Below are 55,347 nucleotides of genomic sequence, written 5' to 3' on the forward strand. Positions count from 1 at the left end.
GGCGGGGCTTGATTTATCAAGCCCCGCCGGCGATTGAGGCGCGGGGTCCGGGGCAGAGCCCCGTGCGGGTGAGCGTCACAAGCGGACCCGGCCGCCCACCTCCACCAGGTCCCCCGGGAGGGGAGCCGTGAGGATTTGGGAGCCGCGGCCCTGGCGGATGTTGAGGGCCCGGCCGAGGCTGCCGGTCAGGGCCAGGGCGGCCGCCCCCGTCGCCTCGTCCTCCACAATGCCGTCGCCGCGGCCGGGGAACCCGCGGGCCCGGACGCGGCCCGCGGCCTCGTCCTCCCAGGCCCACGCGTAGATCCACTCGCCCTCCGGAGGAACCGGCAGCGCGTCCACCTCGGCGGCTGAGCCGTACTGCCGCAGCGTGCGCCCCGGCGCCCACTCCGCGCGCGCCTCGACCCAGGTGAACTCGCCGTCCTGGCGCGCCCCGACGACGCCCGCGGGCACGACGAGTTCCGGCACGTCGAGCAGCCAGGCCGTGCCGACGCAGGGGTGCCCGGCGAACGGCAGGCGCGCGGTCGGCGTGTAGATGTCGATGACGCCGCGCTCGGGGTCGTCGACGAAGACGGTCTCGCTGAAGCCCAGCTTGGCGGCGAACGCCTGCCGTTCGCCCCGATCGGGGAGGCTCGCTCCCTCGCGGACGACGCCCAGCGCGTTGCCCTCCCGGCCGTCGGCGGCGCAGAAGACGCGCACCACCTCGTACTCGATGCCGTACTGGTTCATGGCGGCAGTCAACCACGCGACATTCCGGACTTGACCAGCACTTGACGCTTCCCTGACTTGAGCATGGGCGGCACTGAGGTAAGCCTCAGATAAGTTAGGGCGGCCTTAGTTGCCCCTGTCCTGCGCACCCCCGTACCGCCGCTGTACGCCTTGGAGCCCGCATGCGAGCCGCCCGACTCACCGTTTCCACCGCCGTCGCCGCGGTGGCCGCCCTGACCGCCGTCACGGGCTGCACCCAGAAGAGCGACGCGAAGAGCGCCGGTTCCGGGGCGATCAAGGTGACCGCCGACGACGACAGCTGCCAGGTCTCCAAGAAGAAGTTCCCCGCGGGGCACGTGGAGTTGGCGGTCGAGAACAAGGGGTCCCGGGTCACCGAGGTCGAGATCCTCTTCCCGGACGACCGGATCGTCTCCGAGCGCGAGAACATCGGCCCCGGCACCAAGCACAGCCTCACCGCCGAGGTGAAGAGCGGCGACTACCGCATCGCCTGCATCCCCGGCATGAAGGGCAAGGGCCACCGCCAGGACGTGCAGGTGACCGGCGGCAAGGCCACGGCGAAGCGGGACCCGCGCCTCGACAAGGCCGTCGCCGCCTACCGCGAGTACACCCAGACCCAGGCCGACGAGACGCTGCCGAAGGCGAAGACCTTCACCGACGCCGTCCGCGACGGGGACCTGGAGGCCGCCAAGAAGGCGTACGCCCCCTCCCGTATCGGCTGGGAGCGCACCGAGCCGGTCGCCGAGTCCTTCGGCGACATCGACCCGAAGGTCGACGTGCGGGCCGACGGCCTCGAAGAGGGCCAGAAGTGGACCGGCTGGCACCGCCTGGAGAAGGCGCTGTGGAAGGACAAGAAGCTCGGCGAGGCCGAGAAGGGGCTCGCCGACCGGCTCGACAAGGACCTGAAGGACTGGCAGCGGCGCGTCGGCAAGGCGGAGATCACGCCCACCTCCATGGCCAACGGCGCCAAGGAGCTGCTCGACGAGGTCGCCACCGGCAAGGTCACCGGCGAGGAGGAGCGCTACTCGCACACCGACCTCGTCGACTTCAAGGCCAACGTCGAGGGCGCGGAGAAGGCGTACGAGCTGCTCAAGCCGGTCACTTCGAAGAACGACGCCGCGCTCACCAAGGAGCTGGACAAGCAGTTCGCCGCGCTGGACAAGCTCCTCGACAAGTACCGCGAGGGCAAGAGCGGTTACGAGTTCGTCTCCTACGACAAGGTCGGCAAGGCGGACCAGAAGGAGCTGTCCGACGCGGTCAACGCGCTGGCGGAGCCGCTGTCGCAGCTGGCCGCGGCGGTCGTCAAGTAGCCGTCGTCGTCCCGTAGCCGCACGCCGTACACGTGAACACGCACCGCGAGGAGAGGGTCGCCATGACGGACGACGAGACCTCCAACTCCCCTGCCACATCCCGGCGTTCCCTGCTCGCCGTCGGCGGCGCCGGGCTCGCGCTCGGTGCCGCGGCCGCGGGCGGCGCCGTCGCCCTGGCCCGGTCGGGCGAGGGCTCGGACATGCGGCCCGCCGGTGGGGCCGGCGGCGCGGTGCCGTTCCACGGCGCGCATCAGGCCGGGATCGCCACGGCGGTGCAGGACCGGCTGCACTTCGCGGCGTTCGACGTGAAGACCACCGACCGCGAGGAGTTCGTGCGGCTCCTGAAGGACTGGACGAAGGCCGCCGCGCGGATGACCGAGGGCCGCGCCGTCGGCGAGGGCGCGTACGGCGGGCTCGTCGAGGCGCCGCCGGACGACACGGGCGAGGCGCTGGGGCTGCAACCGTCCCGGCTCACGCTGACGATCGGCTTCGGGCCGTCCCTCTTCGAGAAGCACGGGAAGGCCCTCGGTATCGCCGACAAGCGCCCGGACGCGCTCGTCGACCTGCCGAAGTTCCCCGGCGAGAACCTGGAGAGGACCCGCAGCGGCGGCGATCTGTGCGTCCAGGCCTGCGCCGACGACCCGCAGGTCGCCGTGCACGCCATCCGCAACCTCGCCCGGATCGGCATGGGCAAGGTCGCCATCCGCTGGTCGCAGCTCGGCTTCGGCAAGACCTCGTCGACGACGCCGGACGCGCAGACCCCCCGTAACCTCATGGGCTTCAAGGACGGCACCCGCAACATCGCGGGCACCGAGAAGGGCCGCCTCGACAAGCACGTGTGGGTGGACGCCGCGGACGCCGGGTGGATGAAGGGCGGCTCGTACCTGGTCGCCCGGCGGATCCGGATGAACATCGAGACCTGGGACCGTACGTCGCTGCAGGAGCAGGAGGACGTGTTCGGCCGGGACAAGGGCGAAGGCGCTCCCGTCGGCAGGGCGAAGGAGCGCGACGAGCCGTTCCTGAAGGCCATGAAGCCGGACGCGCACGTGCGGCTCGCGCACCCCGACACCAACCAGGGGGCGACGCTGCTGCGCCGCGGCTACTCGTTCACCGACGGCACGGACGGGCTCGGCCGGCTCGACGCGGGCCTGTTCTTCCTCGCGTACCAGAAGGACGTGCGCAAGGGGTTCATCCCGGTGCAGCGCAGCCTCGCGACGGACGCGCTCAACGAGTACATCCAGCACGTCGGTTCGGCGGTGTTCGCGGTGCCGCCGGGGGTGCGGGACGGCAGTGACTGGTGGGGCCGCGGCCTCTTCGAGCAGAAGCAGAAGGAGGCGTGAGACGCGATGTTCGCGAACTATCTGATCGGGCTGCGCGAGGGCCTGGAAGCCGGCCTCATCGTGTGCATCCTCGTCGCGTACCTGGTGAAGACGGAGCGCAGGGACGCCCTGAAGCCGGTGTGGGCGGGGGTCGGCGTCGCCGTCCTGGTGTCGCTCGGGTTCGGCGCGGGCCTGGAGTTCGGCTCGCAGGAGCTGACGTTCCAGGCGCAGGAGGCGCTCGGCGGCTCGCTGTCGATCATCGCCGTGGGCCTGGTGACATGGATGGTGTTCTGGATGCGGCGCACCGCCCGGCACCTGAAGTCGGAGCTGCACGGCAAGCTGGACAGCGCCCTGCGGACGGGCACGGCGGCCCTCGTCGTGACGGCGTTCCTCGCGGTGGGCCGTGAGGGCCTGGAGACCTCCCTGTTCGTGTGGACGGCGGTGCACGCCACCAGCGACGGCACGACGGAACCGGTGATCGGCGCGCTGCTCGGGCTCGCCACGGCCGTCGTCCTCGGCTGGCTGTTCTACCGGGGCGCGCTGCGCATCAACCTCGCGAAGTTCTTCACGTGGACCGGCGGCATGCTGATCGTCGTGGCGGCGGGTGTCCTCGCGTACGGCGTCCACGACCTGCAGGAGGCCGACTTCGTCGGCGGCCTGAACCACCTGGCGTTCGACATCAGTTCCACGATCTCCCCGGACGGCTGGCTCGGCACGCTCCTGAAGGGTGTCTTCAACTTCCAGCCCGACCCGACCGTTCTGCAGGTCACCGTCTGGTTCGTCTACCTTGTCCCCACTCTCGCCCTGTTCCTCGCGTCTCCCGGACTGCTTTCCCGCAGGGTCGCGGCAGTGCGGGCCTCCTCTTCCCGGTAGGGTTCGGGCCCGTGGCAGGGCCGGGGAGCGGAAGGTGAATCGAACGTCATGAGCGAGGCCAGGAACAGGATCGGCCGACCGGTCGCAGCGGCGGCCGCCGCGGTCGTGCTGTCCCTCACCGCGAGCGGCTGCGTGACCGTGCACGGCGAGCTGGAGATCGTCCCGACGACCACGAAGGGGCAGGCGGCGCGCGCCGTCGACACGTTCGTGGACGCGTACAACGAGGCGGACCGGACGTACGACGCGGACGCCGACGCCAAGCACGTCACCGGCGCGCTCGGCGCGATCGACGCGGCGAAGCTGAAGGCGGGCCGCGCGCTCAACCCGAACGGCAACCCGAAGCACTCGCCGCTGAAGCTCACCGACACGCGGATCACGGTGCCGAAGAAGGCGGGCTGGCCGCGCTGGTTCGTCTCGGACTCGGACAACAACCGGGTCGACGGCTACCGCTGGGTGATGGTCTTCACCCGCAACGCCGAGAACGCGCCGTGGGCCGTCTCGTACCTCTCCCTGCTCCGCGACGGCACGGTCCCCAAGTTCAAGACGGACAAGGACGGTTGGGCCGAGTCCGTCGACCCGGACGCGTCGGGTCTCGCGCAGCGTCCGAAGGACATGGGCGACAAGTACATCCAGTACCTCAAGAAGGGCGGGGACGGTTACGCCCCCGGCCCGCACACCACGCGCTGGCGCCAGACCCGCGAGCGGATCGACACGCGCCCCGGCCTCACCACGCAGTTCATCGACGAGTCCCTCACCGAGGGCAATTACGCCCCCGTGGCCCTGCGCACCGAGAACGGCGGCGCCCTCGTCTTCTTCACGACCCGCCGCTACGAGAAGCTGACCGCGTTCCCCGGCAGCAATCTGCCCGCGATCGGGGCGGACGTGAAGGCGCTGATGAAGGGCGAGCCGAAGGAGTCGGCGATGTACGGCTACGTCTCGGGCCAGGCGGCGATCGACCCTCCGGGGGGATCCGGCAAGGTGAACGTGGTCTCCCGCGTGGAGGGCATCACCACCGCCGAGGGCAACTGACGGTCACCCGTCGTTGCGGTCCCGTGGCTCTGCCCCGGACCCCGCGGGCTCTCGTCCAAGAGCGGGGCCTGATGTGCCTACGGCCATGCGGACGTGAAGTCCGGCTCCTCCGCGCCGACATACCGCGCGCACGCGTCCGTCAACGTCTCCAGCAACGTGAGCGGATCAGGAAGCGGATGCTCCGGCCCCCGCACCCAGAACACGGACCGCTCCCCCGGCAGCCGCGCCGGCGGCACCAGCACGTACGACCCGCGGCAGTGCCACCGCAGTCCCGGATGCTCGTCCATGGTCTCGGGGTGGCAGTCCAGCTCGCAGGGCCACCACTCGTCCTCCTCGTCCGGCGTCCCGCGCGTCGCCGTGAAGAAGAGCACGCGGTCGCCGCCGGACTCGGCGACGGGCCCGACCTCGATCCCGGCGGCGAGCAGCCGCTCCAGCGCCTCGTACCCCGCCTCCAGCGGAACGTCGAGGACGTCGTGGACCATGCCGGTCGCGGTGATGAAGTTGGCCTGCGGCTGATGCCCGGCCCAGCGCTCGATCTGCGCGCGGTCCGTCGTCGACTGGGTCTGCCAGGCGAAGGAGACGGGGTGCCTGCCGGGGGTGGGACAGCCGACGCGGTTGCACGAGCACCGATAGTCGGAGGGGTACGCGGCCGGGGCCAGCGGCAGTCCGGCGGCGGCAGCGGCGAGCAGCAGGTCCACACGGTCCGCGTCGGCGGCCGCGGTGTCCTTCGGGCCGCGCGCGGACCTCAGCCACCGGGAGATCAGTCCGCCCGTCGTACGCCCCGCCGTGTCGCCCCGCCCGCCGAATCGGCGGCCCTGCTCCGCGCCCATCAATCCCCTCACCATCGCCGTCGAGCCACTGCTGTCGTGCCGAGTCCGGATGAACCTTGGACCAAAAGTGTCCCACCATCCTGCGCCTCGGGTGGCCACAGTCCACATCCGGGGTGGGTGAGGGCGCGCGGGGCCCGCTTCTAGGGGCGGCGGGCGCCGATCCCGTAGAGGGCGTACTCGACGATCGCGTCCGCGTACGCGTGGTCGAGCGGTCCGGTGTTCTGCAGCCAGCGCTGGGCGAGGGGTCCGGAGAACAGGTCGCGGGCGATCAGCGGGTCGACCTCGGCGCGCACCTGGCCGGCTTCTTGGGCGGCGCGCAGCCGGGCCGCGTACAGGTCGAGCCCGGGCATGAGGAGCTTGGCGACGAAGTCCTCGGCGAAGTCGCGGTTGGCGAGGCCCTCGGCGGCGAGCGCGCGGGCAGGCGCCTCGAAGCGGGGGTCCTTCAGCTCGTCGACAGTGGCGCGCAGCACCAGTTTGAGGTCGGCCTCGATGTCGCCGGTGTCGGGCAGGGAGTCGAAGTCGAGCGGGTAGTCGGGGTGCTTCTCGGCGGCGGCCTCCTGGTTGCGCTCGCCGAGGTCGATGAAGGCCTCCATCAGGACCTCGGCCTTCGAGCCCCACCATCGGTAGATCGTCTGCTTGCCGACTCCGGCGCGGGCGGCGATGCCCTCGATGGTGGTGCGCGGGTAGCCGATCTCCCCCACGAGGCCGAGGGCGGCGTCGTAGATCGCGCGGCGGGAGCGTTCGCTGCGGCGGGTGGCGTCGGGGGCGGCCTTCTTCGCCGACTGGCTGTTCGTGGCTGACATGGTTCGAATGTAGCAGCGGGCGAGCCGAGACGGTCCGTCTCGATTACCCTTGACAAGACGAAGCGTCTCGCCCACAGTGGAGCACGTCAGCAACGCGAGACGATACGTCTCGTCGCATCGATGGAGGAGGACACCATGACCCGAGGTGGAGCAGGCGGCATGCTGGGCGTCGGCGGCGCCCGCAGCAACATGTCCCGCAAGGCGATGCGCGGCGGCGGACGCGTCGGACGCGTCGGTGGCGGGGGCGCCGACCCGGTGGCGCAGAAGCGTGAGCTGCTGCGCAAACTCCAGGAGAAGCGCGGCACGCACGACGCGTCGTGATCAGGGCCAGCCGTGAACCACCCGTTCGGTTCACAGCCCCGAGGGCTCCTCCGACCGCACCATGGGCTTCCAACCAGCCCTGCGGTCGTGAGGAGCCCTCATTGCGTAATCCGCGCCTTGTCGAACGTCGCGCCACACCCCGGCGCTATCTCATGTGCCCACCGGCACACTTCAAGGTCACGTACTCGATCAACCCGTGGATGGACCCGGCGAAACCCGTCGACGTCCCGCTCGCGGTCGCCCAGTGGGAGGACCTGGTCGCCCGCTACCGCGCGCTCGGCCACACCGTGGAACTGCTCGACCCGCGCCCCGGCCTCCCGGACATGGTGTTCGCGGCGAACGGCGCGACCGTGGTGGACGGGCGGGTGCTCGGCGCCCGGTTCGCGCACCCGGAGCGGGAGGCGGAGGCCGCCGCGCACCTGGAGTGGTTCCGCTCGCACGGCTACGCCGAGGTGCACGAGCCGGTCCACGTCAACGAGGGCGAGGGCGACTTCGCCGTCACCGCCTCGTACGTGCTCGCGGGGCGGGGCTTCCGGGCCTCGCCGCTGTCGCACGGGGAGGCGCAGGAGTGGTTCGGGCGGCCGGTGATCGGGCTCGATCTGGTGGATCCGCGCTTCTACCACCTGGATACGGCGCTGGCCGTGCTCGATGACGCGGGCGACTGCGTCATGTACTACCCGGAGGCGTTCTCGGCCGGGAGCCGGGCGGTGCTGCGGCGGATGTTCCCCGACGCGCTGATCGCCTCCGAGGCGGATGCGGGGGCCTTCGGCCTGAACGCGGTGTCGGACGGCCTGAACGTGGTGCTGCCGCAGGGGGCCGTGGGGTTGTTCGGGCCGCTGCGGGAGCGGGGGTTCGTGCCGGTGGGGATGGATCTGGGCGAATTGCTGAAGGGGGGCGGGTCGGTGAAGTGCTGCACGCTTGAGCTCCGCTGACCGGGGGTTTCGTTCGGCCTGTGCCGTGGTTGAGGTCGCGGGGCTCTGCCCCGGGCCCCGCGCCTCAATCGCCGGCGGGGCTTGAATTGCCGAACCGGCGTTGCGGATGCGGGGCCCGCTGCTCAATCGCCCGGCCCCAGCCACCTCAATCAGCCCACTCGTCGCCCCACTCCGCGTTTCGCGCGGTCTTGTACGCCTCGCCGTGCTTCTTCGTCACCGTGGTCCGTCGCAGGGTGCCCTCCGCCTCGCAGAGGTCGAGGAGGACCTGGCCCTTGCGGATCTGGGGCTTGCGGATGACGCGGGACGGGGCGGGCGTCGGCTCGGAGCGGGTCGCGGCGACGTAGGCGAACTTCTCGTCCTCGTACGCGAGGGAGCCGCCCTTGACCTGGCGGTGCAGCGAGGAGCGGGCGACGCGTGCCGAGAAGTGGCACCAGTCCGTGCCCGGCACGATGGGGCAGGCGGCGCTGTGCGGGCAGGGCGCGGCGATGTGGAAGCCCGCGGCGATCAGGCGGTCGCGGGCCTCGATGACGCGGGCGTAGCCGTCCGGGGTGCCGGGCTCGATGATCACGACGGCGCCGGTGGCGGCCGCCGCGGCGGCGTCGACGACGGTCGTGCGGTCGGCCTCGGTCAGTTCCTTCAGGACGTACGAGACGGTGACGAGGTCGGCCTCCGGCGCGTCGTGTGCCCCGATCCGGCCCCGTTCCCACCGTACGGAGTGCGCCAACCCGCCCTCGGCCGCCGCCAGTTCGCGGCCGAGGTCGAGCGCGGGCTGCGACCAGTCGACGACCGTCGTGGTCCGCTCCCCCGGCCACACGTCCCGCGCCGCCCACACGGCCGCGCCCGTGCCGCCGCCGATGTCGAGGTGGCTCGCGGGCGACCGGTCGGACGCGGCGTCCAGCGCGTCGAGCGCGGAGCGCACCGCCTCGAACGTCGCCGGCATCCGGTACGCCGCGTACGCGACGACGTCCGCCCGCTCCCGCAGGATCGGGGCGTCGGTCGGGGTGGTCCCCCGGTAGTTCGCGATGAGCCGCTCGACGGCCTTCGCCGCCTGCGTGGGCGGAAGGCCGTCGACGAGCCCGGCCAGAGCCGTGCGGAGGGTGTCGGAGGGCGACTGGAGGGGGGTGTTCACCCCCTGATTCTACGAACCGGTGGAGACGGTCACGGGGTCCGCCTCAGACCACCGCCCGCGCCACCCGGTTCCCCGCCGCCACCCGCGGGCCGTTCGACGGGCCGCGGCGGCGGGGGTGGACCGTGTTGGCGAGGAGGATCAGGAACGTGTCGGTCGCCGGGTCGATCACCAGGGACGTTCCCGTGAAACCGGTGTGGCCCGCCGCGCCGCGGCCCGCCAGTTCGCCCATGAACCAGGACTGGTCGAGGCGGAAGCCGAGTCCTGGCGGGGTCAGCATCAGGTCGACGAAGTCGGGGCCGAGTATGCGGGCCGTGCCGTAGGAGCCGCCGGTGAGGAGGGTGCGGCAGAGGACGGCCAGGTCGTGCGCCGTGGAGAAGAGGCCCGCGTGGCCGGCGACGCCGCCGAGCGCCCAGGCGTTCTCGTCGTGCACCTCGCCGCGCAGCATGCCCCGGTCGGCCTTGGCCCAGGGGCGGCGCTGGTCCTCGGTGGCGGCGGCGCCGGGGCACGGGCCGTACCCGGTGGCGGTCATGCCGAGGGGGCGGGTGATGCCCTCGCGGATCAGGACGTCGAGGGGGCGGTCCGTGACGCGCTCCAGGACGTGCTGGAGGAGCAGCATGTTCAGGTCGGAGTAGAGGTAGTCGCCCAGCGCCGATGACGGTTCCTCGGCGCGCAGGAGGGCCAGGCGCGTCGCCGCGTCCGGGGCGTCGTACAGCGGGAGTTCGGGGCGCAGGCCCGAGGTGTGGGTGAGCAGGTCACGGACCGTGATGCCGTGCCGGGCGGCGGCCCTGAACTCGGGGACGTACGCGCCGGCCTTCGCGTCGATGCCGAGTCTGCCGCGCTCGATCTGCTGCACGGCGGCGATGGAGGTGAAGAGTTTGGTGAGCGAGGCCAGGTCGACGGGGGTGTCGGGCGTCATCGAGACGCGGGCCTCGGGCGGCAGCTCGATTCCCGTGTCGGTCGCCTCGTCGTACGACGCGTAGCGCGCCGCCCAGCCGTACGCCCCCTCCGCCGCGATCACCGGGCCGCGCCCCGCGAGCACGACGGCCCCGGCGCACCAGGGCCGCGGCCCCTCGGGCAGCCGGCGCACGTCGGAGAGCAGCCCGGCGAGCTGCTCTGAGTCGAGCCCGGCCCGCTCGGGGGTGCCGTGGCGCAGTCTCGGCGCGTTCAGCGCTGCTCACCCGCCGGGCGCCGCTGCCAGGGGCGGCACAGGGTCACGAAGGCGAGCGCCGCGACGACCCCGGAGACGAGCTGGACCAGCGCCATCGGGACGGCCGTGTGCTCGCCCGCGATGCCGACGAGCGGGGAGGCGATGGCGCCGATCAGGAACGAGGCCGTGCCGAGCAGCGCGGAGGCGGAGCCCGCCGCGTGCGGGGTGCGCATGAGGGCGAGGGCGTTGGTGTTGGGCGTGGTCAGGGCCATGCAGGCCATGAGGACGAAGAGGCCGGCGGCGATGGGCGCGAGGCCGAGTTCCTCGGGCGTTCCGAAGACGCCGCTCGCGGCCAGGAGGAGGAAAGCGGCGGCGAGGACGACGAGGGTGAGGCCGATGCCGAGCACCTTGTCGAGGTTGACGCGCCCGACGAGCACCTTGCCGTTGAGCTGGCCGACGGCGATCAGGCCGATCGAGTTGAGGCCGAAGAGGAGGCTGAACGTCTGGGGGGAGGCTCCGTAGATTTCCTGGATGACGAACGGGCTGGCGCTCACGTACGCGAAGAGTGCCGCGAACGCGAAGCCGCCGACGAGCGTGTAGCCGAGGAAGACGCGGTCGGCGAGCAGTCCGCGCATCGTGCGCAGCGCCTCCATGGTGCCGCCGCCGTGCCGCCGCTCGGGCGCGAGGGTCTCCGGCAGGAACTTCCACACGACGGCGGTGAGCGCGATGCCGATGCCGGTGAGCACGATGAAGACGCCGCGCCAGTCGGTGAACCGCAGCACCTGGCCGCCGATCAGCGGCGCGACGATCGGGGCGATGCCCGAGATCAGCATCAGGGAGGAGAAGAAGCGGGCCATGGCGACGCCGTCGTACAGGTCGCGGACCACGGCCCGCGCGATCACGATGCCCGCCGAGCCCGCGAGGCCCTGCATCAGGCGGAAGGCGATGAGGAGGGTCGCGTTCGGCGCGAAGGCGCAGATCGCCGTCGCGAGGATGTAGATGAGCAGGCTGATGATGAGCGGCCTGCGGCGGCCCCACTTGTCGCTCATCGGGCCGACCACGAGCTGCCCGAGCGCCATGCCGGTCAGGCATGCGGTGAGGGTGAGCTGGGCGGTGGCGGCCGAGGTGTGCAGGGACCCGGTGACCTCCGGCAGGGCCGGCAGGTACATGTCCATGGACAGCGGCGGTACGGCGGTCAGGCCGCCGAGGATGAAGGTGACGAGGAGGCTCGCGCCGGCACCGACTGCCGCCTTGGGGACGGGAGTTGGGGCGGCGGACCGGATCTCACCGGTCGCGTTCTCCCCCGTGGTGCTCCCGGTGGAACATCCGCTGTCCTTCATCCCGTTGCCCCTCGTTTCCCTTCGTCTCTCCCGGCCACCTGTGCGATTCCCTATGCTCTCAGCTCGGCGGTGCGGTCGAGACCAATATCTGGAGTGGGTGGGGCGCGATGGCGGAGCGGGTGCGTTGGGGAATTCTCGCGACGGGCGGGATCGCCGCGTCGTTCACGGCCGATCTGCTCGATTTGCCGGACGCCGAGGTGGTGGCCGTGGCCTCGCGCAAGGAGACCTCGGCGAAGGCCTTCGCGGAGCGCTTCGGGATCGAGCGGGCGTACGGCGACTGGGCCTCGCTCGCCGCGGACGAGGACGTCGACGTGGTGTACGTCGCGACGCCGCACGCCGCGCACCGGGAAGCCGCCGGGCTCTGCCTTGAGGCGGGCCGGGCGGTGCTGTGCGAGAAAGCGTTCACGCTGAACGCGCGGGAGGCGGCGGAGCTGGTGACGCTGGCGCGCTCGCGGGGCGTGTTCCTGATGGAGGCCATGTGGATGTACTGCCATCCGCTGGTGCGGCGGCTCAAGGCGCTCGTCGACGACGGGGCGATCGGCGAGGTCCGCACGGTGCAGGCCGACTTCGGGCTCGCCGGACCGTTCCCGCCCGCGCACCGGCTGCGTGATCCGGCGCAGGGCGGCGGCGCGCTCCTGGACCTCGGCGTGTATCCGGTGTCGTTCGCGCAGCTGCTGCTCGGGGAGCCCGCCGACGTGATGGCGTCCGCGCAGCTCTCCGCCGAGGGCGTCGATCTGCAGACCGGGATGCTGCTGTCGTGGGACGGCGGGGCGCGGGCGCTGCTGCACTGCGCGATCAACGCCGGCACGGGCGTGACCGCCTCGGTGACCGGTTCGGCCGGGCGGATCGACATACCGGACGGGTTCTTCCACCCGGAGCGGTTCGTGCTGCACCGGGACGGCCGGGACCCCGAGGAGTTCGTGGCGGCGCCCGAGGACGGGCCGCGCGATTCGATGCGGCACGAGGCGATCGAGGTGACGCGGCGGATCCGGGCGGGCGACACCGAGTCGCCGCTGGTGCCGCTGGACGGCTCGCTCGCCGTGATGCGGACGCTCGACGCCGTCAGGGAACGGGTCGGCGTCCGCTATCCCGGCGAGTGACCGCTACGCGGGCTTCAGGCCCGGCTCCCCGACGGCCGTCACGAAGGACGCCGCCGTGGTGAGCGCCGCCCCCGGCGTGGTCACGGCGGACACCGTCTTGAAGTCGGCGCGCGCCGCCTCCCGGCCCAACTCCACGGTCGTGTAGCCACGCTGGCCGTTGTAGTGCTTCATGTGCGGGTTGCGGGCGAGGTAGCCGGCCCAGTTCGCGGGGCGCGCCGCGCCGTCCTTGCCGCTGGCGATCGAGGTCGTCACGATCTCGGTGCCGACCGTGCGGGAGCCCTGGTCGGCGGCGTCCCGCTTGATGTCCATGGCGTACGAGACGTGGACGTCACCGGTGAGGACCATCAGGTTCTCCACGCGGGCCGCCTCGGCGCCCTTGAGGAGCCGCTCGCGGGAGGCCGGGTAGCCGTCCCAGGAGTCCATGGACAGCGTGGTGTTGCCGGCGGACGCGTTGTTCCTGCGGGAGAACGTGACCTGCTGCGGGACGACGTTCCACAGGGCCCGCGAGTCGCGCCAGCCGTCGGTCAGCCAGCGCTCCTGGGTGAAGCCGGGCAGCGTCTGCGAGGCGGCCTCGGACTCGGGCGTCGGCGTCTTCCAGCCGTCGCCGTTGGCCTGGTCGGTGCGGTACTGGCGGGTGTCGAGGATGTCGAACTGGGCGAGCCGGCCCCAGTGCAGCCGCCGGTAGACCTTCATGTCGGGGCCGCTCGGCACCTGCGGGCGGCGCAGCGGCTGGTTCTCCCAGTACGCGCGGTAGGCGGAGGCGCGGCGCAGCAGGAACTCCTCGGGCGGGTTGCCGTTCTCGTCGGTGTCGCCCGCGTAGTTGTTCTCGGTTTCGTGGTCGTCCCAGGTGACGACGAAGGGGTGCGCGGCGTGCGCGGCGCGCAGGTTCTCGTCGGACTTGTAGAGGGCGTACCGCAGCCGGTAGTCCTCCAGCGTCACGGTCTCCCGGTTGAAGACGTCGGGCAGCACGCGGTCGGTGTACTTGCGGGCGCCGCCGGCCGAGGTGACGGCGTACTCGTAGAGGTAGTCACCGAGGTGGAAGACCACATCGATGTCCTCCTCGGCGAGGTGCTTGTACGCGGTGAAGTACCCGTCGTGGTACGCCTGGCAGGACACCGCGGCGAGGGTCAGCGCGGAGGTGTTCGAGCCGACGGCGGGCGCGGTGCGGGTGCGGCCCGCGGCGCTCACCCAGCTCCCCGCGCGGAAGCGGTAGTAGTACACGCGGCCCGGGGCGAGCCCCGCGACCTCGACGTGCACGGAGTGGTTGTACTCGGGGTGCGCGGTGGTGGTGCCGCGGCGCACCACACGGCGGAACTTCTCGTCGAGCGCCAGCTCCCAGGCCACGTCGACGCGGGCGGCGGGCAGCCCGCCGCCGGTCTCGTACGGGGACGGGGCGAGGCGCGTCCACAGCAGCACGGAGTCGGGCAGCGGGTCGCCGGAGGCGATGCCGAGCGTGAAGGGGTCGCTCTTGATCTTCTTGGCGTCGAGCTCGGCGGCGGCCGCGGTGCCGGCCGTCGGCAGGTTGGTCGCGAAGGCGAGCGCGGCGGCGGCGCCGGTGACGGTGAGGAATCTCCTGCGGCCCAAGTGCTGGGCGGCGACACGGAGTTCGGCTGCGTGCTGCGGTATGTGAGGCATGAAGCGTTATTGCAGTGGCCGGGGACGACGGCCGACTGTCACGTACACAACAGCCACATGGCGGATCGATGATCTCCGCGTGGCCGCGCGACCCGTACGCTGCGGCCCCATGAACGCTTCGCAAACGGACACCGCTTCGCGCACCGCCGTCGTCACCGGTGCGGGCTCCGGCATCGGCCGGGCCGTCGCCCTCGAACTGCTGCGGGCGGGCTGGCGGGTGGCCCTCGCGGGCCGCCGCGCCGAGCCCCTGGAGACGACCGCGGCGCTCGCCCCGGACACCGAATCCCTCGTGGTCCCCGCGGACGTGTCGCGCCCCGAGGACGTCACGGCGCTCTTTGCCGCGTCCTGCGACCGCTTCGGCCGCCTCGACCTGCTCTTCAACAACGCGGGCACGTTCGGCCCCGGCGGCGTGGGCATCGAAGACCTCGACTACGAGGCGTGGCGGCAGGTCGTCGACGTGAACCTCAACGGGGCGTTCCTGTGCGCGCAGGCGGCGTTCCGGCGGATGAAGGAGCAGGACCCGCAGGGCGGCCGGATCATCAACAACGGCTCCATCTCGGCGCACGCGCCGCGCCCGCGCTCCATCGCGTACACGACGACGAAGCACGCCATGACCGGCCTGACGAAGTCGCTCTCGCTCGACGGCCGCCCCTACCGGATCGCCTGCGGCCAGATCGACATCGGCAACGCGGCGACCGACATGACCGAGGTCATGCAGCGCGGCATCCCGCAGGCGAACGGGGAACTGGCGGCGGAGCCGGTGATGGACGTCGCGGACGTCGGCCGCACGGTGCGGCACATGGCGGAGCTGCCGCTGGAGGCGAACGTCCAGTTCGCGACGGTCCTGGCGACGAACATGCCGTACATCGGCCGGGGCTGACGTCCAAGATCCGGGACGCGGTCCCGATCCGCCGCGCTTCCGGTGTCCGAGCTTGATCCACTGGACTAGGGTCACTCGAACGGGCCTGCGCACCAGGTGCGGGCCGGACGAGTGCCGGACGGTGAGGTCATGACCTGCTCACGTTTTCGTACGTCTCGTAAGTCCTGCCCCGGGCGCCGCGACCTCGGGCTGCTCGCGCTGCGCGTCGGCACCGGCGGGGTGCTCGCCGCGCACGGCGCGCAGAAGCTCCTCGGCTGGTTCGGCGGCGGCGGGGTGTCCGGCACGGCCGCCGGCATGGAGGCCATGGGGTACCACCCGCCCAAGGCCAGCGCCATCGCCGCCGGGCTCGGGGAGGCGGGCGGCGGGGTGCTGCTCGCGCTCGGGCTCGCGACGCCGGTGGGCGGCGCGGCCGCCGCCGGAACCATGGCGGGCGCGGCCGCGGTGCACGCGCCGAACGGCTTCTTCGCACAGAACGGCGGCTACGAGTACGCGGCGTTCCTCGGCTTCGTCGCGGCGGGCCTCTCCGTGACCGGCGCGGGCCGCTACTCCCTCGACCACGCGCTCGGCCACCGGCTCGACCGGCACTGGATGGTGCCCGCGGCGCTCGTCGGGGCGGGCGCGGCGGCGCTGGCCGTGGTGTCGTCCCGCAACAAGCAGGTGGCCGCGGGACAGGACGAGAAGGAAGAGGAATAGCCCGCCCGGCAACCCGTCGGCGCACCCCGTCCGCGACCCTCTACCCTCGTCGCTCGTGACGACGAACCCCGACTCCGACGACGCCCTGTGGGCGACGATCGACCGCCTGCGGTCCTGGCTCGACGACAACAACGGCCGCCCGCCCCAAGAGGCCCTCCTCCTGCGGATGCTGAAGCTCTCGGAGGAGGTCGGCGAGGTCTCCGAGGCGGTGATCGGCGCGATCGGCCAGAACCCGCGCAAGGGCCTGAGCCACTCCTGGGGCGACGTCGAGTCGGAGCTGTGCGACGTGGTGGTGACGGCGCTGGTCGCCCTCGGCACCGTGGCACCCGACCCGCGGGGCACACTCCACGCCCATGTGGCGAAGGTGGCGGACCGCTCGCTCGACGCGAAGGCCGACACGGCGCCCGACGCGGCGCCCGACGACGCGAAGCCCGTCGTCGTTCCGCACGACACCGAATGGGCCGTCGGCGGGCGGGAGTTGTGCGCCCTGCTGCGGGAGCGTCTCGGCCCGGCGGCCCTGCACGTCGACCACATCGGGTCGACGTCCGTGCCCGGCATGGCCGCCAAGGACATCTACGACGTGCAGGTGAGCGTCGCCGACCTGGACGGGGCCGCGGCCGCCTTCGATGCCCCGCTGGCCGCTCTCGGCTTTGAACGGGCGCCGTATCTGCGCGATCATGTACCGGCGGGCCGCGAGGCCGACGAGGACCCGGCCGACTGGGCCAAGCGGTACTGGTCGCGGCGGGGCGGCAACGCTTCGGACGTCAACCTCCATGTGCGCAGGGCGGGTTCGCCGAACGAACGGCTCGCGCTGCTGTTCCGGGACTGGCTGCGGGCCACGCCCGACGCGGTCCCGGCGTACGCGCGCTTCAAGCGGGTGCTCGCCGGTAACGTGCCCGACACCGGCACGTACGCCGACGTGAAGGATCCCGTCGTCGACCTCGTCGCGGTCGTCGCGGAGCAGTGGGCGGAGGCCACCGGCTGGCGCCCGCACCCGTGAACCCCGCGCGGGCCTGGCGCACAAGGTGAACGGCTACCATCGCCGCCATGACTGACAGGCACCGAAGCACCGAACTCCCGCGCCTGGGTGTGGCCATCGTCACCATGGGCAACCGGCCCAAGGACGTCGACGCCCTCCTGGAATCGGTGGCCAAGCAGGATGCGGTGCCCACCCGCGTCGTCATGATCGGCAACGGTACGGCGCTGCCCGCCTATCCCGGCTACCCGTTCGAGGTCACGACGGTCGAGCTGGACGACAACCTCGGCTGCCCCGGCGGCCGCAACGTCGCGCTCGCCCGGCTGCGCGAGTTCGGCGACGTGGACGTGGCCGTGGAGCTGGACGACGACGGGCTGCTCGTCGACGCCGATGTGTTCTCGACCATCCAGCGCCTGTTCGCCGAGGACCCGGCGCTCGGCATCGTCGGCTTCCGGATCGCCGACGAGCTCGGCGAGACGCAGCGCCGCCATGTGCCGCGGCTGCGGGCGAAGGACCCGATGAAGCGCGGCCTCGTCACCGCGTTCCTCGGCGGCGCGCACGGTTTCTCGATGAAGATGCTCGACGAGACCGGCGACTGGCCCGCCGACTTCTTCTTCACGCACGAGGAGACCGACCTCGCCTGGCGGGCGCTCGACGCCGGCTGGAAGGTGCTCTACGAGCCCGCCCTCCTGCTCCAGCACCCGAAGACGTCCCCGGCCCGGCACGCCGTCTACCACCGGATGACCGCCCGCAACCGGGTGTGGCTGGCCCGCCGCCGCCTGCCCCTCCCGCTGATCCCGCTGTACCTGGCGGTGTGGACGGGCATCACGCTGCTGCGCACCCGCTCGCTCGGCGGCCTGCGCGCGTGGGCGGGCGGCTTCGCGGAGGGCCTGCGGGCGTCCGCCGGAGAGCGCCGCCCGATGCGCTGGCGGACGGTGTGGCGGATGACGCGGCTCGGCCGCCCGCCACTGATCTGACCGTACGGGGGCCGGCGCGCCCGCTCAGGTGCTTCGCTGGCCCCATGATTGTCGTCGCCACCAGTGTCATCGCGGTCCTCGGCACCCTGCTGGGCGCGGGCCTGAGCCACGTACTGCAGGGTCGCACGGCCGCCCGCGGCCAGGACTTCGCGCGCGCCGAGCGGCTGCGCCAGGAACGCATCGACGCCTACTGCGCGTTCGGCGGCGCGCTCGCCAACTACCGGCGGGGGCAGCTGGACCGCTGGTTCCCCGAGCACGTCGACCGGCCGGGCGAGACGGCCGACGTCCACGAACTGCGGCGCGAGGCCCAGCGGTTGAGGACGGCGGCCATGGAGGCGATGTTCCGCGTCGAACTGCTCACCGAGGCCCCGGCCCTGACCGCCCTCGCCCGCGAGGCGATGGCGTCCGTCGACCGCGTCCTCACGGCCGGCGACCGCGAGGAGCTCCGCGTCGTACGGGACGAGTCGCGCGGCCTGATCCACCAGTTCATCGCGGCGTCCCGCCCTCACGTCCTCCCCCGGTGACCCGGCCCGGCCCGGCCGGATCACCCCGGGTCTCGCGTCAGCACCCGTGACTCCCTGCTCACGCGTGAACACAGACGTCAGCACAGCACACGCTTACATCACCATTACTCGCATACTGGACATAACCCTTCCCCTCGCGAAAGGCGGGCGCATGTCCTCGAACGGCCACGACACCACCGGCACAGCCGAAGAGGCCGAACCGACCACGGCCCTGGAAGTGGGCGAACCCGCCGCGTTCGACAGCGGCCTCGAAGCGACGGTCGACGACCTCGAACCCTTCGCGCCCACCTATCTGGACCGGGACCACGAGGAAGGCGACACGTACGTCCGCTTCACGGTCCGCGTGAAGAACACGGCCCCGGGCGTGCGCCGCGCCATGCGTGCGCACCACGCCGAGCACCCGCGCCGCGCGCCGCGCAGGGGCTATTCCAGCGAGGCCGCGCACACCAGGGCCGTCGACCAGCACACCAAGGAGCACACCGACGCGCTGCGCCGGGCGAAGGCGGCGACGCGGATGCACCTCACCGCCCGCGTGCAGATGTGGGCGGGCGATGCCCCCGCGGCCCGCTCGTTCGACGCCGACCAGGACATCCTCGCCGGCCTGCACAGCGAGGTGCGCCGCCGTCGCACGCGTACGGCCACCTACGCCTTCCGCGTCCCGGCGGGAGCCCTGGACGACCTCCGCATACGCCTGAGCCCCGCGGTGAACGGCACGACCCGCGAGTCCGCCGAGTGGACGGCGTCCCTCCCGGCCCCGCCGGAGGACCTCCTCGACGACTCCCTCGTACGGGAGCCCGCCGGGCAGCGGGACGCCGGGGCCGAGGAGGACACGGACGACAACGACGACGACACGGAGCGGGCCCCGAAGAAGCGCAAGCAGCGCCGCCAGGAGAAGCGGGAGCACCGGCGCCAGCAGATCCGCTCGACGCACGGCGCGGCGCTCTGACGCCGCATGGGGGGCGGGGCGGGGAAGGGGCAGACGAGTCGGGCTGTACGCCGGGTTCTGTGCTCCCGGGACCTCGCGGTCGTCGGGGCGACGGCCATCCATCTACGACCGGCGTTGCCACCGGCCTCCTGCGGTCTACCCGCGAACATCGGGCGGGCAGCCCTCGATCGTCCGCGCAGAACCGTCTCCGAAGAGGCGGTCCCTCTTGACCTTGCTCCAGGTGGGGTTTACCTAGCCGCCTGAGTCGCCTCAGGCGCTGGTGGTCTCTTACACCACCGTTTCACCCTTACCGAGGGCCTTGCGGTCCCCGGCGGTCTGTTTTCTGTGGCACTGTCCCGCGGGTCACCCCGGGTGGCCGTTAGCCACCACCTTGCCCTGTGGAGCCCGGACGTTCCTCGGGAGGTTCCGGAGAACCCCACGCGGCCGCCCGCCCGGCTCGTCTGCCGTCCGGCCATCCTACCTGCCGGTCCGGAGGACCCCGTCCGCTTGACCCTGCCGTAGCGTCAACGTTTCTACTGAGGTCATGCGGATCGGAGAGCTGGCCCGGATCGTCGGCGTCACCACACGTGCCATCAGGCACTACCACCACCTCGGACTGCTGCCCGAGCCCGAGCGACTCGGCAACGGGTACCGGGAGTACGGACTGCGGCACGCCATCGAGCTGGCCCGGATCCGGCGGCTGACCGAGCTGGGGCTCGGGCTGCCCGAGGTGCGGGACGTACTCGCGGAGGACGCGGGGCGCGACCTCGTCGAGGTGCTCGCCGAGCTGGACGCGGACCTGGCACGACAGGAGACGGCCATCCATGAGCGGCGCACCCGGCTGCGGGCGCTGCTCTCGGACGCCGAGCGCGGGCGGCTGCCCTCCGACGGCCCGCTGTCCCCGGAACTGAGCGCGTTCTTCGGCGAGTTGGGGGACGAGCTGCGGGACTCGCCGATGGCCGCGAAGGACCGCGAGGTGCTCGCCCTCATCGACACGGCGGCGCCGCCCGAGGACCGCGAGCACCTGATGTCGGTGCTGCTGCCCGCCCTGTCCGGCCCGGACGCCCTCACGGCCGCCCGGGACGTGTACGCACGGCTCGACGCGCTCGCCGACGCCCCGGTGGACGACCCCCGGGTGGCCGGGGCGGCGCGGGCGCTGGCCGCGTGCGTGCCGCCGGACCTGCCGACCGGCGAGGCGCTCGCGGAGGGGAACACCCTGCTCGACACCTTCCTCGCCGACTTCTCCCCCGCCCAGGCCGAGGCCGTCCGGCTCGCACTGCGGATGGCCGCCGAGGGCGGTGCGCCATGACGGGCCTGCGGACGGCGCTGCGCGTCCTCGCCTACGCCGCCCTGGTCTGCGAACTCGTCGTCACCGGCTTCCTGTTGGCGGGCACGCGGCCGCCGCGCGCCGTCGAGGCGGCGGTCGTCGCGGTGCTCGTCGTCGAGGCCTGCGGTCTCGCGGTGCTGTACCGGCGGGGCGGCCGGGACGCCGTGCGGGAGGTCGTCCCCGCCAAGGTCCGCCGGATGGTCGGGCACGAGCTGCGGGTGTTCACGAGCCTGCTGCGGTGGGCGGCGCGGCGACCGCACGGGGTTCCGGCCGGCGCCGACGCCTTCCCGTACGCGCGGGGCCAGGCCGTGATGATGTACGGCATCACGTTCGTGTGCGTCGTCGAGTCCTTCGGGATGTGGGCGCTGCTGCGCGACTGGCCGACGCTCCACCACGTCGTCCTGTTCCTCGACGTCTACACGGTGGTGTGGATCCTCGGCCTGCACGCCGCCGCCGTGACCCGCCCGCACGTGCTGTCGGACGGCATCCTGCGGGTGCGCCGGGGCATCCTCGTGGACCTGCGGATACCGCTGGAGCGGATCACGGCGGTGCGCCGCGAGAACAAGTACACGCACGAGGCGAAGGAGGGTGAGCTGAACCTGGACATCGGCGCCCAGACCAGCATCACCATCGAACTCGCCGAACCCGTACGGCACTTCACGTTCCTCGGCCGGCCCCGGGACGTCCGCCTCGTGCGCCTGCACGCGGAGGATCCGGACGCGCTCGCCCGCACCCTGGAGCTCACGCGGGCGCGAACAGCACCTTCGCCGACCCCGGGTCCGCCTGCGTGAGCCGGACCCGCAGCCGCTCCCCCAGCGGCAGCGCGGTCGCGGCGCCCTCGATTCGGGCGACGACGGCGGGATCGGTCAACTGGACGGTCCCGTTGGCGGGTTGACGTTCCTTGACGTCCACGACCACCGCGTCGAAGACGTCGCCGACCCGGTGCTTGAGGAGCGCGGCCTCGACGATGTCGACGCACTCGCGCTCCACGGTGTTGGCCCGCCGGGTGCCCTCGGCCATCTCCTTCGGCAGCTCGTCCAGGGCCGTGAGGACCCATTCGGGAACGCCGCGCCCCGCGCATGCGGCCAGGCACAGCTCGGACGCGTAGCGGTCGACGAGGCGGCGCAGCGGGGCCGTGCAGTGGGTGTAGGGCGCGGCGACGGCGGCGTGCGTGGCGAGGGCCGGGGGCTCGCCCCCGCTGAACGCCGTGTAGCCCGCGCCGCGCAACAGCGTCGTGCACTCCTGGAGGAACGCGGCGTGGTGCGGGTCCCGCGGGTCGAGCGAGCGCACGAGGTCGGAGTACGGCACGTGATGCGGCCACTCGATGTGCAGGGCCTTCGCGGTGCGGCGCAGCCGTCCGACCGCGCCGTCGGGAGCGGTGGGCAGGGTGCGCAGGATGCCGGTGCCCGCGGTGAGCATCAGCTCGGCGGCGGCCATCCCGGTGAGCAGGGAGATCTGGGCGTTCCACGAGTCGGCGGGCAGCGGGGCCCGGTAGGCGAGTTCGTACGCGGTGTCGCCCGCGACGATCTCCTGCTCGGGCACGTCGAGCGAGATGCCGCCGCGTTCGACCTCCAGCTGTTCGCGCAGCGTCCCGATGTCCTTGAGCAGGGCGAGCGGTTCCTCGGCGGTCCCGTCGTCGATGGCCTGCTGCACGCCCGCGTAGTCGAGCTTGGCGCGGCTGCGGACGAGGGCGCGGTCGACGTCGGTGGACTCGGCGCGGCCGTCGGCGTCCAGGTCGATCGTCCACAGCACGGCCGGGCAGGTCTGGCCGGGCAGCAGGCTCGCGGCGCCCTCGCTGAGCACGGTGGGGTGCAGCGGCACCTTCTCGTCGGGGAAGTAGAGGGTGGTGACGCGGCGGTGCGCCTCGGCGTCGAGGGCGCCGCCGGGAGCGACGAACGCGGCGACGTCGGCGATCGCGTACCGCACGCGGTAGCCGCCGCCGGGGCGCCGGGACAGGTGCATGGCCTGGTCGAGGTCGGTCGACGTGGGCGGGTCGATGGTGAAGAACGGGATCGCCGTCTCGTCGCGGTCCGGCAGCCACGGCGGCTCCGCGGCGGCCTGTTCCGCCTCCGCGAGCACATCGGCCGGGAACTCGCCGGGCACGTCCAGCTTCGTACGCAGTTCGCGCAGCACGGCGCCGAGCGGCTCCCGCGCCGCGCCGGTCACACGGAGGTGGCGACGGGGCATGCCATGAAGCGTAGGACCGGGTGGCGCGGTCGGCACGCCGTAGGCTGGTGCGCCGATCGTCTTCTGTTCCCGTACGTGCTTGAGGAGTGCCCCGTGCTTGTGCTGTTGCCGCCGTCGGAGGGTAAGGCCGCTTCCGGACGCGGGGCGCCGCTGAAGCCGGAAGGGCTGTCCCTGCCGGGCCTCGCGCAGGCGCGGGCGGCCGTCCTGGACGAGCTGGTCGAGCTGTGTGCCGCCGACGAGGAGAAGGCGCGCGAGGTGCTCGGTCTGAGCGAGGGGCTGCGCGGCGAGATCGCCAAGAACACGGAGCTGCGCACGGCGGGCGCGCGCCCGGCGGGCGAGATCTACACGGGTGTCCTGTACGACGCCCTGGACCTGGCCTCCCTGGACGCGGCGGCGAAGAAGCGGGCGGCGAAGTCCCTGCTCGTCTTCTCCGGCCTGTGGGGCGCGGTCGGCATCGCGGACAGGATCCCCTCCTACCGCTGCTCGATGGGCGTGAAGCTGCCGGGGCTCGGCGCGCTGGGCGCGTACTGGCGGAAGCCGATGGCCGAGGTGATGCCGGAGGCGGCCGGGGACGGGCTCGTGCTCGACCTGCGCTCGTCGGCGTACGCGAGCGCGTGGAAGCCGAAGGCCTCGGACGGCACGGTGGCGGAGCGGACGGCGACGGTGCGGGTGCTGCACGCGCCGACCCGCAAGGTCGTCTCCCACTTCAACAAGGCGACCAAGGGCCGGATCGTCCGCTCGCTCCTCGAGGCGGGCGCCGCGCCTGCCGGACCCGCGGAGCTGGTCGACGTGCTGCGCGGGCTCGGGTACGTCGTGGAGGTCGAGGAGCCGTCGAAGGCCGGCCGGCCGTGGAGCCTGGACGTCCTGGTGGACGAGATCCACTGACCCGCGACACCGCCGGTTGCAGCATGCGCAACGCCCTTTGCGCATGCTGCATGCACCGGGGCAGGATGGCCCCATGACCTCGACTGCCGCCGCCTCTGCCGGCTCCGCCTCCGTGCTGGATCTCGCCCCCGTCGTCCCCGTCGTCGTGGTGGAGGACATCGCCGACGCGGTGCCGCTCGCGCGGGCGCTCGTCGCGGGCGGCCTCCCCGCCATCGAGGTGACCCTGCGCACGCCCGCCGCGCTCGACGCGATCCGGGCGATCGCCGCGGAGGTGCCGGACGCCGTCGTCGGCGCGGGCACCGTGATCTCGCCCGCGAACGTCGCCGACTCGGTCGACGCGGGCGCCCGCTTCCTGGTCAGCCCCGGCTGGACGGACACGCTGCTCGACGCGATGAAGCGGTCCGGGGTGCCGTTCCTGCCCGGCGTCTCGACGACGTCCGAGGTCGTGGCGCTGATCGAGCGCGGCGTGCACGAGATGAAGTTCTTCCCGGCGGAGGCCGCAGGCGGCACCGCGTACCTGAAGTCCCTCGCGGGCCCCCTGCCGCAGGCCCGCTTCTGCCCGACGGGCGGCGTCTCCCCGGCCAACGCGCCCGGCTACCTCGCGCTCAAGAACGTCGGCTGCGTGGGCGGCAGCTGGATGCTTCCGGCCGACGCCATCGCGGCGAAGGACTGGGACCGGATCGAGTCCCTGGCCCGCGAGGCGAGCGGCCTCCGCTAGTACCTCGTCAGCTCAGGTGCGCTGTCTCGTTGAGGCAGCGCACGCTCGCGTTCCCGTCCGCGTAGTACGCGACCGTGGTCAGGGACGCCGCCGCGAGCTCCATGCGGAACATCGCCTCGGCGGGCGCGCCGAGCGCGAGCCGCACCAGCGTCTTGATCGGCGTCACATGGCTGACCAGCAGGGCGGTGCGCCCCCGGTACGCCGCCGTCAGCCGGTCCCGCGCCTCCACGACCCGCTCCGCGACCTCGGCGAAACTCTCGCCCCCGCCGGGCGGTGCGGCATCGGACGAGCCGAGCCAGGCGTTCAGATCGTCCGGGTACCGCGCCCCGGCCTCCTTGAACGTGAGCCCCTCCCACGCCCCGAAGTGCGTCTCGCGGAGCCCGTCGTCGACCTCCACACCGAGCCCCAGCCGCGCACCGACGACCTCGGCGGTCTCCCGACACCGCTTGAGCGGCGAGGCGACGACTACGTCAATCCCACGCCCGACCAGCGCCGCGGCGGCGGCAGCGGCCTGCGCCCGCCCAACCTCGGACAGCTCGGGGTCCCCGCCCCCACTCCCGGAAAACCTCTTCTCAGGAGTGAGCGCAGTCTCCCCATGCCGAAGCAGTAGAAAGGTGGCAGGGGCACTGAGGTCGGGCGCTCCTTGCGCCTGGGCGGGCAAAATCAAGCCCCGCCGGCGATTGAGGCGCGGGGTCCGGGGCAGAGCCCCGCGACCGCAACACCGTGGGACCGCAACATTCCTACAGGCCAGACTCAGACGTCCGCACCAGAATCCGCCGACAGTTCTCACACCGCACAACGGAGTCCGCCGCCGCGGAGCGCACCTCGTTCAGCTCCGTGATGTTGAGCTCGAGCCGGCACCCCTCACAGCGCCGCTGGAACAGCTTCGCCGCACCGACCCCGCCCTCCTTCTCGCGGAGCTTGTCGTACAGCTTCAGCAGGTCCGCCGGGATCGACCCGGCGACGACCTCGCGCTCCTTGGTCACCGACGCCACGTCGGCGTCGATGGCCGCGGTCGCCTGGTCGCGCCGCGACGTCGCGTCGTCGGCCTTGGCCTGCACCGAGGAGAGCCGCTCGGCCAGCTCGCCCGCGCGCTCCTGCGCGGACTCGCGGCGCTCCATGACCTCGAGGACGACGTCCTCCAGGTCACCCTGGCGCTTGGCGAGCGAGGCGATCTCGCGTTGCAGGTTCTCCAGGTCCTTGGGGGACGTGACCGCGCCGGAGTCGAGGCGCTTCTGGTCGCGGGCGGCACGCTGGCGGACCTGGTCGACGTCCTGCTCGGCCTTGGTCTGCTCGCGGGCGCAGTCGCTCTCCTCGGTCGTCGCCGCGACGTGCAGGTCGCGCAGCTGCGTGAGGTCCTTGGTCAGCGACTCGATCTCGGCGTGCTCGGGCAGCGACTTCTTCTTGTGCGCGAGCTGCTGGAGGCGGGTGTCCAGGTCCTGGAGGTCGAGCAGACGGATCTGGTCGGCGGGCGCGGCGTTCAGTTGGGGGCTCCAAAAGTAGAAACAGACTGGGGGTTGGACGCCGCGTGGGCGGTCCAGGGATCGGTGACCGTCTTCGAGACGTGGACCCGCAGGCCCCATCCCTCGCGGTCGGAGATCTCGTCGAGCTGAGCTGCGGCCAGCTCGCACCAGGGCCACTCGGTGGCCCAGTGCGCCGCGTCGAGCAGCGCCAGAGGCGTGGTCTCGCGGGCCTCGCTCACCGGGTGGTGGCGCAGGTCCGCGGTGAGGAAGGCGTCGACGCCTGCCGCACGCACCTCGTCGAAGAGGCTGTCGCCGGAGCCGCCGCTCACGGCGATCGTACGCACCGTCGCGTCGAGGTCTCCCGCGACGCGGATGCCCTGCGCGGTGGCGGGCAGCCGGTCGGCGGCGCGGCCCGCGAGTTCGCGCAGCGTCAGCGGGTGCTGGAGCTCGCAGACCCGGCCGAGGCCGCGGCGGCCCGCGGGGTCGGTGGGGTCCGGGACCAGCGGTCGTACGACGCGGACGTCGAGGGCGCCCGCGAGCGCGTCGGAGACGCCGGGGTCGGCCTTGTCGGCGTTGGTGTGCGCGACGTGCAGCGCGATGTCGTTCTTGATCAGGGTGTGCACGGCGCGGCCCTTGAACGTGGACGCCGCCACCGTCGTCGTACCGCGCAGGTAGAGCGGGTGGTGTGTGACCAGCAGGTCCGCGCCGAGCTCGACGGCCTCGTCGACGATCTCCTGGACCGGGTCGACGGCGAACAGGACCCGGCCGACCTCGGCGTCCGGGTCCCCGGCGACCGTGCCGACCGCGTCCCATCCCTCGGCGAGGGCCGGGGGCCAGAGGGCTTCGAGGGCGGTGGTTACTTCAGACAGACGGGGCACGCAGACAGGTTACCTGCGCGGCCCGCCCCACCCCCAAGCCCGGCCGTACCGGAGGAGGGGCGCAGGAGAGCACAAGGGACTCGCGGTTCACAGCCAATTCGGGGCATGGCCCACCTTTCGTGTGAAACGGCGGGCGCGAGGTGCCACGGAGGTTCGTGCGAAAACTAGCGTCGGCCCGAACAAGCGGAGGTGACTGATCCATGACGGCCCTGGCCACCGAACCCACGCCGGATACGCCGGAAGTGCCGCCACGACCGCCGCACACCGGATGTGTGCTCACGATGGACGCGTCGTACGCGGCGCGGCTCGCCCGGCACGACGCGAGCGAGGACTCCTGGTTCCCGGAGCGCTGGACCCTGGACGGACCCGAGCCGTACGCGGTCCCGCTGCCGGGCAACCAGCCCGAGGAGCCCGGCACCGCCGTGCTGCCCCTGACCGACGGCCGGGTGCTGATCCAGCGCGCCGCGGCGGGACGCCAGATGTTCTCGCTGCTCTACCCGACGGGTCCCGGCACGGGCGAGGTGCCGCTCGGGGCCGTGGAGTGCGAGGAGCTGACCCTGCTGCCGCCCGCGCCCGACGGGCGGTGCGCCTACGGCCTCGCGGTCGGCGAGGAGTCGACCGCGGTCTGGCAGGTGGCGGGCGCCGGAGCCGGCCCCGAGCTGCTCGCCGAGGTGCCGGGGCGCTGCTCGGGCGGGGTCTGGCTGTCCCGCGAGGCGCGGCTGCTCGCGCTCGACCGGGCCCTGCCCGACGCGGACGGCGGCGGCCCGGTGAAGACCGTGGTGGTGGACCTGGACCGGGGCGGCGAGGTCTCCCCGCTTCTGCAGATCGCGGAGGAGAGCGAGGACCGGCTGCTCCTCGCCGACCTCGACAGCGGACTGATCCTGCTCCGCTCGGACGCCCCGACACCGGGTGAACTGCGGCTCGGCTGGGGTGTGTTGGGCAGTACGCTGCCGATCCGCTTCCCGGATTCGCTGCGCCTCGCGGACTGCCAGCTGACGCCGTTCGCCATCCAGCCCGGCCAGTCGCTGATGCCGGAGGGCTGCGCGGTGGCGCTGCGCGTCGAGAGCGCGGAGGGCGGCGCCCCGTGGCTCGGCCTGTGGCGGCCCGCGGAGGGCCGGATGCACCAGGTCGCGGCGCCCGGCGGCTGGCTCTCGGGCAGCGGCTTCTTCTCGCGCGACGGGGTGCTCTCCCTCCCGTACGTCACCGAGGAGACGCCGTGCGGACTGGCGCGGCTCCCGGTGCCCGAACCCGGCCCGGAACAGCGGGAACCAAAGGCGGAATCCGCACCCCCGGAGCCCGCCGCGACACGCCCCGTCCCACTGGCGCAGGCACCCCTCGGCGGCCGTGGGACGGACCGTTAGACTCGCCCGGCTGCAATTGAAGGATCTTGTACGTGTTTACGGGGTGAATGTTCCGATGGCGGAAGGCAACGGCACGGATGTCGAGGTCGACACGGAGGCGGCGCGCCTGGCGCGGGCCGGTTCGGGTCGCCACCGCGGCCAGGTGTCCTCGCCGCCCACTATGGGCGGCGACCAGGAGTCGAGGCCGCGCGGGCGGCATCGTGGAGCGCGCGCGGACGAGGCGTAACGCTCGACACTCGATGTGAGGAAACGTATCTCTGAGGGGCCCGGCGGATGCCGGGCCCCTCAGTGGTGTCCGCGGGCGGTCCTCAGCCGTGCTTGAGACCGAGCACCTCGGCCGCCGCGAACGTCTCGTTCGGGGGCCGGTCCTTGTAGTGCGGGGTGAGCAGTGCGTCGAGTTCTTCGTACGTGAATGCGTCCTTGGCCGTGTCGAACTTGGCCTGCACCCTGGGCCGGTCGACGACGGCGACCATGCCGCCGTGCACCACGAGCAGTTGGCCGTTGACGTTCGCGGCGGCCGGTGCGGCGAGGTAGCCGACGAGCGGGGCGACGTGTTCGGGCGCGAGCGGGTCGAGCCCGTCCTCCGGCTCGGCGAACCCGGCGAAGACGTCCTCCGTCATCCGGGTGCGGGCACGCGGGCAGATGACGTTGGCGGTGACGCCGTACTTGGCGAGGGCGAGCGCCGTGGAGGTGGTGAGTCCTACGATGCCGCCCTTCGCGGCGGCGTAGTTGGGCTGCCCGGCCGAGCCCGCGAGGAAGGCCTCGGACGAGGTGTTGATGATGCGCCCGTACACGGGGCCGCCCGCGGCCTTGGACGCCTCGCGCCAGTGGCGGGCGGCGAAGTGGCTGGTGTTGTAGTGGCCCTTGAGGTGGACGTGGATGACCGAGTCCCACTCCTCCTCGGTCATCGAGAAGATCATGCGGTCGCGCAGGATGCCGGCGTTGTTGACGAGGATGTCGAGGCGGCCGTACGTGTCGATCGCCAACTGGACGAGTTCTTCTGCCTGTTGGTGGTCTGCGACGTCGCCGGTGTGCGCGGTGGCGGTGCCGCCGGCGGCCTCGATCTCCGCGACGACCTGCTCCGCGGGGCCTGTCGTCGCCTCGCCGGAGCCGTCGCGGCCGGGTTGGCCGAAGTCGTTGACGACGACGTTGGCGCCGAGGCGGGCGAGTTCGAGGGCTTCGGCGCGGCCGAGGCCGCGGCCGGCGCCGGTCACGATGGCCGTGCGGCCGTTGAGCGGGGTTGACATGCGGTCGGCTCCCTTGGTTCGTGTGCGCCGCGACGTGAAATGCCCGGCCTACAGCTCGATACAGGTCCGCAGCGCGACGCCCGTCCGCATCTGGTCCAGCGCCTCGTTGATCTCCGCCAGCGGCACCCGGTGCGTGATCAGGGACTCCAGGTCGATGCGGCCCGCACGCCACAGGGCGATGGCGCGCTCGTAGGACTGGAGGACGTCGCCGCCGCCGTACATCGACGGCAGGATCTTCTTCTCGTCGAAGAACAGCTCGAACATGTTGAGCTGGAGGAAGTCGTCCATGGCGCCCGCGCCGACGACGCAGAGCGTGCCGCCGCGCCGCGTCGTCTCGTACGCCGTGCGGGCGGTGGCGGACTTGCCGACGACCTCGAAGACGTAGTCGAAGCCCTCGCCCGCGGTGATGTTCTGCTTGGCGTCGGCGAGTTCGTCCGGGGAGATCGCCTTCGTCGCGCCGAACTTGAGGGCGGACTCGCGCCGCGACTCCACCGGGTCGACGGCGACGATCTCCGCCGCGCCCTTGAGCCGGGCGCCCTGGATCGCGGAGATGCCGACGCCGCCGCAGCCGATGACGGCGACCGACGAACCCGCCGCCACGTCCGCCGTGTTGATCGCGGCGCCGAGCCCGGTGGTGACGCCGCAGCCGATGAGCGCGGCGATGTCGAAGGGCACGTCGTCGGGGATCGGCACGGCGCAGGCCGCGTTGACGACGACCTCCTCGGTGAACGTGCCGGTACCGGCGAAGCCGAAGACGTCGCCGCCGGGGCGCTTGAAGTTGGGGGTGCCCGCGTTCATGAATCCGGCGAGACACAGTTCGGTCTGGCCTCGCTTGCAGGCGGGGCAGACGCCGCAGGCGGGCAGCCAGCACATGAGGACCCGCTGGCCCGGCGTCAGGTTCGTGACGCCGTCGCCGACCTCGACGATCTCGCCCGCGCCCTCATGTCCTGGGATGAAGGGGGCGGGCTGCGGCAGCACCCCGTTCATCGCGGAGACATCGGAGTGGCACAGGCCGGTGGCGCGCAGCCGGACCCGCACTTTGCCCGGGCCGAAGCCGACCGCCTCGACGTCGTCCAGTACCTCGAGTTTGTCCTGGCCTATCTCGTGCAGTACGGCTGCTCGCATGGCGTGCGGCTCCTTCGCGTGGACGTGCGTACGGGTGGAATCAGCTGTGCTCGACGACCGTGTCGGCGAGGACGGGGGCGTCCTCGCGCTCCACCGCCGTGACCGTGACCTGCACCCGGCCCGGCTGCTCCCACATGCGGACGCGCAGCGTCTCGCCGGGGAAGACGATTCCGGCGAAGCGCGTGCTGTAGCGGGTGATGCGGGAAACGTCGCCGCCGAGGGCCGTGTCCGCGACCGCCTTGAGCGTCATCCCGTAGCTGCACAGGCCGTGCAGGATCGGCTTGTCGAAGCCGGCGAGCTTGGCGAACTCCGGGTCGGCGTGCAGCGGGTTCCAGTCGCCGGAGAGCCGGTAGAGGAGGGCCTGGTCCTCGCGGATGGTCCGCTCGACGGTGCGGTCCGGCGCGCGCTCGGGGATCTCCAGGCGCTCGGAGGGGCCGCGCTCGCCGCCGAAGCCGCCCTCTCCCCGTACGAAGATCTGGGAGTCGCTGGTCCACAACGGGCCGTCCGCGTCGGCGACTTCGCTGCGCAGGACGAGCACGGCCGCCTTCGTCTTGTCGTAGACGGCCGCGACCCGCGAGGTGGTCGTGGCCTTCCCCTTGACCGGGATCGGGCGGTGCAGCTCGATGGTCTGGCCGCCGTGCAGCACGTGCGCGAGGTTCACCTCGATGCCGGGCGCGGACAGTCCGCCGACGACGCCCATCCCGGCGCCCGCGACGGTCGCGAAGCTCGGCAGGACGTGCAGCTTCGACTCGAGCGTGTAGCGCAGCTCGTCGGGATCGGTGGCGGGGACGCCCGCGCCGAGGCCCAGGTGGTAGAGCTGGATGTCCTTGTGGTCCCAGGTGATCTCGGCGGACCTGGGCTCTGCGGCTACGGCCTTCGCGGCGTCGATGGGCATAGAGGCAAACGCTCCCTAAGGCTGGTCGAAGACCTCGGTGCGACCGTCCGCACCGTCGGCCGCACCGAGGTCGTCACGGGCCGGGTAGAACCTGTTCCATTTCCCCCGGCGCCCCATGTATAGCCAAGAGCGCATGGCTTGGGAAGGGCCGTGGCACACATTTCTGACGGTACGTCAGACGCGCGGCGTCGAACTGTTCGGTGCGGCGCCGCGGGACGCGGTGCGGCCGCGGCCCGCCCCGGCTCCCGCCCCCGTGCCCGACACTCGCGCCGACCCGGGCGCCGGGTGGCCGGGCTGACCGTAATCTCGGGGTGTGACCGAGATGCCGCAGGACCACCGGCCCACCAAGTGCATTCGCGTGCTCCTCGCGGAGGACCAGGGCATGACGCGCGGCGCGCTCGCGCTGCTGCTCGGGCTCGAACCGGATCTGGAGGTCGTCGCCCAGGTCGGCACCGGTGACGTCATCGTCGACACGGCGCTCGAACGCCGGCCCGACGTGGCACTCCTCGACATCGAGCTGCCGGGCCGCAGCGGGCTCGACGCCGCCGCCGAGCTGCGTGACCAGGTGCCGGACTGCCGTGTGCTGATCCTCACCACGTTCGGCAGGCCCGGTCATCTGCGACGGGCCATGGCGGCGGGCGCCGCCGGGTTCCTCGTCAAGGACGGGCCCGTCGAGGAGCTCGCGGAGGCGATCCGCAAGGTGCTGCGCGGCGAGACGGTCGTCGACCCCGCGCTCGCCGCGGCGGCGCTGCCGGCGGGGCCGAGCCCGCTCACGGCCCGCGAGGCGGACGCGCTGCGGGCGGCGGCGGACGGGGTGGCGGTGGCGGACATCGCCGCGAGCCTGCACCTGTCGGAGTCGACCGTGCGCAACCACTTGTCGTCGGCGATCGGCAAGACGGGGGCGCGCAACCGGGCAGAGGCGCTGGGGGTGGCCGCCGAGAAGGGGTGGCTGTGACGGGGCCGGGCCTCTCCCGCCGCCCTCAGGACACCGGCGCCTCGCTGCGGTCCGGGCGCGGGACGCGGCGCGGGTCGATGAGCGCGAGGGTGACGAGTACGGCGACGACCGAGAGGGCCGCGGACGCGCCCAGCACGGCCCGGACGCCGTCGGTGACGGCCTGACCGCCGTGGCCTCCCTGGCCTCCCTGGCCTCCCTGGCCTCCCTGGAGGGCGAACACCATGCCGAGCGCGGCGGTCCCGACGCCCGCGCCGAGCGAAGCCAGGGTGGAGACGGTCCCGGCGACCATGCCGACCCGTTCGGGTGCCGTGACCCGCACGGCGACGGCCATGACGGGCGCACCGGCGATCCCGCCGCCGGCTCCCCAGGCGAGCAGCGGCACGAGCAGCGCCCACCACGCCGTATCGGGGGTGATCAGCAACGCCAGTGCGGCCAGGCCGACCCCCTTGAGCGCGTAGCCGGAACCGATCACCAGGCCGGGTGCCCAATGGCTGAGCAGCTTGGAGCCGACCATGCCCATGACGAGCTGGGCGACGAAGATCGGGGTCATCAGCAGGCCCGCCCCGGTCGGGCTCAGGCCGAGGCCGTCGGAGAAGTACAGCACCAGGTGGACCGAGCCGCCGATGGTGAGGACCCGGGAGAGGAAGATGGCCAGCATCGCGCCGGAGAACGCGGGCCGGCCGAACATCCGCAGGTCGAGCGTCGGCGCGGGTACGCGGAACTGGACGACCATGAAGGCGGCCAGCGCCGCCGGGGCGATGAGCAGCGCCGTGGTGTCCTGTCCCGACCACGGTGCGCCGTCGGGGCGGAGCATCACGAGGGTCGCCGTGCCGAGCCCGCACATGAGCAGCAGGCTGCCGAGCCAGTCCGTCCGCCCCGCCGGTGACGTCGCGGGGGAGCGCGGCAGTACGCGTACGGCGAGCAGCCAGACCGCCGCCCCGAGCGGCAGGTTGACCGCGAAGACCGCCCGCCAGCCCAGCGAGTCGACGAGCAGCCCGCCGAGCGTCGGCGCGAGGAGGCCGGCCGCGGTCGCGAACGAACCCCAGGCGCCGATGGCGAGGTTGCGCTCCTCGCCGGTGTAGCGGCCGGAGAGCAGCGGAATAGCGTTCACCATGATCACCGCGGCGCCCGCGCCCTGGAGCACGCGGGCGACGTTCAGCCACAGCAGGCTCGGCGCCACGGTCGCGGCGAGCGAGGCCAGGGTGAACACGGCGATCCCGGCCAGGAACAGCGGGCGTCGGCCCCACCGGTCGGAGAGGCTTCCGACGACCTGGGTGAGCGTGCCCATGGCGACCATGTAGGTCACCACCACGGACTCCGCGGAGGCCCCGCCGGCCACGTCCCCGGCGATCAGCGGAAGCCCGACGGCCACGATCGTGAGGTCGACGACGACCAGCCCGGTGGAGGCCATCACGAGGACCAGGACGCCGCTCGGCGGCGGCAGGCGGCGGGACTTCCGAACCGGCATGCGGGATCCGATCTCCTGGTGCGGACGAGCGTGGCGTGGCCAGCCTGAGGTGCGCACCCGTAAAAGTCAACATGTGTGAAGTTCAAGCGGGGGCCGTACGCTGACGCCATGCCCGAGACCTCCCGCCGCCGCCCCGCCACGCGCAAGGGACGCCCGGTCCTCACGCGCGAGATCATCGCCGCCAAGGCCCTGGAGATGGCCGGCGCGCAAGGGTTCCCGTCCATCACGATGCGCGCCCTGGCGGCCGAACTGGGCGTCACCGTGCGGGCGTTGTACAACTACGTGGAGGACCGCCGGGAGGTCGTCGATCTCGTCGTCGACCTCATGCTCGCCTCGTGGACCCCGCCCCCGATGCACCCCGAGACGTGGGAGGCGTCGGTCGCCGACTACGCGGGCTCACTGCGGGAGCTGTACCGCCGGTGGCCCCGTGCGCTGCTCGTCTCCGTCGACGAGGACACGCCCCCGACGTCGGTGCACCCCAACCGGCTGCTCAACCTGGACCGCTTCCTCGCGCTCCTGACGGAGATCGGCCTCGACATCCCGGCGGCGCTCTCGGCCCACCGCCATCTCTCCCTGCTCGTGCTCTCCTTCGCGCTCCTGGTCGACCAGCCCGCCGACGCGGCGGGGGCGGACCGGAGCGCGCTCGTCCCCGACTCCTGGCTGGAGGATCACGCGGATCTCGACATTCCCACCCTGCGCCGGGCCGCCGCGCTGCCCCTGCCCACCGCGGACGAGCAGTTCGAGCGGCTCGTCTCCGCCGTGACCACACACATCCGCGCCGAACTCACGGCCGCCGGAGGGTCACCGCGCCCCTGACGGCTCACTCGCCACCGGGCTCCGGCTTCGCCGCCCGCATGCCCGCCAGCAGCACCGCGGCGGCCACGACCAGGATGCCCGCGCCCGTGGCGAACGCGCCCGCGTAGCCGCGGGTCAGTGCCACCGGGTCCACCGCGCCCGCGGAGCGGCTCGTGGCCACCGTCGAGAGGATCGCGAGGCCGAGCGCGCCGCCGAGCGTGCGGGACGTGTTGACCAGGCCCGACACGAGGCCCGCGTCGCCCGGGGCGGCGCCGGAGGTGGCCAGGGAGGCCAGCGGGGTCATCGCGCAGCCGGCGCCCGCCATCATCACGATGCCGGGCAGCATGATCGTGGTGACGTAGTCGCCGTCCGCGCTCATCGTCGACTGCCACAGGAACCCGGCCGAGGTGATGAGCACGCCGGCCACCGCCACGTTCCGCGCGCCGAACCGCGGCATGAGGCGCGGCGCGAACTTCGAGCCGATGACGACGGCGAGCGAGCTGGGTACGAGGGCGAGTCCCGCCTCGATGGGCGTGTAGCCGAGCACGTTCTGCGCGTACAGCGTCATGAAGAACCACATGGCGAACGAGCCCATGCCGCACACGAACATCGCCGCGTTCGCGACCGCCACCGAGCGCACCTTGAACAGCGACAGCGGCATCAGCGGCAGGCGCGTACGGGCCTCGACGGCCAGGAACGCGGCGATGAGGACCAGCGCGACGCCCAGCGGCACCAGCGTCGCCGCGTCGCCCCACCCCTGCTCCTCCGTCTGCACGATGCCGTACGCGAGGACCGCCGTGCCCGCCGTCACGAGGACCGCGCCCGGCAGGTCGAGGCGGCGCTCGCCGCCCGCGCGGGACTCCCGGATCCAGCGGGCCGCCGCCGCGAGGACGACCGCGCCCAGCGGGACGTTGATGAGCAGCACCCAGCGCCAGTTGAGCCCCTCGGTGAGCACACCGCCGACGAGCCCGCCCGCCGCGCCGCCGCCCGCGCCGACCGCGGTCCACGTGGCGATGGCGCGGGCCCGCGCGGCGCCCTCGGGCACGGCGGAGGTCAGGATCGTCAGGGTGGACGGCGCGAGAACGGCCGCGCCGAGCCCCTGCACGGCCCGCGCCGCGAGCAACTGCCAGCCCTCCTGCGCGAGGCCGCCCGCGAGCGACGCGAGCGTGAACAGGCCGAGCCCGACGAGGAACATCCGCTTGCGCCCGAAGAGGTCACCGGCCCGGCCGCCGAGCAGCATGAAGCCCGCGAACGCGATCGAGTACGCGTTCACCACCCACTGCAACCCGCTCGCGCTGAGCCCGAGATCGGCGCGCATCGACGGCAGCGCCACGTTCACCACGGACACGTCGAGGACGACGAGGAACTGCCCGGCACAGGCCACGGCCACCACCAGCCAGGCGGGCGGAGCGGCACCAGCACGGCCACGGGAACGGGAACGTATCGCGTCGTCGGAGGCCGCTTCGGAGGCGGCGTCGGGGGGAGTCTGGGCCATGCGTGTCATGGTCTCAGTCCCCCGACACCCCGTACATCCGGATTTCGCCGCACCAGAGGTGGGTCGTCCGGCATAGGACCGTGGTCCTAGGGCCTGTCACCCCCGCCGCAGCATCGTCACCACCGCCGCCCCTCCGAGGCCGATGTTGTGGGCGAGGGCGACCCGGGCGTTCGGGACCTGGCGAGGGCCCGATTCGCCCCGCAACTGCCAGGTGAGTTCCGCTGCTTGGGCGATGCCGGTCGCGCCCAGGGGGTGGCCCTTGGAGATGAGGCCGCCGGAGGGGTTCACCACCCACGTGCCGCCGTACGTCGTCGCGCCGGACTCGACGAGCTTGCCGGACTCGCCCTCGGCGCACATGCCGAGCGCCTCGTACGTGAGGAGTTCGTTGACGGAGAAGCAGTCGTGGAGCTCGACGACGTCGACGTCCTCGATGCCGAGGCCGGACGTCTCGTAGACCTGCCGGGCCGCCTCCCGCGACATCGGCTGTCCGACCACGTCGATGCAGGAGCCGGACGCGAAGGACTCCTCCGTGTCCGTCGTCATCGACTGGGCGGCGATCTCGACCGCCTTGTCGCCGAGGCCGCGTTCCTCGACGAAGCGTTCGGAGACGACGACCGCAGCCGCCGCGCCGTCCGAGGTGGGTGAGCACTGGAGCTTGGTGAGCGGCATGTGGATGGTCTTGGCGGCGAGGATCTCCTCGACCGTGTACGCGTCCTGGAACTGGGCGTACGGGTTGTTCACGGAGTGGCGGTGGTTCTTGGCGCCCACGGCCGCGAGCTGCGCCTCGGTCGTGCCGTACTTCTCCATGTGCTCGCGCGCGGCGTCGCCGAAGATCTGGGCGGTGGGCGGGCTCATCTCGAAGCCGTGCCGGGCCGCCATGATCCCGTAGTGCCGGGCCACGGGGGATGTCTTGAAGTCGCCCCCGTCGGCCCCTCCCCCGAGCGCGCCGCGCTGCATCTTCTCGAAGCCGAGCGCGAGCACGCAGTCGCTGATCCCGCCCTCGACGAACTGCCGGGCCATCATCAGCGCGGTCGAGCCGGTCGCGCAGTTGTTGTTGACGTTGTAGACCGGGATGCCGGTCAGTCCCAGTTCGTAGGCGGCGCGTTGGCCCGCCGTCGACGCCTGGAAGCAGTAGCCGACGGGTGCCTGCTGGACGTCCGCGTAGGAGACCCCGGCGTCGGCGAGCGCCGCGCCGCCCGCCTCCTTCACCATGTCCCAGTACTGCCAGTCCCGGGTCTCGGGCTTCTCGAACCTGGTCATGCCGACGCCGACGATGTACGACTTCATGGCTGCGGGCCCTCCTGACGTACTGCCTGAATCGTGGATCTGACGGTTCGTCAGATGGTGGCAGGGTGGGGCCCGCAACGGAAGGGTGCGGAAGGTCTCAGGGGCACAGCAAGCGGTCGATCTCCGCCTCCCCGTAACCGATTTCCGCCAGTACCTCCCGGCTGTGCAGGCCCAGTGTCGGCGGCGCCGAGCGCACCGGCGGGCGGACGCCTCGGAACGTGACGGGGAACGCGACCTGTTCCAGCGGCCCCACCTCCGGGTGGTCGACCTTCTGCACCATGCCGAGGGCCGCCGTCTGCGGGCAGTCGTAGACCTCGTCGAGGGTGCGGATGGGGGTGACGGGTACGCCGAGGGGCTTCAGCAGGTCCACCCAGTGGGCCACCGGTTCGTCGACGAGGACCGCCTCCAGCTTGGCGTTCAGGGCCGCCCGGTGCGTCACCCGGTCCCTGTTCGCCGCGAAGCGCTCGTCGTCCGCCCACTCCGGGTGGCCGAGCGCGGTCACGAGGCGGCGGAACAGCGCGTCGTTGCCGACCGCGATCACGAAGTGCCCGTCGGCGGCCCGGTACGCCTGGTACGGCACGAGGCTCGGGTGCCCCGAACCGAGGCGCCCCGGCCGCTCCCCCGTCGCGAAGTAGCCCGTCGCCCAGTTGATGTGCAGGGCGAGCTGGGACTCGTAGAGGGAGGTCGTGACGTACTGGCCGCGACCCGTGCGCTCGCGCTCGACGAGGGCCGCGTTGACGCCGACCAGGCCGAAGAGGGCAGCGCCGAGGTCGCCCATCGCGTAACCCGCCTTGACCGGCGGCCCGTCCGGCTCCCCCGTGAGGGACATCAGGCCGGCGCTCGCCTGCGCCACCATGTCGTAGCCCGGTTCGTCGCGCAGCGGGCCCGTGTCGCCGAAGGCGGAGATGTGCAGGATGACCAGGCGCGGGTAGCGGGCGCTCAGCTCCTTGTAGTCGAAGAGGCGGGCGAGGGAGGAGCCGGGACGGAAGTTCTCCACCATGACGTCCGCGTCGGCGAGCATCCGGTGCACGGCCTCCTGCCCCGCCTCGGACTTGAGGTCGAGGGCGACGGAGCGCTTGTTGCGGTTGGCCGCCAAGTAGTAGGTGGCGTCGGGGCCGTTGAAGGGCGGGCCCCAGGAGCGGGTGGGGTCGCCGCCCTCGGGGTGCTCGACCTTGATGACGTCGGCGCCGAGGTCGGCGAGGGACATGGTGACGTAGGGGCCCGCGAGGATCTTCGAGAGGTCTACGACCTTCATGCCGGTCAGCGGCGCGTTGTCAGGCACGGTGGGCCTCCTCGGACGAGAGTTCGGCGAGCGGGACCGGGCCGCCGTCGGCGAGCGCGGCGAAGTGGTCGAGGGCGGGGCGCGGAAGCGCGTCCGGGTCGTCGGCGAGCGCCGTGTACGTGCGGGCGACGAGCAGCGCGCGACCGTCACCGCTCGTGCGGGCCTCGTGCTCGGCCTGCTCGTACAGGAGCGTCTCCATGACGGCGCGGGTGAGTTCGCCGGCGTACCGCCCGATGCGCATCTCCTGCTCGTCCTGCGGGAGTTGGAGGATCGCATCACCCTTCTTGCGGAGGAGGTCCCACCTGTCCGCGGTCGCCGGCCGGTCTCCGTACGTGTCGGCGAGGGTGTGGTGGGCGTTCTGGCGGCGCATGCAGCGCAGCACGTCGAGGGCGATGACGTTCGACGAGCCCTCCCAGATGGACCCGAGGTGGGCGTCGCGGACGAGGCGCGGGTTGACCCAGTCCTCGATGTAGCCGTTGCCGCCGCGGATTTCCATGGCCTCGCCGGTGACGGTGCGGGCGCGCTTGCACAGGGTGTGCTTGGCGAGCGGGGTGAGGACGCGGACGAGCGCGCGGGCGGCGGCGTCTCCTTCGTCGGCGGCGGTGAGCCGGGCGGCGGCTTCGAGGACCAGGTGCAGGGCGGCCTCCGTGTCGAGGATCATCGGCAGCAGCGTCGCCCGCATCAGCGGCTGGTCGAAGAGGGGCTTGCCGAAGACGTTCCGTACGCGGGTGTGGTCGACGGACTCGCGGACCGCGCGGCGCATCAGGGCGGTGGCGCGCATGGCGTTGGAGAGACGCGAGACGTTGAGCATCTCGGCCATCTGCCGGAAACCGTTGGCGAGTTGACCGACGGGGGTCGCGTACGCCTCTTCGAGGGTGACCTCGCCGCTCGCGATGGACTTCGATCCCAGCTTGTCCTTGAGGCGGTCGATACGGATGGCGTTGCGCGTGCCGTCGGGGCGCAGGCGCGGCACGAGGAACATGCCGAGCCCTCGGGTGCCTTCGCCCTGGCCGGGGACGCGGGCGAGGGTGAGGATCACATCGGCGGACGGGTTGGAGGCGAACCACTTCTTGCCGGTGAGGGTCCAGTGGTCGTGGTGTTCGGTGGCGACGGTCTCCGTCAGTCCTACGTCCGTTCCCCCCTGCTTCTCCGTCATGAACATCGCGCCGGTGGCCCGGAGTTCGGGGTCGGTGGAGGACAGGGCGGCGATCTCGGCGGCGTACCGCTCGGGGTCGAAGAGGCGCAGGATGCGGGCGGCGGAGTCGGTCATCGACAGCGGGCAGGCCATGCCGAACTCGGACTGTACGTAGAGGTACGACAGGGCGTACTTGACGGTGTGCGGCACCTTGGTCGGCCAGCCGAGGACGCCGGGCCTGTGCGACATCGCGGCGAGGCCGAACCGTTCGTAGGCGATGGCGGCGGCGCGGTCGTGGGCGGGGTGGAAGGCGATCTCGTCGATACGGGTGCCGTCCGGCGCGTACGGGACGAGGTGGGGCGGGTTGGCGTCCGCGAGGGCGGCGTGCCGGTCGAGCTCCCCGGCGGCGAGCTCTCCGAGTTCGACCAGGTGGGGTTCGATCCGGCCGCGGTCCTCGGCGGACAGCACGCGGTCGAGGAGGGGGCGGAGAGCCGGGTCACGGTCGGCGTAGTTCATGGGACGACTCCAGGTGTCAGGTGAAAGTGTTCAAGGCCACGGGGCTCCGCCCCGGCCCCCGCTGCTCAATCGCCGCAGGGGCTCCAATGGCCGACTCTCATCGAGTCCGCCGGCCGGGCATCGAGCCCGACCGGCGCTCAAATCAAGCCCCGCTCTTGGACGAGAGCCCGCGGGGCCCGGGGCGGAGCCCCGATCTTTTGAAGCCCCGCCGGCGCTTGAGGCGCGGGGTCCGGGGCGGAGCCCCGTGGCCTAGGGGCGGCTGGGCGTGCCGGAACCGGTCCGGGCCAAGAGCGGCAGCACCCCCGCCAACGTGATCCCCACGTACGCCATCCCGAGCGCGACGACCGGCCAGATCGAGTCGAACGAGGTCAGCAGATACTGCGAGACGATCGGCGCCGTACCGGCGAACAACGTCGTGCACAGCTGGTACGACAACGACATCCCGGTGTACCGGACCTCGACGGGGAAGACCCGCGCGAGGATCCCGGCGAGCGCCGCGTAGTACATGGCATGCGGAAACGTGGCGAGCCCCATGCCGAGGACGGCGAGCCAGAAGTTGCCCGTGCCGACGAGCACGAACATCACCGGCAGCACCACGAATTCGGGGACCAGCATCCACAACACGGCCTTGCGCACCGGCCACTTGGTCGCGAGCACCGCCCCGAAGGGCTGCACGATCACCTGCACCACGAGGGCGAGCGCGATGACGGTGAGGAACGTCGACCGGTCGAAGTCCAGGTCGGACGTGGCCCACGACAGGGCGAACGTCGTCTTCACGTAGGTGATGGCGACACCTGCGGTCCCCGCGAGCACGCCCAGGAACACCAACAGCGGATAGCGGCTGAGCACGGTCTTGATGGGCAGCTTGACCGGCTTGTTGCGGGCGAGCGCGGCCCGCATCTCCGGCGTCTCGGCGAGCTTCAGCCGGATGAACAGCCCGACCGCGACCAGCACCGCCGAGAACAGGAACGGCACCCGCCACCCCCACGACTCGAAGGCCGCGTCCGGGAGTTGGGCGATACCCAGGAAGGCGAGCGTGGCGAGCAGATTGCCGACCGGCGAGCCCTGTTGGGCGAACGCCCCGTACAGCAGCTTCCGCTTGGGTGGCGCGTACTCGGTGGCGATGAGCACCGCGCCGCCCCATTCGCCGCCCATCGCGACGCCCTGGATCATGCGGAGCAGCACCAGCAGGATCGGGGCGGCGGCGCCGATCCGGTCGTATCCGGGCAGGAGCCCGACGCAGAACGTAGCGCCGCCCATCATGGTGAGCGTGGTGATCAGGGCCTTCTTGCGGCCGTACTTGTCGCCGAAGTGCCCGAAGATCAGGCCGCCGAGGGGGCGGGCGAGGAAGCCGACCCAGAACGTGGCGAACGCGGCGAGCGTGCCGACGGCGGGCGAGGCGTCGGCGAAGAAGATCTTGCCGAGGACCAGCGCGGACGCCGATCCGTAGATGTAGAAGTCGAACCACTCGATGGTGGTGCCGACGAACGCGGTGACTCCGGCGCGGCGGGCGTCCTTGGCGAGTGCGGGGTCCGGGGCGGGTTCGGTGGCGGGCTGCGCGGGGGCGTCTTGCGGCATGCGAGCGTCCTCTCGGTGCGGCGGGTCCCGCCCGTGGCGCGGACACCGCGGCCCGTGCACGCTCCGTCGCGAGACGCGGATCACTCTGCCCCCACGCATTAGGCGCTGTCCAAGACCAATTCCGGGTCCGATTGAGCTGTGATCGAGGACAATCAGCTGCGGGAGTTCGGGGCCTCCGGGGCGTCGTCCGGCGTCGGCAGCACGTCCCGCGCCACCCGCAGCACCGCCTGGAGCGCCGCCGACGGGTTGCCGCTGCGCCAGCCGAGCGCGATCGGCAGGACCGGCACCTCGTCCCCGGCCAGCGGCCGGAACACGACGTGCTCCAGGTGGATGTTGCGCGCCGACTCGACGACGACCGCGACGCCGACGCCCGCGCCGACGAGCGCCAGCATGTTGTACGAGTCCGGGGCCTCCTGCGCGATCCGGGGCGCGAACCCGGCGTCGTGGCACGCCTGCACCATGGCGTCCCGCACCGCCGACTCGCGGGAGAGCGGGAAGGTGACGATGGGTTCGTCGGCGAGCGCACGCACGGGGACCTCGGCATGGTCCGCTAGCGGGTGGCTGTCGGGCAGGGCGAGGACGAGGCGCTCCATGCGGACGACGCGGGCGGTGATGCCGCGCCGTACAGGCAGCGCCACGAACCCGAGGTCGAGCGTGCCGTCGGTGACCCGGCGCAGCGCCTCGCCGCTGTAGGTCTGCCCCTCCAACACCAGCTCGATCCCCGGCAGTTGGGACGTCACGGCCCGGGTGAGCAGCGGCAGCGCCGCATAGCTGCTGGCCCCGGCGAACCCGACGGACACCCGCCCCACCTCCCCCAGATGCGCGGCCCGCACCGTCCTGCGCACGGACGACGCGTCCGCGAGCAGCTTCCTGGCCGGCTCCACGAGCGCCTGCCCGGCGGAGGTGAGGCGGACGGTGCGGGTGGTCCGGTCGAAGAGCTTCACGCCCAGATCGCGTTCGAGCAGCTTGATCTGCTGGCTGAGCGGCGACTGGGCGATATGCAGCCGCTCGGCAGCCCGCCCAAAGTGCAGCTCCTCTGCGACGGCCACGAACCCGGTGAGGTGTTTCAGTTCCACGGACCCATTCAAGCCCCTGCGGCGATTGAGCAGCGAGGTGCAGGGGCAGAGCCCCTGCCGGTTCCGCTAATCCCTCGGCAGACCCAGGATCCTCTCGGCCACCACGTTGAGCTGCACCTGCGTCGTCCCCCCGGCAATCGTCAGACACCGCGACAACAGGAACCCGTGCAGCGCCCGCTCCCCCGCCCCTTCGCGGAGCGCCCCCGCCGGGCCGAGGAGTTCGAGGGCCAGTTCCGCGACCTTCTGCTGGTGCGGCGTCTGCACCAGTTTCCGCACGGAGGCGCCCGCCCCCGGCTCCACGCCCTCGACCTGCTGCATGGTCGTACGGAGTCCGATGCATCCCAGCGCGTGCGCCTCCGCCGCGAGCGCGCCGATCCTCGCCCGGTACGCCCCGTCCAGGTCACCGGCCCGCGCGAGCAGTGCCTCGAGGCCGGTGTCGAAGGTCAACTGGTCGGCCATGTGGACGCGTTCGTTGCCGAGGGTGTGGCGGGCGACCCGCCAGCCGTCGTCGACCTCGCCGACGACCGCGTCGGCGGGCAGCACCACGTCGTCGAAGTAGACCTCGTTGAAGAGGGAGTCGCCGGTGATCTCGCGCAGCGGCCGGATGTCGATGCCGTCGGTGGTCTTCATGTCGAGGACGAAGTACGTGAGGCCCTTGTGCTTGGGCGCGTCCGGGTTGGTGCGGGCGAGCAGGATGCCGTGGTCGGCCCATTGCGCGGCGCTCGTCCACACCTTCTGCCCGTTGATCCGCCACCGCCCGTCGGGCAGCCGCTCCGCTTTCGTGCGGAGCGAGGCGAGGTCGGAGCCTGCGCCCGGTTCCGAGAAGAGCTGGCACCACAGCGTCTCGCCGCGCAGGGTCGCCGGGAGGTACCGGTCGCGCTGCTCCTGGGTGCCGTACGAGATGAGGGAGGGGACGACCCATGTGGCGATGCCGAGGTCGCTCAGCTTCACCCCGGCCTCCTTCAACTCCTGCTGTACCGCGAGCTGTTGGACCGGGCCCGCACCGAGGCCGTACGGGGCCGGGAGGTGCGGTGCCGCGTACCCGGTCGGCGCGAGAACCTTCCTCGCGGCCTTCGGGTCGAGGCCCCGCGCACCCTCGATGACCGCCCGGGCCGCCTCCCGGTAGCCGTCCGCCTCCGCGGGCAGCGCGAACCGCAGCTCGCGGCGCACGCCGGACTCGGCGAGCCGCACGGCGCGCAGCCGGTGCGTGTCGCCCGCGCCGAGCAGCTGGCGGGCGACGACGGCGCGGCGCAGATAGAGGTGGGCGTCGTGCTCCCAGGTGAAGCCGATCCCGCCGAGGATCTGGATGCAGTCCTTGGCGCAGGAGTACGCGGCGTCGAGCGCGGCCCCCGCCGCGAGCGCGGCGACGAGCCCGCGCACGTCCTCGCCCCCCTCGCCCTCCTCCAGGGCTCGTGCCGCGTCCCAGACCAGCGCCGCCGCCTGCTCGACCCGTACCAGCATGTCCGCGCACAGGTGCTTGACGCCCTGGAACCGGCCGATGGGCCGCCCGAACTGCTCGCGCACCTTGGCGTGTTCGGCCGCGGCGTGCAGCGCCCAGGCGGCGGTGCCGCAGGCGTCGGCGGCCAGCAGTACGCCCGCGAGGTCGCGCACGAGGGTGCCGTCGACGTCGAGGATCCGGTCGGCGGGCACGACGGCCCCGGTCGCCGTGACCTCGGCGGTGGGCCGGGTCGGGTCACCGCTCTCGTGCACCCGCACGGTGAGACCGGGACCCTCCGCGTCGACGGCGCACCACACCACGCCGTCCGCGCTCTCCGCCGCGAGTACGAGGAGGTCGGCGTCGGCGCCGGTGAGGACGGGCGGCGCGACCCCGTCGAGCACCAGCCCGTCGGGGCCCGCGACGGCGCTGAGCCCGCCGGGCCCGAACGCGACGGCGCCGATCCGCTCCCCTTCGGCGAGGGAACGGGCCAGGTCCCGCTGCCCGGCCCTGCGCAGCACCTCCGCCGCGAGCACGCCGCCGACGAAGGGCCCGGGCAGCGCCGCGCGGCCCGCCTCCTCCACGACCACCGCGAGATCGAGCAGGGTGCCGCCCCCGCCGCCGTACGGCTCGGGGAGGTGCACCCCGAGCAGGCCCTGGCCCGCGACGCCGTCCCAGTAGGAGGGGCGGCGGCCCGGCGCGGCCGGGGCGTCGAGCAGCTTGCGCACCTCGTCGGGCGGTACGGCGCGCGCGATCCAACCGCGCACGGCGTCCGCGAGTTCCCGCTGTTCCTGCGTGATGGCGATGCCCATGCGGCGCACGGTAGAACACGTTCCAGTAGACCGGAAGACAAAATCTGACACTGGGTCAGAAACATCGGAAACAAGCGTTCACCGACCGGCGACGTAATGAAGAGGTAAAGGATTCCGCTCGTACGACGACCGTCGGAATAGTCGCCCCAGCGAACCGGTTCGACATACACACAACCCGTCCGCAGACTGTCCGCGCACCGACCGCGGACGGCCCGCACACCGACCGCACAACGCGCGCCCCGAACCCGGCGGCGCGCGTTCGCCGTCCCAAGCGTCACGTCTCAGTACGTGGACCGAGACCGCCTTCCGGAGGCCTTTCTTCATGTCCCAGCCGACGACTCAAGCCCGCCCTTCAGGCGGCGTCGTCCCCGTCCTCGCCTTCGCCGGCATCACCGTGGCGGTCATGCAGACGCTGCTCGTGCCGGTGATCAAGGACCTGCCCGAGCTGCTGAACACCGCCCCCTCCAACGCCACCTGGGTCATGACGTCGACGCTCCTCGCGGGCGCCGTCTCCACCCCGATCATGGGCCGCCTCGGTGACCTGGCCGGCAAGCGCCGGATGCTGCTCACCAGCCTCGCCATCATGGTGTTCGGCTCCCTGGTCTGCGGCTTCACGGACAACCTGATCGTCATGATCGTGGGCCGCGCGCTCCAGGGCTTCGCCATGGGCGCCATCCCGCTCGGCATCGGCCTGATGCGGGACATGCTGCCGCGGGAGAAGCTCGGCTCGGCGATGGCCCTGATGTCCTCCTCCATCGGCGTCGGCGGCGGCCTCGCCCTCCCGGCGGCCGCGCTCGTCGCCCAGCACGCCGACTGGCACGCGTTGTTCTTCGGCGCCGCGGGCCTCGGCGTCGTCGGAATCGTCCTCACGCTCGTCTTCGTCCCGGAGAGCCCGCTGCGCGCCCAGGGCACCTTCGACATCGCGGGCGCCCTCGGCCTCACCCTCGGCCTCATCCTCTTCCTGCTGCCCATCACCAAGGGCAGCGACTGGGGCTGGAGTTCGGGCACGACGCTCGGCCTGTTCGCCGCGGCGCTCGTCGTCCTCGTCGCGTGGGGCTTCATGGAGCTGCGCCTCAAGGCCCCGCTGGTGGACCTGCGCACGACGGTCCGCCGCACGGTCCTGCTCACCAACCTGGCCTCGATCATGGTCGGGGTCGCGTTCTACGCGATCTCCCTGGTCCTCCCGCAGCTCCTCCAGCTGCCGTCGGCCACCGGCTACGGCCTCGGCCAGTCCATGGTCGTCGCCGGCCTGTGCGTGGCGCCGCTCGGCCTGACGATGATGCTGACGGCGCCGGTCTACGCCCGGCTCTCCGCCAAGTTCGGCGCGAAGGTCACCCTGATCCTCGGCATGCTGATCATCGCGATCGGCTACGGCGCGGGCCTCGGTCTGATGAGCGCCGCCTGGCAGACCATCATCATCTCGGTCCTGATCGGCGCGGGCATCGGCCTCGCCTACTCCTCCCTGCCGGCCCTGATCATCGGCGCGGTGGACCCGTCCGAGACGGGTGCGGCCACCGGCCTCAACACCCTGATGCGCTCCATCGGTACGTCGGTGTCCTCGGCCGTCATCGGCATGGTCCTGGCCAACACGGCGAACAACGTGGGCGGCGTCGCCGTCCCGACGATGCACGGCTTCCGGGTCTCCTTCCTCATCGCCACGGCCGCCGTCGCGGTGGGCCTCCTGCTCGCGATCGGCCTGCCGAGCCGCCTCAAGCCGACGGTTCAGCTCCGCGCCAGCAGCGAGGAGGACGCCGCCCTGGAGCGCGCCGAGGAGGCCCTCGCCGCGCAGTTCCACGGCCGCGTCCTCGACCCGGCCGGCCTGCCGGTCCACCGCGCCAAGGTCACCCTCATCGACCGCCGCGGCCGCCAGGCGGGCGCCGCCCTCACGGACCCGGACGGCGCGTACGCCCTCGACGTCCCGGCGGGCGGCTCCTACGTCCTCGCGACCACCGCCTCCGGCCACGCCCCGCGCGCCTCGGCCGCCACGCACCACGGCGAGAACCGTCCGGTGCGAGTGGACCTGGCACTTGAGACGCTCGCCGAGACGGTTCGATAGGCGCGGGCTACTCGCCGACGGCGCACTCGAACCAGACGGTCTTCCCGGTGCGGGGCGCGTCGTGCACCACGACGCCCCACCGGGTGACCAGCGCCGCCACCATGGCAAGACCACGTCCGGACTCGGCGAGTTCACCACGGGTGAGGTCCTGCGGCACGGGCACCCCGGGGTGCGCGTCAGCGACTTCGACACGCACCCCGTCGCCGTCCGTCCGCATCATTCGCACCGTGCAGCGCCGCTCCGGCACATGGCGGACGACGTTGGCGACCAGTTCCGTCAGCGCGAGCCCGGCATCGTCGGCGAGCCCCGGCAATCCCCACTCCCCGAGGTGGATCCGCAGGATGCGGCGCAGGTGCCGGGCGCTGTGCTCACCCACGGTGAGGCCGAAACCGTAGGACTCGGCAAGTCCCGGCTCCGGGGCGTCAGTTACGTGATTCATGTCACCAGCGTGGAGCGGTTCGATTACTCTCGGCTACGTCGTGATCGAAACGCCGCGAGGCGTTGCACGTCTGGGGTGACCGCCCGTGCCGAACATCCGCCGCGATCTTGACCCGGGCGCTTCGCCGCTCGACTACTACGGGTTCGAGCTGCGTCGCCGCCGCGAGGAGGCGGGCCTGAAGCTGGGCCAGTTGGGCGACTGCGTCTTCTGCACGGGTTCGCTGATCGGCCAGATCGAGTGCGCCAAGAAGGTGCCGACGCGCGACTTCAGCGAGCGGGTGGACGCGGCGCTGGGCACGGACGGCTTCTTCTCGGGGCTGGTGGGCCTGGTCCTGCGAAGCCAACTTCCGACCTGGTTTCAGGCCTTCGCGGAGTTGGAGGCGCGGGCCACGTACATCTCCACGTTCCAGTGCCAGCTGGTGTACGGGCTGTTGCAGACGGAGGAGTACGCGCGAGCCGTCTTGGCCACGGGTCGGCCCGCCAAGCTGGACGAGTTGCTCGCGGCGCGGATGGAGCGCCAGCGCATCTTGCGGCGCGAGCAGCCTCCGCTGGGCCTGGTGATCCTCGACGAGGCGGTGCTGCACCGCCCGGTGGGCGGCAGGGCGGCGATGCGAAAGCAACTGCACCATCTGTTGGACGTCCAGCGTGAACGGTTGATGCAGCTCCAGGTGTTGCCGTTTCGGGTTGGCGAACACGCAAGCCTGGCGGGGTCGTTCACGTTGCTCCGATTCGACGAGGACCCCGACCTCGTCTACACCGAGGATTTCGTGCAGGGGCACATGACCGCCAACCCGGAAACCATTCGGGAAGCGACCCTTCGTTACGCTAGCTTGCAGGCCACCGCCCTCTCCGTGGAGGAATCGGCCGCACTGATCAAGCGCGTACTGGAGGACCGATATGGGCAGCACCCAGAACCTGGCCAACGCCCCGTGGCGTAAGTCCAGTTACAGCGGCAACACGGGGGGCGAGTGCCTCGAAGTCGCCACCCCCACCGGAACCGTCGCCATCCGCGACTCCAAGGACCCGGACCTCGGCCACCTCCGGATCACGCCAAACGCATTCCGCGCCTTCGTGGCGGGCGTCGTCGGCGGGCAGGTCTAGCGGAAACTCGGGGGACACGCCGGAGGCACCCCGCTAATGTCACCGCTCATGAGCTGGCTGCCGCACGACTTCGTCCACCCGACCCACGTACCCGTCCCCGGAACCGCCCTCCACCTGAGGCCGATCCGCGAGGCGGACACCGCGATCGACTACCCCGCCGTGATGGGCTCCCGCGAGCGCCTGTGGGAGATCTTCGGCCCGGCCTGGGGCTGGCCCGCCGAGACCATGACGTACGAGGCGGACCGCGTCGACCTGCTGCGGCACGAGAAGGAGATCGCGGCCCACCAGTCGTTCAACTACGCCCTGCTGAACGCGGAGGAGACCGCGCTCCTCGGCTGCGTCTACATCGACCCGCCGGAGCGCACCGGCGCGGACGCCGAGATCTCCTGGTGGGTGGTCGACGACCTCGCCGGCGGGGTCGAGGAGCAGACGCTCGACGCACTCGTCCCCGAGTGGATCGCCACCGCCTGGCCGTTCCAGCGGCCCCGGTACCTGGGCCGCGACATCAGCTGGCAGGACTGGCTGAAGCTGCCGGAGATCCCGTAGGGAAGTCAGCGCCCCGCGTCGAACTTCGCCTCCACGACCAGAAGTTCGGACACGTCAGAGCCCGCCGCCAGCTCCCGCGGCTCCGCACCCCGCCGGAACAGCCGCGCGGGGTGCGCGCCCTCGACCGACGCCCGGTCCCCGGAAACCCGCAGCCACGACCCCTCCCGCAGGCCGAGGACCGGCACGTCGTTCTCCTCCAGGAACTCCGTGAGGCGCTGCTCGCGGGTCTCGCCCTTGTGGGTGGAGGACGGGTCCGGGTCCAGGTAGTGCGGGTTGATCTGGAACGGGACGAGGCCGAGCGTCTCGAAGGACGGCGGCTGCACGATCGGCATGTCGTTGGTCGTACGGAGGGTGGGCGCGGCCATGTTCGTACCCGCGCTCGCACCCATGTACGGAAGACCACCCCGAACCGCCTTCGTCACCGCGTCCCGCAGCCCGGTGCGGTAGAGCGCGCTCAGCAGCCGGAACGAGTTGCCGCCGCCGATGAACACCGCGTCTGCCGACGCCAGTTGGGCCAGCGGGTCGCCGCCCTCGTGGACGCCGTGGACCTCGATGCCCGCGCCCTCCAGCGCGCCGCGTACCCGCGCCGTGTATGCGTCGTGGTCGGCCAGCGCGTACGGGACGAACGCGAGGCGGGCGTTCGGCGGCAGGAACCCGGTGACCGTGTCGAGCGCGTGCTCCAGGTAACCCTGGCCGTGCTGGGTGGAGTTGGAGAGCAGCAGAAGGTTCACGACGGGGTCGCTCCGATCAACGTAATCAACAGGCTGTGCACAAAGGTCAGTTGGTGGTGCCGCGTGTGCGGCGCGCGGGCTGCGGCGGGTGCGTCAGGCGCTGCTCCAGGAGGCGGGCGGCCTTGCGCAGGACGTCGAGGCGGTCGCCGGGCCCGTCGGGGAAGCGCTCCTTCGCCGCTCCGAGGCTGAGGCTCCCGTAGGGCTCGCGGCCGAGGAAGACGGGGACGGCGACGGTGCCGATCCCGGCGTCGTACTCTCCGACCGTCCACGCGTACCCCTGGGCGCGGACGGCGAGGAACTCCCGCTCCAGCTCGTCCGCGTCGGTCACCGTGCGCTCGGTGAAGCGGGCCATGGGGCGGCCGCGGAACAGCCGGTGGCGCTGCTCGTCGGGGAGGAACGCGTAGTACGACTTGCTGGTGGCGCCCGCGTGCGCCGGATACAGCTCGCCGACCAGCGGGTAGTAGCGCAGCGGCCCCTCCTCGCCCTCGACGGCCGCGACGCAGCGCATGTGGAAGCTGTCGGGCAGACAGAACAGGACCGTGTCACCGGTCGCCGCCCGAAGTTCCTCAAGGACTGGTCCCGCGAGGAGTTCGAGGGAGCCCGAGCGCTCCCAGAGCCTGCCGAGGCGGAGCACCGCGGGCCCGATCCGGTAGCGGCGCGTCACCGGGTCCGAGACCAGGAAGCCGCGCCCCGCCAGCGTCGAGAGCAGCCGCTGCGCGACCGAGGTGTCCCAGCCGAACTCGGCGGCGACCTCCGTCACACCCCAGTCCGGCCGCGTCCGCTCGAACGCGAGCAGCACGAGCAGGGCCCGGTCGACGGTCTGAAGCGCGCCGGCCGGGGTCTTCCGGTCGAGCGGGATCTCCGGCACGCCATCTCACCATCCAGACCTGTATTGCAAATAACGGGAAATGCTTGCCGACAACGCTATCCGATCCCGAATCTGCTGTCAGTACCGGTGCAGTCCGCGACCGGGCGCGGCGCGGTGAGCGCGGCGCGGTGAGCAGTGAGAGGGACCCCGCATGTTGAAGTACGTCCTCGATGTCGTCGATCTGCTGGACGACCCCGACGCCGACGGCAAGCGCGCCGTCGCGTATCTCGACTCGGTCGCGGGCCCGGAGGGCTCCGGCGCCGAGGTGACCACCGTGGACGGCGAGCGCGGCTCGACCGACTTCGTGCTCGTCCGCGTCCCCGGCGCCAAGGGCCGCGCCCGGGGCGGCAGCGCCCGCACGCTCGGCGTCGTGGGCCGCCTCGGCGGGGTCGGCGCCCGGCCGGAGATGACCGGCCTGGTCTCCGACGCGGACGGCGCCGCCGCCGCGCTCGCCACCGCCGCGAAGCTCCTCGACATGCGCCGCCGCGGCGACGTGCTCGACGGCGACGTGGTGATCGCCACGCACATCTGCCCGGACGCGCCGACCGCCCCGCACGACCCGGTGCCGTTCATGGACTCGCCGGTCGACATCGCCACGATGAACCGCCACGAGGTGACCGACGACATGGAGGCCGTGCTCTCCATCGACACCACCAAGGGCAACCGCATCATCAACCACAAGGGCCTCGCCCTGTCCCCCACCGTCAAGGAGGGCTGGGTGCTGCGGGTCAGCGAGGAGCTCGGCGAACTCCTCGCCGTCGTCACCGGTGAGCCGTTGGTCACGTATCCCGTGACAACCCAGGACATAACGCCTTACGGTAACGGCGCCCACCACATCAACTCGATCCTCCAGCCGGCCACCGCGACCGCCGCCCCGGTCGTCGGCCTCGCCGTCACCTCCGCCTCGGCGGTCCCCGGCTGCCAGACCGGCGCCAGCCACGAGACCGACATCGCGGCCGCGGCCCGGTTCGCCGTCGAGACCGCCAAGGCGTACGGCGGCGGCCGTCTCGACTTCCACGACGCCGACGAGTTCGACGCCCTCGTGAGCCGCTACGGCTCGCTCGCCCACCTGCAGACCCTCGGCAACGCACCCACGGAGTCGTAAGCCATGGCCACCACCAAGAAGAGCGTGGGCAGCGACGACTACGCGCTGTCCAGAGTCCCTAAGGACAAGCGGCTCGGCTTCTGGACGATGCTGCTCCAGTGGCTCGCCCAGTCCGGCTCCATCTCGCAGTTCACCCTGGGCGCCACCATCGGCGTCGGCATGACCTTCGGCGACGCGTTCCTCGCGTTCACGCTGGGCGCGGTCATCCTCGAAGTCGTCATCTTCCTCATCGGCATGGCGGGCATGCGCGAGGGCCTCGCGACCCCGCTCCTGACCCGCTGGGTCGGCTTCGGCCGCAACGGCTCCGCCCTCGTGAGCTTCATCATCGCCGTCAGCCTCGTCGGCTGGTTCGGCGTCCAGAACACGATCTTCGGCGACAGCGTCTCTTCGCTGGTCGGCGGCCCGTCGTGGCTGTGGTGCATCGCCGCGGGCCTGGCCATCACGGTCCTGGTGATCTTCGGCTTCCGCTACATGGCGATCTTCGCGAAGATCGTGACGCCGCTCTTCTTCGCGATGGTCGCCTGGTCCGTCATCGACGCCCTCAGCGACCACTCCATCGGCGACCTCATCAGCTCGCCGCCGCCCGGCCAGGCCATCCCGCTCTCGGTCGCCGCGACGGCCATCGCGGGCGGCTACATGACCGGCGCGATCGTCGCGCCCGAGATGACCCGCTACAACAAGAAGGGCTCGCACGTCTTCCTTCAGACGGCGTCCTCGATGATCCTCTCCGAGTACATCGTGGGCCTGACGGGCGTGCTCCTCGGCCACATGGTCAAGAGCGACCAGGTCTCGCAGATCGTGCTCTCCACGTCCGGCGTCTTCGGCGTCCTCGTCGTCCTGATGTCGACCGCGAAGATCAACGACTGGAACCTGTACGGCTCCTCGCTCGGCGTCGTCAACTTCTTCCAGGTCGTCTTCAAGAAGCGCCTGCACCGCGGCGCGGTCACGATCGCCCTCGGCGTCGCCGGCACCGCTCTCTCGGCGGTCGGCATCATGACCCACTTCACCGAGTTCCTCTCGGTGCTCGGCGTGGCCATCCCGCCCATCGGCGGCATCGTCGTCGCCGAGTACTGGGTGGTCCGCAAGATGCGCAAGCCGCTCGACGAGACGCGAGAAGCGGGCACGCTGCCCTCGACCTCGCCGACCTGGGTCCCGATGTCCCTCGTCATCTGGGCCGTCGCCTTCTGCGTCGGCAAGTTCTACGACGGCGGCATCCCGGCCCTGAACTCCCTGGCCACCGCGTTCGTCCTCTACGCCGTGCTCGGACTGCTCGGCTGGATCCGGACGTACGGCACCACCACCCTGGCCGACGACGAGGACGAGCGCCCCGCCGCCGCCGAGCACACCCCCGTAGGAGCGGCATGACCACCCTGGCCACGGAAGAAGCACAGCGCGAGGTCGTCGAGCTCTGCGCCGAGCTGATCCGCTTCGACACCTCCAACCCGACCAGCGACGAGCGGGCCTGCGCGGACTGGGTCGTGTCCCGCCTCGCCGAGGCCGGCATCGCCTCCGAACTCGTCGAGAGCGCACCGGGCCGGGCCAGCGTCATCGCCCGCATCGAGGGCGCGGACCGCTCGCGCGGCGCCCTCCTCGTCCACGGCCACCTCGACGTCGTCCCGGCGGACGCGGCCGAGTGGCAGGTCCCGCCGTTCTCCGGCGAGATCCGCGACGGCTACCTGTGGGGCCGCGGCGCCATCGACATGAAGGACACGGTGGCCGTCATGCTGGCCACCGCCCGCCACTTCGCACGTACGGGCACGAAGCCGTCGCGCGACCTGGTCCTCGCGTTCCTCGCGGACGAGGAGGCGGGCGGCAAGTTCGGCGCGCACTGGCTGGTCGAGCACCGCCCCGACCTGTTCGAGGGCGTGACGGAGGCGATCGGCGAGGGCGGCGGATTCTCGTACGCACTGGACGACACCCGGCGCCTCTACCCCATCGAGAACGCCCAGCGCGGCATGGCCTGGATGGAACTGACGGCGAACGGGCGGGCGGGCCACGGCTCCTCCCCCAACGACGAGAACGCGGTGACGGACCTCGCCGAGTCCCTGACCCGCATCGGCCGCCACACGTTCCCCGTCCGTCTCATCGAGCCCGTACGGGCCCTGCTCCAGCAGGCCGCCGACCTCCAGGGCGTCGACATCGACTTCGACGCCGAGGACCTGGACGCCGAGCTGGCCAAGCTCGGTCACATCGCGGACTTCATGCAGGTGGTGCTCCGCAACTCCGCGAACCCCACCATGTTCACGGCCGGCTACCAGACCAACGTCATCCCCGGAAAGGCGACCGCCCGCGTCGACGGCCGCTTCCTGCCCGGCCACGAGCAGGAGCTGATCGACGCCATCGACGCACTGCTCCTGCCGTCGGTCTCCCGCGAGTGGGTCAACCACGACATCGCGATGGAGACGACGTTCGACGGACCGCTCGTCGACGCGATGTGCGAGGCGGTGCGCGCCGAGGACCCGGACGGCCACCCCGTCCCGTACTGCAACCCGGGCGGCACCGACGCCAAGGCGTTCACCAAGCTCGGGGTGCGCTGCTTCGGCTTCAAGGGCCTGAAGCTACCCGCCGACCTGGACTACGGCCGCCTCTTCCACGGCGTGGACGAGCGGGTGCCGCTGGAGGGGCTGCGGTTCGGGGTGCGGGTGATGACCCGGCTCTGGCAGGGCTGCTGAGCGGCTCCGCCGGGGGACTGTGACGTGTGATGACGGCCAGACCGTCATCACACGTCACAGTCCGCCCCACCCCCGGGGCGGGCCGCCGTCCGCGTAGGGCAGAGTGAGCGGCATGAGCATCACAAGCCGCAGCCACACCCCCGCCCCGGACGTCCTCGCCGCCTTCGAAGGGGCCAAGGGATTCATGCCGCGCGGTGAGGGGCTCGCGCTGTACGGCGCCGCCGTCGAGGCGGGGGCGCTCGGGCTGCCGCTCCTGGAGGTCGGCACGTACTGCGGGCGCTCCACCATTCTGCTCGCCGACGCCGCGCGCGCCGCCGGGGTCACGGCGCTCACCGTCGACCACCACCGCGGCAGCGAGGAGCAGCAGCCGGGCTGGGACTTCCACGACCCCGAGACGGTCGACCCCGTGGTGGGGCTCATGGACACCCTCCCCACCTTCCGGCG

General features: G+C 72.1%; 53 protein-coding genes, 1 other RNA gene and 1 pseudogene (1 of these 55 only partly in view). 29 read left to right on the plus strand and 26 right to left on the minus strand.

The features are described from left to right. Window positions 1-75: 75 nt before the first annotated feature. Window positions 76-726, minus strand: coding sequence for a PhzF family phenazine biosynthesis protein (locus ACFV9W_RS07525; RefSeq protein WP_385756569.1), 651 nt, complete (start codon window positions 724-726; stop codon window positions 76-78). A 161-nt stretch (window positions 727-887) separates the two neighbouring features. Between ACFV9W_RS07525 and efeO the strand changes: the two genes are divergently transcribed. The 4 genes from efeO (at window position 888) to ACFV9W_RS07545 (ending at window position 5,254) form a co-directional block, all read left to right on the plus strand. Continuing rightward, window positions 888-2,033 (plus strand): iron uptake system protein EfeO, encoded by a 1,146-nt coding sequence (gene efeO, locus ACFV9W_RS07530; RefSeq protein WP_385756571.1) that lies wholly within the window; start codon window positions 888-890, stop codon window positions 2,031-2,033. A gap of 62 nt (window positions 2,034-2,095) precedes the next feature. Beyond that, window positions 2,096-3,373 carry an iron uptake transporter deferrochelatase/peroxidase subunit gene (efeB, locus tag ACFV9W_RS07535; RefSeq protein WP_385756572.1) on the plus strand — a complete coding sequence of 426 codons (1,278 nt, stop codon included), beginning with the start codon at window positions 2,096-2,098 and terminating at the stop codon, window positions 3,371-3,373. Window positions 3,374-3,379: 6 nt separating this feature from the next. After that, complete coding sequence (gene efeU, locus ACFV9W_RS07540) at window positions 3,380-4,225, plus strand: iron uptake transporter permease EfeU (protein WP_385756574.1); 846 nt, start codon at window positions 3,380-3,382, stop codon at window positions 4,223-4,225. A 48-nt stretch (window positions 4,226-4,273) separates the two neighbouring features. After that, window positions 4,274-5,254 (plus strand): hypothetical protein, encoded by a 981-nt coding sequence (locus tag ACFV9W_RS07545; protein WP_385756576.1) that lies wholly within the window; start codon window positions 4,274-4,276, stop codon window positions 5,252-5,254. 77 nt (window positions 5,255-5,331) lie between these two features. Here the strand turns inward: ACFV9W_RS07545 and ACFV9W_RS07550 are convergent, their stop codons facing one another. Together ACFV9W_RS07550 and ACFV9W_RS07555 are read right to left on the minus strand one after the other, a co-directional pair. Further along, entirely contained in the window at window positions 5,332-6,084 is a 753-nt protein-coding gene (locus tag ACFV9W_RS07550) for a bifunctional DNA primase/polymerase (RefSeq protein WP_385756578.1), read from the minus strand. A gap of 140 nt (window positions 6,085-6,224) precedes the next feature. Then, window positions 6,225-6,887 (minus strand): TetR/AcrR family transcriptional regulator, encoded by a 663-nt coding sequence (locus ACFV9W_RS07555; RefSeq protein WP_385756580.1) that lies wholly within the window; start codon window positions 6,885-6,887, stop codon window positions 6,225-6,227. Between the two features lie 135 nt (window positions 6,888-7,022). Here ACFV9W_RS07555 and ACFV9W_RS07560 point away from each other — a divergent pair, with 135 nt between their 5' ends. Both ACFV9W_RS07560 and ddaH read left to right on the plus strand, forming a co-directional pair. Further along, the gene (locus ACFV9W_RS07560; protein ID WP_385756583.1) at window positions 7,023-7,208 is read left to right on the plus strand and encodes a DUF6243 family protein; all 186 of its coding nucleotides are present in this window, start codon (window positions 7,023-7,025) and stop codon (window positions 7,206-7,208) included. Window positions 7,209-7,309: 101 nt separating this feature from the next. After that, window positions 7,310-8,140 (plus strand): dimethylargininase, encoded by an 831-nt coding sequence (gene ddaH / locus ACFV9W_RS07565; protein WP_385756584.1) that lies wholly within the window; start codon window positions 7,310-7,312, stop codon window positions 8,138-8,140. Window positions 8,141-8,285: 145 nt separating this feature from the next. Here ddaH and ACFV9W_RS07570 read toward each other — a convergent pair whose 3' ends face one another. Genes ACFV9W_RS07570 through ACFV9W_RS07580 form a run of 3 tightly spaced genes read right to left on the minus strand, consistent with a single transcriptional unit; the run spans window position 8,286 to window position 11,756 of the window. After that, the gene (locus ACFV9W_RS07570) at window positions 8,286-9,269 is read right to left on the minus strand and encodes a small ribosomal subunit Rsm22 family protein (RefSeq protein ID WP_385756586.1); all 984 of its coding nucleotides are present in this window, start codon (window positions 9,267-9,269) and stop codon (window positions 8,286-8,288) included. A 43-nt stretch (window positions 9,270-9,312) separates the two neighbouring features. Further along, window positions 9,313-10,437, minus strand: coding sequence for a serine hydrolase domain-containing protein (locus ACFV9W_RS07575; protein ID WP_385757050.1), 1,125 nt, complete (start codon window positions 10,435-10,437; stop codon window positions 9,313-9,315). Then, complete coding sequence (locus ACFV9W_RS07580) at window positions 10,434-11,756, minus strand: multidrug effflux MFS transporter (protein WP_385756587.1); 1,323 nt, start codon at window positions 11,754-11,756, stop codon at window positions 10,434-10,436. The genes ACFV9W_RS07575 and ACFV9W_RS07580 overlap by 4 nt, the downstream gene beginning before the upstream one ends. Before the next feature lie 107 nt (window positions 11,757-11,863). Here ACFV9W_RS07580 and ACFV9W_RS07585 point away from each other — a divergent pair, with 107 nt between their 5' ends. Continuing rightward, entirely contained in the window at window positions 11,864-12,856 is a 993-nt protein-coding gene (locus tag ACFV9W_RS07585) for a Gfo/Idh/MocA family protein (RefSeq protein ID WP_385756589.1), read from the plus strand. A 3-nt stretch (window positions 12,857-12,859) separates the two neighbouring features. On the opposite strand, the gene ACFV9W_RS07590 is transcribed toward ACFV9W_RS07585, so the two are convergent. Further along, window positions 12,860-14,491, minus strand: a complete 1,632-nt coding sequence (locus ACFV9W_RS07590) for an alkaline phosphatase D family protein (RefSeq protein WP_385756591.1) — start codon at window positions 14,489-14,491, stop codon at window positions 12,860-12,862. A gap of 109 nt (window positions 14,492-14,600) precedes the next feature. Here ACFV9W_RS07590 and ACFV9W_RS07595 point away from each other — a divergent pair, with 109 nt between their 5' ends. From ACFV9W_RS07595 to ACFV9W_RS07620, 6 genes are all read left to right on the plus strand, one after another. Then, window positions 14,601-15,371 (plus strand): SDR family oxidoreductase, encoded by a 771-nt coding sequence (locus ACFV9W_RS07595; RefSeq protein ID WP_385756592.1) that lies wholly within the window; start codon window positions 14,601-14,603, stop codon window positions 15,369-15,371. Window positions 15,372-15,500: 129 nt separating this feature from the next. Then, window positions 15,501-16,064 (plus strand): DoxX family protein, encoded by a 564-nt coding sequence (locus ACFV9W_RS07600; protein WP_385756594.1) that lies wholly within the window; start codon window positions 15,501-15,503, stop codon window positions 16,062-16,064. A gap of 55 nt (window positions 16,065-16,119) precedes the next feature. Beyond that, window positions 16,120-17,064 (plus strand): GrpB family protein, encoded by a 945-nt coding sequence (locus ACFV9W_RS07605; RefSeq protein ID WP_385756597.1) that lies wholly within the window; start codon window positions 16,120-16,122, stop codon window positions 17,062-17,064. 47 nt (window positions 17,065-17,111) lie between these two features. Then, window positions 17,112-18,017: a glycosyltransferase family 2 protein gene (locus ACFV9W_RS07610; protein ID WP_385756598.1), complete on the plus strand. Its 906-nt coding sequence runs from the start codon at window positions 17,112-17,114 to the stop codon at window positions 18,015-18,017. A gap of 44 nt (window positions 18,018-18,061) precedes the next feature. Next, a complete protein-coding gene (locus tag ACFV9W_RS07615) occupies window positions 18,062-18,541 on the plus strand; it encodes a hypothetical protein (RefSeq protein WP_385756600.1) in 480 nt (159 codons plus the stop codon). A gap of 151 nt (window positions 18,542-18,692) precedes the next feature. Further along, on the plus strand, window positions 18,693-19,487 hold the full coding sequence (locus ACFV9W_RS07620; protein ID WP_385756602.1) for a hypothetical protein: 795 nt from the start codon (window positions 18,693-18,695) through the stop codon (window positions 19,485-19,487). A gap of 30 nt (window positions 19,488-19,517) precedes the next feature. Here the strand turns inward: ACFV9W_RS07620 and rnpB are convergent. Next, window positions 19,518-19,926: RNase P RNA component class A (rnpB, locus tag ACFV9W_RS07625), an RNA gene on the minus strand. Between the two features lie 84 nt (window positions 19,927-20,010). On the opposite strand from rnpB, the gene ACFV9W_RS07630 reads away from it, so the two are divergent. Together ACFV9W_RS07630 and ACFV9W_RS07635 are read left to right on the plus strand one after the other, a co-directional pair. Continuing rightward, window positions 20,011-20,775: a MerR family transcriptional regulator gene (locus ACFV9W_RS07630; protein ID WP_385756604.1), complete on the plus strand. Its 765-nt coding sequence runs from the start codon at window positions 20,011-20,013 to the stop codon at window positions 20,773-20,775. Continuing rightward, a complete protein-coding gene (locus tag ACFV9W_RS07635; protein WP_385756606.1) occupies window positions 20,772-21,584 on the plus strand; it encodes a hypothetical protein in 813 nt (270 codons plus the stop codon). The genes ACFV9W_RS07630 and ACFV9W_RS07635 overlap by 4 nt, the downstream gene beginning before the upstream one ends. On the opposite strand, the gene ACFV9W_RS07640 is transcribed toward ACFV9W_RS07635, so the two are convergent. Beyond that, window positions 21,535-22,980 (minus strand): RNB domain-containing ribonuclease, encoded by a 1,446-nt coding sequence (locus ACFV9W_RS07640; protein WP_385756608.1) that lies wholly within the window; start codon window positions 22,978-22,980, stop codon window positions 21,535-21,537. The two genes, ACFV9W_RS07635 and ACFV9W_RS07640, sit on opposite strands and share 50 nt — an antisense overlap. A gap of 93 nt (window positions 22,981-23,073) precedes the next feature. Between ACFV9W_RS07640 and yaaA the strand changes: the two genes are divergently transcribed. Both yaaA and eda read left to right on the plus strand, forming a co-directional pair. Beyond that, window positions 23,074-23,865 carry a peroxide stress protein YaaA gene (gene yaaA / locus ACFV9W_RS07645; RefSeq protein WP_385756610.1) on the plus strand — a complete coding sequence of 264 codons (792 nt, stop codon included), beginning with the start codon at window positions 23,074-23,076 and terminating at the stop codon, window positions 23,863-23,865. A 73-nt stretch (window positions 23,866-23,938) separates the two neighbouring features. After that, window positions 23,939-24,583, plus strand: a complete 645-nt coding sequence (gene eda / locus ACFV9W_RS07650; protein ID WP_385756612.1) for a bifunctional 4-hydroxy-2-oxoglutarate aldolase/2-dehydro-3-deoxy-phosphogluconate aldolase — start codon at window positions 23,939-23,941, stop codon at window positions 24,581-24,583. Between the two features lie 7 nt (window positions 24,584-24,590). Here the strand turns inward: eda and ACFV9W_RS07655 are convergent. From ACFV9W_RS07655 to ACFV9W_RS07665, 3 genes and pseudogenes are all read right to left on the minus strand, one after another. Beyond that, window positions 24,591-25,226 (minus strand): annotated as a pseudogene (locus tag ACFV9W_RS07655) (histidine phosphatase family protein); the annotation flags it as partial. Between the two features lie 97 nt (window positions 25,227-25,323). After that, a complete protein-coding gene (locus ACFV9W_RS07660) occupies window positions 25,324-26,067 on the minus strand; it encodes a zinc ribbon domain-containing protein (RefSeq protein ID WP_385757052.1) in 744 nt (247 codons plus the stop codon). After that, window positions 26,064-26,924 carry a Nif3-like dinuclear metal center hexameric protein gene (locus ACFV9W_RS07665; protein WP_385756614.1) on the minus strand — a complete coding sequence of 287 codons (861 nt, stop codon included), beginning with the start codon at window positions 26,922-26,924 and terminating at the stop codon, window positions 26,064-26,066. The genes ACFV9W_RS07660 and ACFV9W_RS07665 overlap by 4 nt, the downstream gene beginning before the upstream one ends. Window positions 26,925-27,124: 200 nt before the next feature. Between ACFV9W_RS07665 and ACFV9W_RS07670 the strand changes: the two genes are divergently transcribed. Both ACFV9W_RS07670 and ACFV9W_RS07675 read left to right on the plus strand, forming a co-directional pair. Then, window positions 27,125-28,285: a hypothetical protein gene (locus ACFV9W_RS07670; protein WP_385756616.1), complete on the plus strand. Its 1,161-nt coding sequence runs from the start codon at window positions 27,125-27,127 to the stop codon at window positions 28,283-28,285. A gap of 55 nt (window positions 28,286-28,340) precedes the next feature. Next, entirely contained in the window at window positions 28,341-28,511 is a 171-nt protein-coding gene (locus ACFV9W_RS07675) for a hypothetical protein (RefSeq protein ID WP_385756618.1), read from the plus strand. 82 nt (window positions 28,512-28,593) lie between these two features. On the opposite strand, the gene ACFV9W_RS07680 is transcribed toward ACFV9W_RS07675, so the two are convergent. From ACFV9W_RS07680 to ACFV9W_RS07690, 3 genes are read right to left on the minus strand one after another with little or no spacing between them, the layout of a single operon-like run. Further along, window positions 28,594-29,532 (minus strand): 3-oxoacyl-ACP reductase, encoded by a 939-nt coding sequence (locus ACFV9W_RS07680; RefSeq protein WP_385756620.1) that lies wholly within the window; start codon window positions 29,530-29,532, stop codon window positions 28,594-28,596. A gap of 48 nt (window positions 29,533-29,580) precedes the next feature. Beyond that, window positions 29,581-30,657 (minus strand): Zn-dependent alcohol dehydrogenase, encoded by a 1,077-nt coding sequence (locus tag ACFV9W_RS07685; RefSeq protein WP_385756622.1) that lies wholly within the window; start codon window positions 30,655-30,657, stop codon window positions 29,581-29,583. Window positions 30,658-30,697: 40 nt separating this feature from the next. Continuing rightward, on the minus strand, window positions 30,698-31,552 hold the full coding sequence (locus ACFV9W_RS07690; RefSeq protein ID WP_385756623.1) for a MaoC/PaaZ C-terminal domain-containing protein: 855 nt from the start codon (window positions 31,550-31,552) through the stop codon (window positions 30,698-30,700). A gap of 322 nt (window positions 31,553-31,874) precedes the next feature. On the opposite strand from ACFV9W_RS07690, the gene ACFV9W_RS07695 reads away from it, so the two are divergent. After that, window positions 31,875-32,507 carry a response regulator gene (locus tag ACFV9W_RS07695; RefSeq protein WP_385757055.1) on the plus strand — a complete coding sequence of 211 codons (633 nt, stop codon included), beginning with the start codon at window positions 31,875-31,877 and terminating at the stop codon, window positions 32,505-32,507. Between the two features lie 25 nt (window positions 32,508-32,532). Here the strand turns inward: ACFV9W_RS07695 and ACFV9W_RS07700 are convergent, their stop codons facing one another. Further along, a complete protein-coding gene (locus ACFV9W_RS07700) occupies window positions 32,533-33,975 on the minus strand; it encodes an MFS transporter (RefSeq protein WP_385756625.1) in 1,443 nt (480 codons plus the stop codon). A 108-nt stretch (window positions 33,976-34,083) separates the two neighbouring features. Between ACFV9W_RS07700 and ACFV9W_RS07705 the strand changes: the two genes are divergently transcribed. Next, window positions 34,084-34,791: a TetR/AcrR family transcriptional regulator gene (locus tag ACFV9W_RS07705; RefSeq protein ID WP_385756626.1), complete on the plus strand. Its 708-nt coding sequence runs from the start codon at window positions 34,084-34,086 to the stop codon at window positions 34,789-34,791. A 4-nt stretch (window positions 34,792-34,795) separates the two neighbouring features. Here the strand turns inward: ACFV9W_RS07705 and ACFV9W_RS07710 are convergent, their stop codons facing one another. From ACFV9W_RS07710 to ACFV9W_RS07740, 7 genes are all read right to left on the minus strand, one after another. Further along, the gene (locus tag ACFV9W_RS07710; protein WP_385756628.1) at window positions 34,796-36,265 is read right to left on the minus strand and encodes a DHA2 family efflux MFS transporter permease subunit; all 1,470 of its coding nucleotides are present in this window, start codon (window positions 36,263-36,265) and stop codon (window positions 34,796-34,798) included. A 96-nt stretch (window positions 36,266-36,361) separates the two neighbouring features. Further along, window positions 36,362-37,552: a lipid-transfer protein gene (locus ACFV9W_RS07715; RefSeq protein ID WP_385756629.1), complete on the minus strand. Its 1,191-nt coding sequence runs from the start codon at window positions 37,550-37,552 to the stop codon at window positions 36,362-36,364. A 97-nt stretch (window positions 37,553-37,649) separates the two neighbouring features. Beyond that, entirely contained in the window at window positions 37,650-38,834 is a 1,185-nt protein-coding gene (locus tag ACFV9W_RS07720) for a CaiB/BaiF CoA transferase family protein (RefSeq protein ID WP_385756630.1), read from the minus strand. Next, window positions 38,827-40,485 (minus strand): acyl-CoA dehydrogenase family protein, encoded by a 1,659-nt coding sequence (locus ACFV9W_RS07725; RefSeq protein WP_385756632.1) that lies wholly within the window; start codon window positions 40,483-40,485, stop codon window positions 38,827-38,829. The genes ACFV9W_RS07720 and ACFV9W_RS07725 overlap by 8 nt, the downstream gene beginning before the upstream one ends. A gap of 249 nt (window positions 40,486-40,734) precedes the next feature. After that, entirely contained in the window at window positions 40,735-42,063 is a 1,329-nt protein-coding gene (locus tag ACFV9W_RS07730; RefSeq protein ID WP_385756634.1) for an MFS transporter, read from the minus strand. 152 nt (window positions 42,064-42,215) lie between these two features. Further along, window positions 42,216-43,139, minus strand: a complete 924-nt coding sequence (locus tag ACFV9W_RS07735; RefSeq protein ID WP_385756636.1) for a LysR substrate-binding domain-containing protein — start codon at window positions 43,137-43,139, stop codon at window positions 42,216-42,218. Between the two features lie 66 nt (window positions 43,140-43,205). Further along, window positions 43,206-45,386 (minus strand): acyl-CoA dehydrogenase, encoded by a 2,181-nt coding sequence (locus ACFV9W_RS07740; RefSeq protein ID WP_385756638.1) that lies wholly within the window; start codon window positions 45,384-45,386, stop codon window positions 43,206-43,208. A gap of 322 nt (window positions 45,387-45,708) precedes the next feature. Between ACFV9W_RS07740 and ACFV9W_RS07745 the strand changes: the two genes are divergently transcribed. Next, complete coding sequence (locus ACFV9W_RS07745) at window positions 45,709-47,442, plus strand: MFS transporter (protein WP_385756640.1); 1,734 nt, start codon at window positions 45,709-45,711, stop codon at window positions 47,440-47,442. Between the two features lie 7 nt (window positions 47,443-47,449). On the opposite strand, the gene ACFV9W_RS07750 is transcribed toward ACFV9W_RS07745, so the two are convergent. Next, a complete protein-coding gene (locus tag ACFV9W_RS07750) occupies window positions 47,450-47,881 on the minus strand; it encodes an ATP-binding protein (RefSeq protein WP_385756642.1) in 432 nt (143 codons plus the stop codon). A gap of 85 nt (window positions 47,882-47,966) precedes the next feature. Here ACFV9W_RS07750 and ACFV9W_RS07755 point away from each other — a divergent pair, with 85 nt between their 5' ends. The 3 genes from ACFV9W_RS07755 to ACFV9W_RS07765 are packed head-to-tail and all read left to right on the plus strand — an operon-like array spanning window position 47,967 to window position 49,527. Next, entirely contained in the window at window positions 47,967-48,818 is an 852-nt protein-coding gene (locus ACFV9W_RS07755; RefSeq protein ID WP_385756644.1) for a helix-turn-helix transcriptional regulator, read from the plus strand. Next, window positions 48,778-48,981, plus strand: coding sequence for a DUF397 domain-containing protein (locus ACFV9W_RS07760; protein ID WP_385756645.1), 204 nt, complete (start codon window positions 48,778-48,780; stop codon window positions 48,979-48,981). The genes ACFV9W_RS07755 and ACFV9W_RS07760 overlap by 41 nt, the downstream gene beginning before the upstream one ends. Window positions 48,982-49,029: 48 nt before the next feature. Further along, window positions 49,030-49,527, plus strand: a complete 498-nt coding sequence (locus ACFV9W_RS07765; RefSeq protein ID WP_385756647.1) for an N-acetyltransferase — start codon at window positions 49,030-49,032, stop codon at window positions 49,525-49,527. Window positions 49,528-49,532: 5 nt separating this feature from the next. Here ACFV9W_RS07765 and pepE read toward each other — a convergent pair whose 3' ends face one another. Next, window positions 49,533-50,258, minus strand: a complete 726-nt coding sequence (gene pepE, locus ACFV9W_RS07770) for a dipeptidase PepE (RefSeq protein ID WP_385756649.1) — start codon at window positions 50,256-50,258, stop codon at window positions 49,533-49,535. Window positions 50,259-50,304: 46 nt separating this feature from the next. Beyond that, window positions 50,305-51,126, minus strand: coding sequence for an IclR family transcriptional regulator (locus tag ACFV9W_RS07775; protein WP_385756651.1), 822 nt, complete (start codon window positions 51,124-51,126; stop codon window positions 50,305-50,307). Window positions 51,127-51,277: 151 nt separating this feature from the next. On the opposite strand from ACFV9W_RS07775, the gene ACFV9W_RS07780 reads away from it, so the two are divergent. From ACFV9W_RS07780 to ACFV9W_RS07795, 4 genes are all read left to right on the plus strand, one after another. Continuing rightward, a complete protein-coding gene (locus ACFV9W_RS07780) occupies window positions 51,278-52,231 on the plus strand; it encodes a DUF1177 domain-containing protein (protein ID WP_385756653.1) in 954 nt (317 codons plus the stop codon). A gap of 3 nt (window positions 52,232-52,234) precedes the next feature. Then, window positions 52,235-53,596: a cytosine permease gene (locus tag ACFV9W_RS07785; RefSeq protein ID WP_385756654.1), complete on the plus strand. Its 1,362-nt coding sequence runs from the start codon at window positions 52,235-52,237 to the stop codon at window positions 53,594-53,596. Further along, a complete protein-coding gene (locus ACFV9W_RS07790; protein WP_385756656.1) occupies window positions 53,593-54,903 on the plus strand; it encodes a M20/M25/M40 family metallo-hydrolase in 1,311 nt (436 codons plus the stop codon). Before ACFV9W_RS07785 ends, ACFV9W_RS07790 begins: the two co-directional genes overlap by 4 nt. 112 nt (window positions 54,904-55,015) lie before the next feature. Beyond that, on the plus strand, window positions 55,016-55,347 hold the beginning of the coding sequence (locus ACFV9W_RS07795) for a class I SAM-dependent methyltransferase (protein WP_385756657.1). Its footprint extends 334 nt past the window's final position; 332 of the gene's 666 nt are visible here — the first part of the coding sequence; the start codon lies at window positions 55,016-55,018; its stop codon lies off the right edge, out of view.

The organism is Streptomyces sp. NPDC059897 (assembly GCF_042730865.1).
Classification (GTDB): Bacteria; Actinomycetota; Actinomycetes; order Streptomycetales; family Streptomycetaceae; genus Streptomyces.

Bases quoted from the DNA above. Each gene is read 5' to 3' on its own strand.
- ACFV9W_RS07590 (WP_385756591.1), bottom strand. From the start codon at position 14,491: ATGCCTCACATACCGCAGCACGCAGCCGAACTCCGTGTCGCCGCCCAG.
- ACFV9W_RS07670 (WP_385756616.1), top strand. From the start codon at position 27,125: ATGACGGCCCTGGCCACCGAACCCACGCCGGATACGCCGGAAGTGCCG.
- ACFV9W_RS07760 (WP_385756645.1), top strand. From the start codon at position 48,778: ATGGGCAGCACCCAGAACCTGGCCAACGCCCCGTGGCGTAAGTCCAGT.
- ACFV9W_RS07595 (WP_385756592.1), top strand. From the start codon at position 14,601: ATGAACGCTTCGCAAACGGACACCGCTTCGCGCACCGCCGTCGTCACC.
- ACFV9W_RS07730 (WP_385756634.1), bottom strand. From the start codon at position 42,063: ATGCCGCAAGACGCCCCCGCGCAGCCCGCCACCGAACCCGCCCCGGAC.
- ACFV9W_RS07725 (WP_385756632.1), bottom strand. From the start codon at position 40,485: ATGAACTACGCCGACCGTGACCCGGCTCTCCGCCCCCTCCTCGACCGC.
- eda (WP_385756612.1), top strand. From the start codon at position 23,939: ATGACCTCGACTGCCGCCGCCTCTGCCGGCTCCGCCTCCGTGCTGGAT.
- ACFV9W_RS07680 (WP_385756620.1), bottom strand. From the start codon at position 29,532: ATGTCAACCCCGCTCAACGGCCGCACGGCCATCGTGACCGGCGCCGGC.
- ACFV9W_RS07600 (WP_385756594.1), top strand. From the start codon at position 15,501: ATGACCTGCTCACGTTTTCGTACGTCTCGTAAGTCCTGCCCCGGGCGC.
- ACFV9W_RS07610 (WP_385756598.1), top strand. From the start codon at position 17,112: ATGACTGACAGGCACCGAAGCACCGAACTCCCGCGCCTGGGTGTGGCC.
- ACFV9W_RS07675 (WP_385756618.1), top strand. From the start codon at position 28,341: ATGGCGGAAGGCAACGGCACGGATGTCGAGGTCGACACGGAGGCGGCG.
- ACFV9W_RS07545 (WP_385756576.1), top strand. From the start codon at position 4,274: ATGAGCGAGGCCAGGAACAGGATCGGCCGACCGGTCGCAGCGGCGGCC.
- efeB (WP_385756572.1), top strand. From the start codon at position 2,096: ATGACGGACGACGAGACCTCCAACTCCCCTGCCACATCCCGGCGTTCC.
- ACFV9W_RS07700 (WP_385756625.1), bottom strand. From the start codon at position 33,975: ATGCCGGTTCGGAAGTCCCGCCGCCTGCCGCCGCCGAGCGGCGTCCTG.
- ACFV9W_RS07585 (WP_385756589.1), top strand. From the start codon at position 11,864: ATGGCGGAGCGGGTGCGTTGGGGAATTCTCGCGACGGGCGGGATCGCC.
- ACFV9W_RS07780 (WP_385756653.1), top strand. From the start codon at position 51,278: ATGTTGAAGTACGTCCTCGATGTCGTCGATCTGCTGGACGACCCCGAC.
- ACFV9W_RS07555 (WP_385756580.1), bottom strand. From the start codon at position 6,887: ATGTCAGCCACGAACAGCCAGTCGGCGAAGAAGGCCGCCCCCGACGCC.
- ACFV9W_RS07615 (WP_385756600.1), top strand. From the start codon at position 18,062: ATGATTGTCGTCGCCACCAGTGTCATCGCGGTCCTCGGCACCCTGCTG.
- efeU (WP_385756574.1), top strand. From the start codon at position 3,380: ATGTTCGCGAACTATCTGATCGGGCTGCGCGAGGGCCTGGAAGCCGGC.
- efeO (WP_385756571.1), top strand. From the start codon at position 888: ATGCGAGCCGCCCGACTCACCGTTTCCACCGCCGTCGCCGCGGTGGCC.
- ACFV9W_RS07550 (WP_385756578.1), bottom strand. From the start codon at position 6,084: ATGGGCGCGGAGCAGGGCCGCCGATTCGGCGGGCGGGGCGACACGGCG.
- ACFV9W_RS07740 (WP_385756638.1), bottom strand. From the start codon at position 45,386: ATGGGCATCGCCATCACGCAGGAACAGCGGGAACTCGCGGACGCCGTG.
- ACFV9W_RS07640 (WP_385756608.1), bottom strand. From the start codon at position 22,980: ATGCCCCGTCGCCACCTCCGTGTGACCGGCGCGGCGCGGGAGCCGCTC.
- ACFV9W_RS07695 (WP_385757055.1), top strand. From the start codon at position 31,875: ATGCCGCAGGACCACCGGCCCACCAAGTGCATTCGCGTGCTCCTCGCG.
- ACFV9W_RS07715 (WP_385756629.1), bottom strand. From the start codon at position 37,552: ATGAAGTCGTACATCGTCGGCGTCGGCATGACCAGGTTCGAGAAGCCC.
- ACFV9W_RS07525 (WP_385756569.1), bottom strand. From the start codon at position 726: ATGAACCAGTACGGCATCGAGTACGAGGTGGTGCGCGTCTTCTGCGCC.
- ACFV9W_RS07750 (WP_385756642.1), bottom strand. From the start codon at position 47,881: ATGAATCACGTAACTGACGCCCCGGAGCCGGGACTTGCCGAGTCCTAC.
- ACFV9W_RS07620 (WP_385756602.1), top strand. From the start codon at position 18,693: ATGTCCTCGAACGGCCACGACACCACCGGCACAGCCGAAGAGGCCGAA.
- ACFV9W_RS07630 (WP_385756604.1), top strand. From the start codon at position 20,011: ATGCGGATCGGAGAGCTGGCCCGGATCGTCGGCGTCACCACACGTGCC.
- ACFV9W_RS07745 (WP_385756640.1), top strand. From the start codon at position 45,709: ATGTCCCAGCCGACGACTCAAGCCCGCCCTTCAGGCGGCGTCGTCCCC.
- ACFV9W_RS07790 (WP_385756656.1), top strand. From the start codon at position 53,593: ATGACCACCCTGGCCACGGAAGAAGCACAGCGCGAGGTCGTCGAGCTC.
- ACFV9W_RS07560 (WP_385756583.1), top strand. From the start codon at position 7,023: ATGACCCGAGGTGGAGCAGGCGGCATGCTGGGCGTCGGCGGCGCCCGC.
- ACFV9W_RS07685 (WP_385756622.1), bottom strand. From the start codon at position 30,657: ATGCGAGCAGCCGTACTGCACGAGATAGGCCAGGACAAACTCGAGGTA.
- ACFV9W_RS07785 (WP_385756654.1), top strand. From the start codon at position 52,235: ATGGCCACCACCAAGAAGAGCGTGGGCAGCGACGACTACGCGCTGTCC.
- ACFV9W_RS07710 (WP_385756628.1), bottom strand. From the start codon at position 36,265: ATGGCCCAGACTCCCCCCGACGCCGCCTCCGAAGCGGCCTCCGACGAC.
- ACFV9W_RS07690 (WP_385756623.1), bottom strand. From the start codon at position 31,552: ATGCCCATCGACGCCGCGAAGGCCGTAGCCGCAGAGCCCAGGTCCGCC.
- ACFV9W_RS07580 (WP_385756587.1), bottom strand. From the start codon at position 11,756: ATGAAGGACAGCGGATGTTCCACCGGGAGCACCACGGGGGAGAACGCG.
- ACFV9W_RS07765 (WP_385756647.1), top strand. From the start codon at position 49,030: ATGAGCTGGCTGCCGCACGACTTCGTCCACCCGACCCACGTACCCGTC.
- ACFV9W_RS07635 (WP_385756606.1), top strand. From the start codon at position 20,772: ATGACGGGCCTGCGGACGGCGCTGCGCGTCCTCGCCTACGCCGCCCTG.
- ACFV9W_RS07705 (WP_385756626.1), top strand. From the start codon at position 34,084: ATGCCCGAGACCTCCCGCCGCCGCCCCGCCACGCGCAAGGGACGCCCG.